Genomic DNA, 57671 nt, shown 5'->3' with positions numbered 1-57671 from the left:
ACGGGCGCAAGATAGCCGCTCAGGGTTTCCCCTACGCGCCCCTGGGCACGCGCATCGTTGAGCGTAAGCGTGGCGGCGTGAACGTTCATCCCCAGCGCCAGTAACATCAGAGCAAATCGTTTCATGACATCCTCAGAACAGATCGCTGCGGGATTTCAGCAGGGCTTCAACGTCTTTATCCACCTTGATATGGATTTCATGCTCGATTTTCACGTTCATGTTGATGGTGATCGGCTCTTTGGGCGCCGCCACTTCAATGCGCGGCGTGCAGCCTGACAGCAGCGCGACGACGGCCACGGTGAGTACACCAGCCCTCTTTTTCATTGTTGTTCCTCACTTTCCTTGCCTGTCGAACCGCGGAGAAGGGGTATCGCCGCATGTTGCTCAAACCATGTTTGCAGATTGTCCCCAAAGCGCAGGCTGCGCCAGAGGGTAAAAATGTTCTCTTCATGGGTGTAATTCAGGTTTACGAAACTGCTTTTGCCTTCGACGCGGCTGGTGCCTTTAATGGCCGCCTGCATGGTTAACACACCCAGATTATCCACATTGAGTTTTGTCCACGACTGCGAAATTTCCATATAGCGGAGCCAGTTGATCGCCGCCCCGGCAACCATGTTGTCTTTCACAATGGCATCCGCCGTGTCCTGGTCGATGCGCAGCGTCATCGGCCCCGGGTTGGTCAGCCAGCCATCTTTAATGATCCATTTTTCATTGTCCAGCCAGAACGGCAGCGCGCCGCTCACCGGGCCGGACATGGCAAACTGCTTCGGATTCACCGCGCTTATCAGTTCGCTGGAGGAAATATTATCCACGCGCAGTAAAGCCGGATCGTGCTGCGGCATTCTCAACTGCTGCATGGTGATTTTCCCGCCGAGCGCTTCCACCTTCACGTTGGTGAGCAGGAGCGGGTTCGCTTCGGTCCAGGGATAATCGCCCTGGAGATCCGCGGTGATATTTCGGGCTGTGACCAGGTTTTTCACCTCGTCGATTCGTAACGTTACCGGCCCGCGCGTGCCCAGCGACCAGGTACCCTGGCTTAAGCGGAACGGAAGAACAAAATCCACGCCGTTGATCTCGTTATCCGGCATCCACGCGCTGCCCGCTTTCAGCACCCCGTGCCCCCCTGCCTCAAACCCCTGATCGGGCGCCGCAGAGAAAGCCACCTGCGCGTACATTTCGCCGCCGCGCAGGGTCATTTTCCAGTCTGGCGGGATCAGCGGCTGAAACACCGTAAGAGACTGTTTTGGCCACCAGGCCTGACCGCGAAGGCGTTCGCCGTCCCAGCGTCCATTCACCTGGACCGGGCCGATGTCGTCCGCATGCAGGTTCCCTTTAAACTGGAACACCGTCGGGTCTGTCCCGTCAACGCTGAAGGTCAAAACGGACGGCGGCAGCACGCTTCCGCCTGAAAAGCTTGTTTGCCCGGCGTTAAGCGCGAGCGCGCCGCTAAAGGTGGGGTTATCCGGGTCCCGCGACCAGCGCACCGGGTGATCCAGCACCAGGCGCGGCTTGCTGACCAGCATCGTACCGTACTGCAATTTGTCGAACCCCGTGGAAAGATCGGTCAGTTCGATAACGTTGTCGCGCCACTCCCCGGTTCCCCGGACATCCCAGCGCGCGTTCATTGGCGTGAAATTCCCTTTACCCCAGTAGCGCCACTGCCACAAACCGTTGTCCGGTAAAAAGTCGTTAGCCTGGCCGTCCAGATGCAGCTCAAAATCGCCCATCTCGTTTTCATGCGCCCGCAGAATGGCTTGCAGGCGGCCGTCCACGCCCTTCTGCGTGAGCTTCACGCCCGCCAGCGGCCAGCGGATCTCATCGATATCCAGCGAGTCGATGATGCGCCCGCGCGAGCGCAATAAAGCGCCGGGTTCAAACGTAAGCTGCGGATCGTAAAGGCTGCCGGTCAGCATCGCCGGGAGCCTGGCATACAGGATCAGATCGTTTTGCTTGGCTTCCCCGCTCAGGTGCAGCGGCATAGCGCTGTTATCCATACTGAGCGAGCCGGGACCGATATTCAGCACCGCGTTGCCCTTCCCCGCATCCCCCTGGGTCAGCACGTTGAACCGCCCCGTGAAGGTGGCTTTCTCCAGCCCCTGCTGCCAGTTATCCACTTTCAGCCCGACGCGTCCGCTCATTGGCACGTCGGAGGCTAACCAGTTCCAGCGTCCGTCGCTGATGGTCAACTGCTGAGCGGTGATCTGCCACGGTAAATCGAGCAGCGGATCGGGGTTGTCCCGCGCCATGACCACCAGCTGGCCCTGATTGTCCTCCCAGTCCAGATCGGCATCGACCAGCGAGGATAACTGTGGCACGTTAAAGGTCGCGACCGTATGCCCTTTCACCGGCACGCCGTCCGGCACCAGCGGCAGGGTAAATTCACCGACCAGCTTCACGGGCTGCGGCTGATCCGGCAGTTGCACATCGAACTGGCTGATGGAGAGGGTCTGGCCGCGCAACTGCCCCTTAATGCTCACCTGCTTGCCGTTATAGGTGATGTCCTGGCGGGCTGGCGTCAGTGAGGCATGCAGCTCACCCTCCCACTGCTGCCAGGGAGAAAGGGTAAAGCGATGGATGGTCAGCCAGGTGTTGGGCAGGATGGCCTGCCACTGCGCCAGCGTTTTCGGCGCCACCGTAGATGGCGCCGATTGCGGTAATTTGCTCAGGCAGACAGAGTTAAGTTCAAGTGCGCCAATATCCAGATCCCAGCGGCTGGGGTGTGACAGAGTCACGTTTTCCACGCGGGCAATTTCACACTCTTCTACCAGATAGCGGAGATCGGGGATGATCAGGGCGTGGCGCGTGAGCCGTGGGCTTTTTTCAAACGCGATGCGCGTTCCAACGGGGAGCCAGATCCCGGCGAGCGTGGGTACCCACTGGGCGAGCGTCATCAGCAGCGTCAGCGGCACAAGAAATAGCAGCAGTAATAGCGCGATTGCGGCTTTGTATTTACCCTTCATGGGCAGTTAATATCCTGATTTTGCGAAAAAAATAAGCCGTTCTTGCCGCTCATTGTCGCATGTTTAGCCAGTCAGTTGAAGGTAATGCCATTTTTAAGAGTAGATGCTCTACAATAATTCATAGAACTTATTGATTTCAATGAATTTTGAAAAATTGTAAGATAATTTTAAACATGCTAACGTGGTTCCAAAATCACTGGAGAAAGTCTTATGAAACTCGCGGTATATAGCACAAAGCAGTACGACAAAAAGTATCTGCAACATGTTAACGAGACGTACGGTTTCGATCTTGAATTTTTCGACTTTCTGCTAACTGAAAAGACGGCTAAAACCGCCCACGGCTGCGAAGGCGTGTGTATCTTCGTTAACGACGACGGTAGCCGACCGGTGCTGGAAGAGTTGAAAAAACAGGGCGTGAAATACATTGCCCTGCGCTGCGCGGGCTTTAACAACGTCGATCTCGATGCCGCCAAAGAGCTGGGTCTGAAGGTCGTTCGCGTCCCGGCCTATTCTCCGGAAGCCGTGGCAGAACATGCGGTCGGGATGATGATGTCGCTCAACCGTCGTATTCACCGTGCCTATCAGCGAACCCGTGATGCTAACTTCTCTCTGGAAGGGCTGACCGGCTTTACCATGTACGGTAAAACCGCAGGCGTCATCGGTACCGGCAAAATTGGCGTGGCCGCCCTTCGCATCCTGAAAGGATTTGGCATGCGCCTGCTGGCGTTTGATCCGTACCCAAGCGCCGCTGCGCTGGAGCTGGGCGTGGAGTATGTCGATTTGAAAACGCTCTTCTCGCAGTCTGACGTTATCTCCCTGCACTGTCCGCTGACCCCGGAGAACTATCATCTGCTTAACCAGTCGGCGTTCGACCAGATGAAAGACGGCGTGATGATCATCAATACCAGCCGCGGCGGGCTGATCGACTCTCAGGCGGCTATCGAAGCGTTGAAAACGCAAAAAATCGGCGCGTTGGGTATGGATGTGTATGAGAACGAACGCGATCTGTTCTTTGAGGATAAATCTAATGACGTGATCCAGGACGACGTGTTCCGTCGCCTGTCTGCCTGTCACAACGTGTTGTTCACCGGACACCAGGCGTTCCTGACCGCCGAAGCGCTGATCAGCATTTCGGAAACCACGCTGGGGAATTTGCGTCAACTCGAAAAGGGAGAAGCGTGCCCGAACGCGATAGTGTAAGCCTGGTAACCCGGGTGGCGGCTACGCCCTGCCCGGCCTGTGGATTGCGTTAATTGTAGGCCCGGTAAGCGCAGCGTCACCGGGCTTTTTGGCTTCAATCCTGCCACGCGCAGGATAGTCTTAGCTGACGTTTGCCGTTCTGATTTATCCAGTGTCCCGAAACAGGTAATAATTTCGCTTAAATAAGTTTGATTTTTACCTCATACCCCTCGAGGCCTGTCATGGCTTCACGAGCGATAAACTCAATTTCAGACACTTCCTGCCCTGTTTTTTTACGTAACTCTGAAATTTTTTTGGTTATAAGCGCTGAAATTTCTTCTTCTGCCTTTTGCGTCAGTGCGTCAACGTTCATGTTTACCTCTTGCAACCGTTTACTGTTTCCATTCTCCAGCAGGCGACAGCTAACGATTAACTGCCTTTCACCATAACTGTATGTAAAGAGTAGACTATCTGTGTAACGTATGCTGCCGTCGCATTTAAATATGCATTTAGATTGCATTATTTAAACAAGGTGTTATTGTCCCAAAGCCTTAGAGCACAAAATAGATAAATATAAGAAAAGCTTTGACTCACACTCGCCCCGCATCAGGGGCATTTTTTTGGCTGTCTGTAAGCAAAAAACCCGCCAGAAGCGGGTTTTTGTGTTATTTGAGAAAATTATTTAAAGACTTCTGCGACGGCCTGGAAGTTAGGGCCATGCTCGCGGGCAGCGATGATGACGTAGTATTTCCCGCCCTTCTCGTCTGCCAGTTTTGAGAGTTTTTGATGAAGATCTGAAGGTGAAGAAATTTGTCCACCTGAAGCCCCTACAGATACATTACCAAGGTATTCAAGCTTGAAGTGGTGCGCTTCATCCTTGGAAATCATATCTGCCGCAGATGCGCCGAAGCTTGCTACTGTTAAAGCCAATACACTCCCTAATAGTGCTTTTTTCATATCATTCCTCCTGTTGATGAATCTATATATTTAACATTAGCAGCAAATATGTAAATGATCCGTATCAATATTGTAGAAGGATTGAGCATCACGACCAGCCATCACTGACCTGAACAGCGGGTACAGCAGGTTCATCTACTATACTGACCTGTGCAGTCGCCATTTATCTGCCGGTTGCGCCTGAAGCAATTGAAACTTACCTGTACCATGACCATCAGGAGAACAATATGCACACGAGTAAAACCCTGAAAAGGCTGCTAGCCGTATCAGCAGTTGCAGCAATGTTCAGCACCGTTGGCGTACAAGCCCAGACAACCAGCGCCGCGCAAACTCAAACTGCGGGCCAGGCTCAACCGGACGCCAGACACAGCTCCGGCGACGAGAAAGCATTGAAGGACATGGCGCAGGCCAATATCAACGAAGTTGCCGCCGCCAGGCTCGCCCTCGACAAGGCCCAAACCAGTGAAGTGAAAACATTCGCCCAGAAAATGGTCGACGATCACGGCGCCGCGCTGACCAAAGTCAAGACCGTTGCCCAGAAAAAGGGCGTGGAGCTGCCGACCGAACCAGACGCCGCGCATAAAGCCCTGAACTCAAGGCTGGAAAACCAGCGCGGTGACGCTTTTGACAAAATGTATATGGAATATGCTGGCGTGAAGGACCACGAGAAGGTGCTGTCGAAGCTTAAAAGCGACGCCAGTAAAATCGACGATCCAGATGTGAAGGCTCTGGCCAACGAGCACACTCCGGTCGTTGAGCAGCATCTGAAGTCCGCCGAGCAGATGTCAGCGCGTGCTGGCGCATCAGCCGATAAATAACGCGTCGGTAAAACAACTACTGCAAAATAAAGTGGGGCCCGCAGGCCCCACGCTTATTTCCCCTTCCTGCTGAATTATTCCGGCAAGGCGTAGACCACCACCTGATCGCCCACCTGATCCTTCAGGATCGTATTCCCGCCTGCCACGAAGGCCACATACTGGCGACCTTTATATTCATAGACGGACGGGTTCGCTACCGCCGGAGCTTCGGCCTGATCGGACCACAGCTCTTCACCGCTCTCTACCGAGTAGGCACGCACTTTGGCATCCATTGAAGCACCGATGAAGATCACGCCGCCCGCCGTCACTGCCGGACCACCAATGGTAGGCGAACCCCAGCTTTCCGGCATGAAGAAGCCATACTGCTGGGAGGCGCCAACCGGACGACGCCATTTCACATCGCCCGTGTGCATGTCCAGCGCCACGATTTCACCAAACGGCGGTTGCCAGCACGGCATGCCCAGCCAGTTGCTCGCCACCAGCAGACGCATACCGTACGGGGCGCCTTCCTGTGGGGCAAAGCCGCTTTCGTTGCCGGAGTCTTTGTCTGCGTTATCGTAATCCTCACGGCTGTACAGCTTCACGTACTGGACGATATGCGAGGTGTTGACGATGGCGATCTGTTTTTGCGGATCGAACGCCACCCCGCCCCACTGGACGCCGCCGGCGCTATCGGGATAGGTGAGCGTGCCTTCGCCTTTGGTGGTCGGCGGGGTATACATTCCTTCATAGGTCAGGTTATCCCACAGGCGGGAGCACTGGCCGCCACCGACGATATCCGCCAGCTTCCAGATTTCCGGTTTTTTCGACTGGTCGAGCAGCGGCGCGGGTTTGGTCGGGAATGGCTGCGTGGGCGAGAGAACTTCGCCCTGGACCGACCCATCACCCTGCGGAACCGGACGTTCTTCGATTGGCCATACGTCCTCCCCCGTCAGGCGGTTAACCACAAACAGGAAACCCTGCTTGGTGGCCTGCACCAGCGCCGGGATCTGCTTGCCGTCTACGGTGATGTCCATCAGCGTCGGGGCGGAGTTGATATCGTAATCCCAGACATCGTGGTGTACCCACTGACGGGACCAGACCACTTTACCGGTGTTGATGTCCAGGGCGGTGGTCGAGGTGCCAAGCGGAATAGCGTCTACGCGGTTGCCGCCCCAATAGTTGGGAGACGGCGATGAGACCGGGAGATAGACCAGCCCGTTAGCCTCGTCGGCGGACATGTGCGTCCAGACGTTGGCGGTACCGGTACGCTTGCGGATCTCTGCCGGGATCGCCTCAAAGGTCCACTCAAGCTTACCGGTCTGGGCGTTGACTGAAAATACGGTGCCCGGAGGGGCTTCGGCATAGGCCCAGTCCTTCCCGGCCCAGCCCACCAGCAGATGGTTGCCGACAACGGTTGGCGGTTGCAGGACAGAGAGCGGATACTTCGCGTTAACGGTGTTCCACTGGTTCAGATCCAGCACGCCGTTGTTCGCAAAGCCGCTGCACGGTTTGCCTGAATCGGCGTCCAGCGCAAAGAGCTTGCCGTCAACGGTGCCCATATAGACCATCTTCTGGCATGCCTCACCTGTCACCGGATTTTTGGCCTGCCAGTAGGAAACGCCGCGATTTTTCAGCACCGGCTGGGTCAGCGCCTTGCGCGACGATTTGGTGTCATAGTGCCACTTCTCTTTACCCGTCCCCGGATCCAGCGCAATCAGGCGATCGAATGGCGTGCCGATGTAGAGCGTATCGTTGGCGAAAATGGGCGTTGCGGACCAGACGGTAGCTGGCGTATCGCCTTTACCGTCCGAGACGTCGCCGGTATGGAACTCCCAGACTTTCGTTAATTTCCCGACGTTATCCGCCGTAATTTGGGTCAGGGGACTGTATTTCTGCGCGTTAAGCTGGCCGTGGAAGCTGTCCCAGGTGGCGGTGCCGGACACCAGCGGCGTCGCTGGCTGGCTGGCCGAGGCGACTCTCTTTCCATCACCGTTGCCGGTTGAGGCATCGTCGGTGGTTTTTGTGGTTCCGGGCGCCTGCTGATCGGCCGCATCAATGTTCAGTGATTCCTGGGTCCCCTGCGAGGCTTCAGCGGCCTTATCCTGCGCCTGTAGCGCGAGCGGAGCGACCAGCAGCGCCAGCGCCGTCATGCTGACTTTTATGAAGGGATAATGCTTATCGTTGTGCACGGGCGGCTCCTCAGCTTCTGACGGGATGGTTGTAACGAGCGGAATGGCTGCTCAGCATAATCAGACCAATCAGGCCGACCACCATGGCTGCCGTTATGATGTACTGGTGCAGCAGCGCGGCGGCGAAAGCAATACCCGCCAACACCACCAGGGTGACAATAATCAGAAAAACGCGCGCCCCGCGACGCGATGCCGCACGTAACATAAAGGTCAGGATCGCCAGCACTACGCTGGCAATGACCACGCCCAGTGCGCCAATGGTGCCAGTGACGCCGGTAAGCGGCGTCCACCAGGCGTATAGCGCCACCGCGAAGGCTATTATCGCGGTCAGCAGCAGCAAAATGCTGCCGACACGCGAGGATTGAGAATGCAACATACCAGGAAACCCCCTCTAAAATGCAAAATTGACCATTATTAAGGCGTTTTCGTGAATATATACCCCTGCTGCCCGCCGCTATTAAGGGAACGCGACGTGTGGAGCGGCGACCTATTTCACTAAACGTAACTGAGTATAGAAGAGGATTTTCTTATGGGGCGTTTAATAGCAGGCATACGACGTCCTGAACCCCTTCGCCACCATAAAGAGAGCGTTATGTTACAAGACGGTTCGAAAGCTACGAGCGGGTTACGCGATTGTCTACATTCTGTTTTTTAATTTCAGGCATAACGGGATAATTTCACGCCCAATAAAATAATTAAATAAGCCCCCCTTCAATATGATGGCGCCTTATGGTACTTAATAAAACAGGGTGTTTATTCTTTAATTAACAGACGTGCAGGCAGGGAAAGTCAGTCGTTATTTGTTCGTTAATTTAACAAATCCCTTTCTTAATTAACCGCCTGTTAAAGCATCGTCAAAGAATAACGATAGTTATTGCAGGCATACACATAAGGTTTTCGGTATGCAACATCAAACCCCTCCCACCCGTGACGTAATGGCGCAGCGACGACTACAGACAGATAAAAAATAAATAAGTCGTCGCCCCTCTAACAACGCGGTAAAATATGATGAATAAAGCCACAACTCTCTCAGCTAATATTACAACACGCTCTAACTGGCACTGGCAGGATAATATCTGGACGCTGGGCCTTTATGGTACAGCCGTCGGAGCGGGAACACTGTTCCTTCCCGTGGAAATCGGCACCCGTGGTCCGGTTATTTTTCTGGTTATGCTCCTGCTGGGGCTGCCGTTATCCCTGATCCCCCATTTACTCCTTTGTCGTGTATATATGCGTGAAGAGAAGACTGAAAACGGCACGTTGCCGATCTTCGGCTCCTTCTTCAGCGGAAGGGGTGAAAAGCTGATCACCCTGTTCTATTGTGTGACCTTCTTCCCGGTAACCCTGGTTTACGGGGTGGCGCTGATTAATGCGCTGAGTAATTTACTGGTGGAGCATCTGCATATTACCGCCCTCAGCCGTGGGCCATTGTCGTTTATCGTGGTTGCTGCGCTGTATGTGGTGCTTAGCAAGGGCCGGGACAGAGTCGTGGCCATTATGAGCGCACTGGCGCTGCCGTTCGCGGCATCTGTACTGCTGATCGCCGTATCACTTATCCCGGGATGGCATCTGTCTAACCTGACCGATACGGCCGCTGAAATGAACGCCACGCCGCTGCCGGTAACGCTGAAAAATATCTGGCTGACGCTGCCGCTTATTACCTTCTCGTTTTGCTGTGCGCCTATGGTCTCCCCGCTGAGCTCTTACTACCGGGAGAGGAAAGCGGAGGGTGAGAAAAAGGCACTGTTCGTGATCCGTATCGCCTACTTAGCTATCTTCGCCAGTATCCTCTTTTTCGTGCTGAGCTGCGTGCTGGGGATCCCCCATGACAACTTTGTGCGAGCGAAGGCGGAAAACCTGAATGTGCTGTCGGTGATGAAGGGAAACGGTGATTTCAGCCTGATTTACCACATTGCCCCGCTCATCGCTATCATCGGTATGACGAAATCCTTCCTCGGCGTAGGTCTGTCGGTCGCACAAACGTTTGGTCAGTTGGCTGCCAGCGTATCCGGCAAAAAGGCCAACGCCAGCAAGCGGCTGGCCTCTCTGGCGCTGTTCCTGCTGACCTATGGCATTGTTTATGCCAATCCGGATGTGCTCAGCCTGATTGAAATGTTCTGCGGACCACTGATCGCGGTGATCCTGTTCCTTATCCCGGCGTACCTCATATACACCCGCCCCTCGCTGGCAGAGCTTCGCGGCGTGACGGTGTTTTTGGTCGTATTGGGGGGGCTGGCAACGCTTTCTGCATTGCTCTGGACAATGCTTTAGTCTGAACGCCGTTTGACTGTACCCATATACAGTAGTATTTTACGTTCAGGCTGAATCACATGCGTAATATCCATAAGGTAAACAATCATGTTTGTGGAACTGGTTTATGACAAGCGAAACGTACAGGGGCTGGAAGGAGCCAGGGAAATCATCCTGGCCGAGCTGACAAAACGCGTGCACCGGATTTTTCCTGATGCCAGCGTGACGGTTAAGCCAATGCAAGCGAACGGCCTGAACAGCGACGCCAGCAAAAGCGACCGTGAAAAGCTCAACCGCATGCTTGAGGAGATGTTCGAAGAGTCGGACATGTGGTTAATACAAGAGTAACCGGGCGCAAAGCCCGGTTCTGGCTTCGGGAGACAAAGAGCATACAACGTTAACTTTGCGTAATTTCTTCCGCTATCGCGACGTACCGATTTACGCCTCCATGGTTCCCCCAGCATAATCCCACCGATCCGATTGTAAGACATATCCAGCGCGCGCCACATTTTCTTCCTGCCCTGTACTTTCAGTCTGACTGACTGGAGGTTTCTGTGTGTGGCCTTTTATGAAGAATCCGGTTTGGGGTTATTCGAGGTAGCCCGCTGAAATGGAAACGTGAGCAAGCTCATCCGCTATGAACGAGGAACGGACGATCTAAGGGGTGTTCATTTCCTGGCCATTCGTTTGCCAAGAGCAAAGCAGACCATTGGCAGGGGAAGCGTCACTACCAGCAGCATCCATAGCAAAGTATATACTGTGTCCACCCCGTCATTTTGCAGATTGGTATACAGCTTTACCGGTATACCCTGCGGGAAATAAGCAAAGATCATCACGATCCCGAACTCGCCTACCGCGCGAACCCAGGCGAGTGTTACGGCAGAAGCCAGCCCAGGCAATGCCAGGGGTAATGTAAGAAAACGAAAGCGGTTCCAGGGAGAAGCTCCCAACGTTTGTCCCGCTTCAAGAATATTTTGGGGAACAGTGGCAAACGCCGAACGCGACACCACGATAAAATAAGGCAAAGCGCCGTAAACCTGAGCCAGCACAAACGCCGCCGGATTATTTACCAGCGTAGCTCCCAACAGTGAAAGCCAGCGGCCAATCACGCCATAAGGCCCGAAAGCCGAAACCAGCAAAATCCCCATTGCCAGCGGTGGCGTCAGCAGAGGGATCATCACCAGCAGTTCACCGATCAATCGTTTTCGACCCGTGGCTTGTGACAGCCACCATGCCACCGGCATGCCGATAAGAATGATAATTCCGAGTGCCAGCACACCCAGTCCCATAGAGACGGCAATGGCGCTGTCGTCGCGCCAGGCCAGCTTCAGATGATGCCAGGGCGTGACGCTAATCAGCGTGATAAAGGGGATACTTAACAGCAGGATAGCGGGCAGAGATAACCACCCCGCGACCCAGCCCGGTTTTCTTAGCGGGCGTATAAGCTGTCTCCTTTAGGTTCGGCGTAGCCAAACGCTTTGAACAATTTCTGCCCCTCGGCGCTTTGCATGAACGATACGAACTTTTGTCCCTGTTCTACACCATTCGGCGCGTTTTTCAGCACCGCCGCATAGAACACCATTGGTTGAGTGTGCAGAATTTGATCCTGGCCTTTGCTGTCTTTAATGGTAAAACTGACGGTGTCATACCACTGTTTCGTCATCGCCGGGTTGCTGAGGTTTATTTCATCCGGCAGCGCGACATACGGCAAATGCGCTGAGCGAACTTCACTCTCGTATCCCGCTGCTGCATCCACCTGACCGCTTTCCAGACGCGCCAGCAGCCCTCCTTCCTGATGAGTCTGCTGTGGGTTTTGCAGCGAGCCTAAAATTTTATCGGTGATGCCCGGCATGTTGTAATACTTTTCCGCCAGCATCAGGCTAAACACAATATTCTGGCCTTTTGGGTCGACATAAGGATCGGTGCGGCCAAATAAGACATCTTTCTGCGTCAGCAGAGTCAGCCACGAGCCGTCTTTCTTTCTGTTGGCCTGTTCAAACTGCGCTGCATGTTTACCCTCAGGACTGTAAGCGACCACCATGCTGGTACTGGCGACAGGGACCGCCTCATCTATCAGCCCGGCGTCTTTGAGAATTTGCATCGGCCCCGGGGTGATGGAGACAAACACATCAGCCTCAATTTTGTGGCTTGCAAGCAGGCGTGCCATCCCGTATGCACCCTGACCCTGCCCCTGATAGCCGTCGTTATTTGCTCTGGAAAAAGCCGGACCTAACCCCTGGTCCATTACTTTGCCCATGGAACCGGCATAAGTCACCCTGATATCCTTTGCCAGCGCCATGGATGGCATTTGCAGCAGCGCAACCGCCACCAGCACAACCTGCATTCGTTTCCTGGCCATAAACACCCTCTCGTTATGTATTCTTTTATATATCGAATTTTCCAGAAAAATCACCGCAATGACAACCTCCTCAAGCGCGCCGTTGATGCAAGGTTGAATAAAAGGAAATCGGTCTGGGTGGTGCATGGTCGACTTAGTCAGATGTTGTCATCCAATTGTGGGCAATAGTTCATGAAACATGCTGCGTAAACTCCTCGTGGCTTTGCGTAGAAGAATCTTGAACTCATTGTCATCAATGTCTTTTGCACAGTTGTAGCCCAAGTCGCTATATAGTTAAATATATAGCGATTAAAATAACTTCTGAGGGTTGTATGAATTTGTATATGTTTTATGTCGGCGGAAATGCCGGTAAATCCAATATTGAGGTCCACGACATCCAGTTTGTGGCGGCACGTAAGCCCAATGATGCCTGGCCTGCACTGCGTGAAGCATGGTTTGGTGATAGTGATAAAATTCATATAGACGGCTATAGCCGTATCACGTGGGCCGACGGATACTCTGTCACGCTTTCCCCGGAGCCGCCCCAGACTACGAAGAGATTATTTTTCGTCAATGCGGGTGGTTACAGGCCGGATACGCTTGCAGAACTGCACGAATATGATCTGTTCGTCGCCGAAAATGCCCGGCAGGCTAAGGAGAAAGCATTACTAACTCTACTTTGCGGTGTCGATCAACAACATAAGGATAATTTAAAAGAGGTTGATGATTGCCTGTTGCTTGAAAAGGTTGGAGGGTTGTTTATTCATCTGACACCCTGCGATACAGGGCATCGCGATCTTCCAGAGTGGCAGGGATATTTACCGATAGGCGCATGAAACTGCAAAAAGAGACGCATTGCTTCAGGATGAAACAGGTCCCCTTTTAGTATTGCTCAGGATGCCCCTCGAGTCTGAGGGCGTCCTGTTCATTGAATATTTACACTTTTGCGTCTGGCTGTTTTACTGCATATCCAACATACGTCTTCTTTAACTGGCCCAATGTTTCCGGCACCAGGCTCGTCCCCCGTTCAAACCGGCACATTATTCGTTACCAGGATGGCAATGGCATGGCGGCCATCGCCGTGTCGTTGCCGCTGGTGGGGCCGAAGCGCATTTCGGAACAGGTGATGGCCAGGATAGCGATAAGCTGATTAGATCAGAATGTGTAACTCATGCTTACCGAGACGCTACGCGGTTCGCCATAGACGGCAGAGTCATCAAGGTATGAGTAGTATTCGCGGTCGAACAGGTTACGAACGTTTGCCTGCACCGCCAGCTGTTTCGTCAGCTGATACTGCGCGAACAAGTCGACGAGCGGATAGCTGCCCTGATATAGGCGCTGCGTCTCGCCGTCCGGACCGGTGACATCTTTGTACACCTGATTCTGCCAGTTCACGCCGCCGCCTAGGGTCAGATCCGGAAGCGCCGGGACGCGGTAACGGCTGAACACCTTAAGCTGCGTCTGCGGCGCGAAGCTGTTGAAGCGGCCATCTGAATCACGGGCAACATAGCGGGTCGCGCTGAAGGTAAGCTGTAGATTGTCGGTAACGGCACCGTTCACCTCAAATTCCGCCCCTTTGCTCACTGCGCCTTTGGTTGCGCGATAAGCTTGTTCGCTGGATCCATTAACGAATACCCCGCTGATTTCCTCCCCCGCGTTCTCCTGTTCTATGCGGAATACGGCAACGTTGGTGGTCAGTCGACCGTCCATCCAGTCTGCCTTCAGGCCGGTTTCATAATTTTTACCGGTGACGGGAGAGAGCCATGCACCCTCTTTCGTGCGTTTGGTTTGCGGGGCAAAAATTGAGGTATAGCTGGCGTAAGCGGAAAGGCTGTCGTTGATGTCATACACCAGCCCGCCGTAAGGGGTGGTGTTGTATTTACGCATATCGCCGCTGCTGCCATCTGAGCTGTACTGGGTATAACGTGCGCCAACGATTAGCGACAACGGATCCGCCAGCGACAGGCGTGCCGCCGTATACGCCGATTTTTGCCGCACGATATCATCCGCATTTTGATACCAGTCGCCCCACTCCGGCTCGGCCACGCTGCCGTCCCAGCTGTTGTTGAAGATGCCAATCTGAGCACTGTCCATTGGCCCGTCTTTGCTGAAGGTAGCATTGTGCTGTCGGCTATAGTTGGCTCCGGCCATCAGCTGATGTTGACGCCCGAGAAGTTCAAAAGGCCCGCTGGCGTAGGCATCAAAGGCGTCCAGAGTGCGCTTGCCGCGATCCTTACTACCCCAGCCTGATGCGCCTTCTCCGGTGGTGGCGTCCGGATTGCCCATCACATAAAGCAGGGTATCATTGAACGTTTGCTCGCCGTGGGTTCCATTGAAACGCACCGACCAGCCGTTATCCCAGTTATGGGTGAGGTTAGCAAAAACTTTACGCGACTCAACGGAGTATCCCGTCCAGTCTGCCGAGGTATTGACGTTGCGATCGTAATGGGTACGGCTGCCGTTACTGTACAGGCTGGGTAATCCGCCCCAGGTCGGGTTGGCTGTGTTTGTTTGCTGATAGTCCCAGCCCAGCGAGGCCGTCGTGTGTTCCGTTACGTCGCCTTCAATGACGCCATAGAGAAATTTCTTGCGCTTGCCATATCTGTCAAGCCAGCTGTCCTGATCCTGATAACCTGCCACGACGCGCCCACGCAGGCTGCCATCGGAATTGAGGGGCGCGGAGATGTCGCCCACATAACGCTGTTTGTTCCAGCTTCCGTAACTTGCGCTGACGTTGCCCCTGAAGGTTTTACTGTCGGCACGTTTACGCACCATGTTCACCGTTGCTCCCGGATCGCCAGCGCCGGTCATCAGGCCGTTTGCGCCACGCACAATCTCTATACGATCATAAATGGCAGTATCTTCCTGCGCATCGCCAAAGTTCCACGCGTCGCCCATTGATGTGGGGATCTCATCGTAGGCGAAATTGGTGATTTCAAAGCCGCGGGAAAAGTAGCTGGAACGCTCGCTATCAACCTGCTGCGACGAAACGCCGGTGGCATTGGTAAGTACCTGGTCAATGGTTTGCAGGTCTTGATCCTGCATACGCTGGCGCGTCACGACGCTGACTGACTGGGGGATATCGCGCGGGGTCAGCAGCATTTTGGTGCCTGAACGCGTGGTTTTTACCGCATAATCCTGCTGCGAGTCGGCGCTCCCGTTCCCGTCACCGTAGACAACCATCTCTTGTTCTTGCGTATTTTCATCCGCCTGTGCCGGGTGCATGACGGCGGACATTGCCAGCGCAAGCAGTGAAAGTGAGAAGGAAGCAGGAATTAACCCTGCGGGCGCTTTCGCGCGATTAGCCCTGCCTTTAAAAATCATCATGTTACCTGTCTGTTGTTGTCGTTATGTGCAAATCATTCATCCAAATAAGAATGGAAATGATAATTATTTGCTTTATTATGCACAGGTAATTTTGTAAGTTAAATGTAAATAAATGTATATTTATCAAAATCAGCGCGGCTCGCGCATGACAGGAACAAAAAATGAACACATTCCATTGGCTAAAAGGAAAGACATGGGGCTTAAGCATTCTTACCGCGGCGTTAACCCTGAGCGCAACGGCGTCAGCAGCCCTCCCGGGTTCGGCTGAGCTCAAGCAGCGCGAACTCGCTGACGGTCTGTATGAGATGGTTTACTCCCCAACGGCAAACGCGTTGTACGTTGCGAGCGCACAGAGTTTCAAAAACGTCAACGGCGGGGTGCTCTATAAACTGGATCCCACAACGCTTGCCACGCAAGGTGAAACCCACACCGACCTGAAAAACTTCGGCATGGCAGCGGACGATAATGGCAAGGTCTACTACACCACCAACACCCTTGATGGCGGGGTATCGAAAGTGGACGTGCAAAGCGGCAAGGTGCTACAGCGCCTGATGTTTGAAGGCAAAGACAAGGATGGCGACCCGGTTGGTGCGCGTGAAATCCTCTTCCACAAGGGACAACTGTTTATCGGCGGCGTTGCCGACCCTGGGTTTATCTCCGTGGTTGATGCCAACACCATGACGCTAAAAGCCCGAATCGAAAATGCCGGGAAATGGGTGACGGGGATTATTTATTCGCCGCTGACAGACCGCCTTTATGCCGCCAATGGCGGCGGTGAAATTCTGGTGATTAACCCGGAGACGTATAAAATCGAACAGCGCTGGACGCCGGGAGATAAAAAAGCGTATTTGTTCCTGAATATGGCAGAAGATCCGGCCACCGGGCGCCTGTTCGTGACTGATGATTCAAAAGCCAAAACCACACTGGTATTTGATGAGCGCAGCGGGAAAGTTATCAAGCGTCTTAAAGGCGATGCGCTGGGAATAAAGTTTAACGCTGAGCGCAACGAAATTTTCATCACTCAGCGCGAATCCAGGAAGGTGTTGCAGCTTGACGCCGGGAGCTATGCTGTGAAAAACAGCTGGACGTTCACCAGCCATCCCAACAGTCTTCTGGTAACACCGGACGGTAAAACGTTATACGTAACCGTGAAGCAGGACTTCAATGACGACAACACGACGAAAGGCCCGGATAGTGTGGTTCGTATTTCATTAAATTAAACAATATACAGCCATCCTGTGAGGGATGGCTGACTTATAAACGTGGACGCTGAAGCAGTATCTTTAGTCCGGCCAACGGATAAAGCCGAGTTAAAGCGCCAGATGTTCTAAAGTCGCGGGGATCCTTACTGGGTAAAAGTAAAGGTGTAGCTACGTGAAGCTGACCCCTATCCTCCTGCAAATTTCGCAGAATTAAGGATTCATTTTGGGAAAGAAAAAACCGGGCCTCGCGCCCGGTTCTGTTCCCACACTAAATAAGCCTTACGCACTCAATCCGCGATTCTCCAGCATCGGTTCGATCTTCGGATCGTGCCCGCGCCAGTTCCGGTAAAGTTCAGCTAAATCAGTGCTGTTGCCGCGGGACAAAATCGCCTCGCGGAATTTCTGTCCGTTTTCGCTCGTCAAACCGCCCTGCTCGACAAACCACTGATATCCATCGTCCGCCAGCATCTGCGTCCAGAGATAGGCGTAATACCCTGCCGCGTAGCCGCCGCCGAAGATATGGGCGAAATAGCTGCTGCGATAGCGCGGTGGTACGGCTGGAAGATCCAACCCCTCTTTTTTCAACGCGGCGGCTTCAAAGGCTTCCACGTCTTCAACGGGCTCCTGAATGCCGTGCCAGTTCATATCCAGCAGCGCGGCGCTCAATAGCTCCGTCATGTCATAACCCTTATTAAACTGGGTCGCATTGAGCATTTTTTCCCGCAGCGCATCCGGCATCGGTTCGCCTGTTTGATAGTGACGAGCAAAGTGCGCAAACACCTGCGGATGGCTGGCCCAGTGTTCATTGATTTGCGAAGGAAATTCAACGAAATCACGTGGCGTGTTGGTGCCTGAAAGCGTGGCATAGCGCTGGCTGGCAAACAGGCCATGCAGGGTATGGCCAAACTCGTGGAACAGGGTAATCACATCATCCCAGGAGATCAGCGCGGTCTGCCCGTTCGCCGGTTTTTGATAGTTGCAGACGTTATAAATCACCGGACGCGCGGCAAACTCATAAGACTGCTCAACAAAATTCCCCATCCACGCGCCGCCCACTTTGGAATCACGCGCGAAAAAGTCGCCGTAGAACAGCGCCATGCCTTCACCCGTGTGGTCGAAAATCTCCCACACGCGAACATCCGGGTGGTAAACCGGAATATCAAAACGCTCGACAAAGCGGATACCGAACAGCTGCGTGGCGGTCCAGAATACGCCATCTTCCAGCACGGTATTGAGTGCGAAATAGGGTTTGATCTGCGACTCATCCAGCGCGTATTTCGCTGAGCGCACGCGTTCGGCATAAAACGCCCAGTCCCAGGCCTGTACCGTAAAACCACCCTGCTCGTCGTCGATGACCTTCTGAATATCCGCCTGCTCCAGCGCGGCCCTGCCGCGTGCCGCAGGAACTATCCCGCGCATGAATTCGAGCGCGGCTTCCGGCGTTTTCGCCATCTGATCGGCAATGCTCCAGCTCGCATAGTTGTCAAAGCCGAGCAGCTGCGCCTGTCTTGCCCGTAACCCGGTAAGCCGACGGATCAGCTCGCGCGTATCGTTTTCGTCGCCTTTCTGAGTGCGTTCCCAGCCCGCGCTGAACAACTTTTTACGGGTCTCGCGCAACGACAGCGCCGCCAGCGCGGGCTGTTGCGTGGTATTCAAAAGCGGGATCAGCCAGCGATCCGTCAGCCCTTTTTCTGCGGCAGCGTGAGCCGCGGCAGCCACCTCCTCCGCACTGAGCCCGTCAAGCTGGTGAACATCGTCCACCACCAGCCCTCCCGCCTTGTTCGCCGCCAGCAGGCGCTGGTTGAACTGGCTGGTCAGGGTGGCGGCTTCGGTATTCAGGGCTTTCAGCTCGGCTTTTTCATCGGCATTCAGACGCGCGCCAGCAAGAACAAAGTGCTGATACATCTCCTCCGTCAGTCGTCGGGATTCGGCATCCAGCGCCTCGCGATCCTGCCAGACGGCTTCCACGCGGGCGAAAAGCGTATCGTTTAGCCAGATATCGTTCGCCAGCCCGGCCAGTTCGGTGGAGAACTGCTCGTCCAGTGCCTGAAGATCATCGTTGGTGTGTGCGGACGTCATGGCGAAGAACACGCTGCTCACGCGCGACAGCATGGCCCCGCTCTTTTCCAGCGCCAGCACGGTATTGTCGAAGTCCGGCGCGGCGCGCTGCGCGATAATCGCGTCAATGTCTGCACGCTTCAGGCGCATTGCTTCATCAAATGCCGGACGATAATGGCTGTCGTTAATCGCATCAAAACGTGGCGCCTGATAAGGCAACAGGCTAATTTCAAAAAAAGGATTGTTGACCGACATCGTTTACTCCTGAGCACGGTATTTCTCCCCAGAGTAGGCCAGCCTGCGCCGGCCTGCAATGGCGTCATACAAATGTTGCCTTAACGACGTGCCGGAGAGCGTGCTATGTTAGTACAACACAAAAAGCGTTGAGGAACAGTGAGATGATTATTTTAGTTACCGGGGCGACAGCGGGTTTTGGTGAAAGCATCACGCGTCGCTTCGTCGCCAACGGACACAAAGTGATTGCAACAGGGCGTCGTCAGGAGCGTTTGCAGGAGCTAAAAGACGAGCTGGGTGACAGCATTCTGACCGCGCAGCTGGACGTCCGCAACCGCGCCGCCATCGAAGAGATGATTGCCAACCTGCCTGCCGAATGGCGTGAAATTGACGTGCTGGTCAATAACGCTGGCCTGGCGCTGGGCATGGAGCCTGCCCACAAAGCCAGCGTGGAAGACTGGGAAAACATGATCGACACCAACAACAAAGGGCTGGTGTACATGACCCGCGCCGTGCTGCCGGGCATGGTTGAACGTAACCGTGGCCATATCATTAACATCGGTTCCACCGCCGGAAGCTGGCCTTACGCGGGCGGCAACGTCTATGGCGCGACCAAAGCCTTTGTCCGCCAGTTCAGCCTGAACCTGCGCACCGACCTGCACGGAACCGCGATCCGCGTGACCGATGTTGAACCGGGTCTGGTAGGCGGAACTGAATTCTCCAACGTGCGTTTCAAAGGCGACGACGCGAAAGCGGATAAAACCTATGAAAACGCGAATGCGCTGACGCCGGAAGATATCACCGAAACCGTCTGGTGGGTCGCGACCCTGCCGAAGCACGTCAACATCAATACGGTTGAGATGATGCCCGTCAGCCAGACCTATGCCGGACTCAGCGTGCATCGCGGTTAATTTACCCTGCCCGGCCTGCGGGCCGGGTATGTGATGGCAGGGAAAAGAATGGTAGTATGTTCAGGTTAACTCTCTGAGAAATCACAACCCATGGCCGCTGAATCGCAACTTAATCCTACCCAGCCCGTTAATCAGCAAATATATCGCATCTTACGCCGTGATATTGTTCGCTGCCTGATCCCACCGGGAACGCCACTCTCAGAAAAAGAGGTTTCGGTACGTTTTGACGTTTCCCGTCAGCCCGTACGTGAGGCGTTTATTAAGCTCGCAGAAAACGGCCTTATTCAGATCCGCCCTCAGCGCGGCAGCTATGTAAATAAAATTTCGCTTTCGCAGGTACGGAATGGCTGTTTTGTTCGCCAGGCCATCGAGTGCGCCGTGGTGCGTCGCGCCGCGTCGCTCATCAACGATAACCAGTGCTACCTGCTGGAGCAAAACCTGCATCAGCAACGAATCGCCATCGACCGCAAACAGTTAAACGACTTTTTCCAGCTGGACGACGAGTTCCACCAGAAACTGGCGCAGATCGCCGAGTGCCAGCTCGCGTGGGATACCGTCGAAAACATCAAAGCTACCATCGACCGCGTGCGCTACATGAGCCTCGACCATGTTTCTCCGCCAGAGATGTTGCTGCGCCAGCATCATGATATTTTCAGCGCGCTGGAAAAACGCGACGTGGAAGCCGTAGATAAAGCGATGACGCTTCACCTTCAGGAAATTAGTGAGTCAGTTCAGTTAATTCGCCAGGAAAACCGCGAGTGGTTCAGCGAAGAATAAAACCTCGCCGCCCCCTTTCGGTTGCGGCGAAGTAATTAGCGGACCACTAATACCGGAATAGTGGCGTAGCGCAGGATAGTTTCAGCATTCGAACCCAGCAGATGGGTTGTAATGCTCGGATTTTTTGATCCGATAACAATGACATCATATTTCCCCTCTTTGCTGAGCTTGATGATTTCATCGCGTACGTTGCCGAAGCGAACTTCACAGTCAATATTGTCCGGGGACATATCAAAGAGCCGTTTCAGCGCCTTCATCTTCTTATCAGACTCGGCGGTCATATACTCTTCGAACTTCTTAATATCGGCATTGAACCCCCGCAGTAACGAACGGCTGCTGTTCGGGAGAATGTTGACCAGGGTGATCGTCGCGCCTTCCGTCTTCGCGAGGTTGACCGCGTGGCGTACCGCTTTATCGCTCAAATCCATTTCAAACACGTCAACAGGCATCAAAATTTTCTTATACATAAGCCTGACTCCTTTTCCGATGAAGGGTTATTTTCTGCCTCCAGAATGACATTGTGGATATAAACAAAGCCTAAACACTTGCACCCGGAAACTATCAATTAAGGAAAATAACTGTCCGCTTTGTAAAGTGGTGTCCTGAACCGTCAACGCCTGCATGAAATAAGAAAAAAGTGTGAGCTTGATCAAAAGCAAATAATTTCGTTAAAGAGAGGCGTATTAATAGTGCCCCGTGAACGGCAGCCGTTGAATTAGCGCCGTAACGGATAAGTACGAGAGGAGAAAATACCATGATGACATACGACCGTAACCGAAATGCAATCACCACTGGCAGCCGCGTCATGATTAGCGGCACAGGCCAGTTCGGCGTGATTAAAGCGATCCACAGCGACGGCCTTAATGCCGAGCAGGTGCGTCGTGGTAAAACGGTTGAAGTCGAAGGATGCGAAGGTAAGTTCGAACCGATTGAGCTGATTCGCCTGGGGATGCACTAAGCTGCGCCCCGACATGCCGCCGCGGACGGCGGCATGTCATCGCGTTAAAGCCGGGAGGCGTACTCAGCAACCGTGGCCTTCGCGCCTTTTTGCAGCAACGTTTGATAGGCCTGCATGACCGCAGCCACAAACACCGCGTCCTTCGGCAGCTCGTTACCGAAAATAGCCTCAATGCCCAACAGCGCGCTAACGCGGCTTTCGTCTTCAGCGCTACCGTTTACCGCCGCCTGAATCACCGCCAGCTGCGGATCGCTCACCTCAATCGCGTTACCCTGCTCATCCACACCGCCGACATAACGCATCCAGCCCGCAACACCGAGGGCCAGCAGCGGGAAGGGTTTCTGGTGGACAAGGTGCCAGCGCACGGAATCGAGCATCCGCTGCGGCAATTTCTGGCTACCGTCCATGGCGATTTGCCAGGTGCGGTGGCGCAGGGCCGGATTGCTGTAACGTGCGATCAGCAGGTCGGCATAGTGAGCTAAATCCACCCCCTTCACTTTCAGCGTCGGCGCCTGCTCTTTCAGCATCAGCGCATGCGCGGCTGCGCGATAATGTTCATCTTCCATGCAGTCGTTAATGTGCTGATAACCGGCCAGGTAGCCGAGATAGGCCAGGAACGAGTGGCTGCCGTTAAGCATACGCAGCTTCATCTCTTCAAACGGAATGACATCAGAAACCAGTTCCGCACCGGCCTTTTCCCACTGTGGACGTCCGGCGACGAAATTATCTTCAACCACCCACTGGCGGAACGGCTCGCAGGCGACACCTGCCGGATCGCGTACGCCGGTCAGCTGTTCAATTTTATCCAGCGTTTCAGCCGTGACGGCGGGCACAATACGGTCCACCATGGTTGACGGGAAGGTGACGTTCGCTTCAATCCAGTCGGCCAGTTCGCCGTCAACAGCGCGCGCGTAGGCGCAGGTGACATTGCGCATCACGTGGCCGTTTTCCGGCATGTTATCGCATGACATCACGCTGAATGCTGGCAGCCCCGCCGCCTTACGCCGCGCCAGCGCTTCAACCACTACGCCTGGCGCAGATTTCGGCTGATGGGGGTTTTGCAGGTCGGCAACGATTAACGGATGATCGAACATCAGTTGTCCGGTTGCCGGGGAGTGGCAATACCCTTTCTCGGTGATGGTCAGGGAAACAATGGCGACCTGCGGATCGCACAGCGCCGCCAGCACGGTTTCAAGGCCGTCGACCTGCGCATGCAGCGCATTTTTGACGACGCCGACCACGCGCGCCGTCCACGCATCGGCAGACATCTCTGCTACGGTATAAAGATTATCCTGTGCCTTCAGATCGGCGATCTGCTGTTCGCCGCCAATCAGGTTAACTTCGCAGTAACCCCAGTCGCTGCCCTGTTCTGCGGCGAGTATATCGGTGTACACCGCCTGGTGCGCACGGTGAAACGCGCCAAACCCTAAATGAACAATGCGTGCCTTGAGGCTGTCGCGATCGTACTGAGGACGCGTTGCCTTCGCCTGTAATAAACGGTTTTCCATGATTGAGACTCGTTAATTATGAACGCTGAGATCCGCAGCCGCTCTGGTGACAGTGCGGCTGCGCCGGTTGACTAAACCAACTAGAATGGCAGTGTCATTACTTTATCCTGCCGATCACAATACTGGTTATGCTGCCATGAACATTGATTTACATTAACTTTCGGCCAAGTGGTGTGATATAAAAATCAAGTTGTGTGACATCTGGCAAAAGATATAAACCAGCTCATACAGGGGTGCGCACCGTCTGCTCGCCGGACCGGACCGTCGGCTCACGCCACAACCTGTCGTAGGAATAGCCTGTTAAATCTTCCACGACCCGGCGAGCTTCGGCGGATACGCGTTGGGGAGAGCCGTTGGCTTTCAGGCGATCCAGCTCATCCACAAAGATTTTGTGCGTACGCTTGTTCAGGTTAAATGTCAGAGCCTGCCACAGGGCCAGGATAAGCAAGGCAGCAGTGCCGATGAACATCAGCATTGCGATGGTGTGGATGGCTTCGGTTGGCTGCGTCTGGCTCCCTTTTACAAATCCGCCGCTTTGTAACAGGAGACCCACAATAAAGGTGGCAATAGCGACCGTGGTTTTTCGGGAGAATGTCATTACCGCGGCAAACAGTCCCTCACGACGCTGACGGCTGACCATTTCATCGATATCTGGAATGAACGGGAACACGTTCCACGGTGTAAACTCAAGGACGCAGCGCCCCACCTGATACACCCCGGCCAGAATGACCAGCGTCGCGACGGTATTCAACGCAGGGATCTGGTACACGGCAAAGAAGCCCCCCAAACAGAGCAACATCAGTGAATAGGCAAATACATATAGCTTTGATGGCCCATATCTGATGATCCCTATACCCGCAATTAACGTGACGGGCAGCCCCACAATACTCATCGACAGCAGCGTGCCTGCCAGTGAGGAAGAGACATTCAGACAGTAGACGCAGAAAAATACAAATACCGTGTTGTAGACATCTTTGCCGGTAAACGACAGCAGATAGATGGCGAGATGTTTCCTGAAGGCCCGGATTTTCAGGGTGGAACCATACTCCTTAAAAAGTCGTCCAAAGGCAGCCAGCTTCTCTCCTGCTGTTTGTGGGCGTGTGTTTTTTTCCAACCCGGAGAGCATTTCCGGCGTCAACTCGCGTTCCCAGGTCACTTTCCACGAGATGAATACACATACCATAAACAGTACAGCAAAAATAACGCCGTTTATGAGGTAGGCATGGGCGCTGTTTTCCCCGAAATAGCCGATCAGTAATCCGGGAATAAATGTCGCCAGAAACGTCCCGGACGCTGAAAGAAACATGCGACAGGTAGAGAGTTTGGTCCGCTGGTTAAAGTCTTTTGTCATTTCTGACGGTAACGTTTCCCACGGGATCAGTACCATTGCAGCAATAATTTCAAATGCTAGATAGACGGCGAGATAAAAACCGTATGTCATGCCATCAAGCCACAGCAATGCATAGACCAGCATCAACGGTGCACCGATCAGCAAAAAGAAACGTCGGCGACCAAATTTTTTACCAAAATAGTTTTTGTAAAAATGGTCAGTGAAACTTCCCATAAACAAACTAACGATAGCATCGACAATGCGCGCTATAGCAACAATAGACGCCGCTTCAACCGGTGACAACCCAACAAATGTCGTATAGAAGAATAATAACCAGGCGCCGATAACGGTAAAGGCACCGCCGCCCATAATATCCGTTAGTCCGTAGCCGATACTAACCGGAATAGTAATTTTTTTTGCAGTACGAGACATGTTCCATCCCCACTCAGTGAGTAGAATTTAGAATCTGAAATAGTTTTCAGCATTATCATGGCAAATATTTTTAACCATCTTCGTTAGGATGGTGTTATTATCCGGAACTTCACCACGCTCCACCCAGCCACCAATGATATTGCACAAAATACGACGGAAATAATCGTGGCGAGTATACGAAACCAGACTACGGGAATCGGTTAACATACCGACAAAATTCATTAATAGCCCCTGATCCGCAAGGCTATGTAGCTGGTTTTCCATTCCGCGTTGAGTGTCGTTAAACCACCATCCGGAGCCAAACTGTATCGGCGATTTAACGCCCAATTCCGCAGTCTGAAAATTAGCGATAGTCGTCGCGACAATATCGTTATAGCTGGCGTTGAGGTTATATAGAATGGTTTTGGGCAAAGCTTCAGCCTGCGCCATTGCATCCAGGAGTTGGTTGAGATTGGCCGCAAGATTCGACTGATCGGTCAGCGAGTCAAAACCAGTATTACTACCCAAAGAACGGTACATGCGGGAATTATTATTGCGAATCGCACCGAAGTGTATCTGCATTGCCCAGTTATGCTGCCTGTAATTATGCGCCAGCATAATAAAAATGGCACTGTCAAGAATCGCATTATTACGGGCGTCCAGATTTTCACCCCGGCGCTTTCGGGCAAACACGGATTCAACCTGACTTTCATCTGCTGACTGAAAATGGATCTCCACGGGTCCGTGATCGGAAATTCGGCACCCGATTTCGTGGAACCAGGCAATACGCTGGCTCATTCCCTTAACAAAATCGCTGAATGTCTGGATTTTAGATCCTGTCGTCTCACCTAATCGATCGATAAAGTCGGCAAACTGTTCCTCGTTTTGCGCAAAAACATCGTCCGGACGAAAGGTCGGTAATACCTTAACGTTGAACGTCGCGTCATCACGCAATAATTGATGGTAGCGTAAATCATCAAGCGGAGCATCTGTCGTACAAATAACTTCTACCCTGGAGCGTTTAATGAGTTCCCTCGGCGTAAAATCAGGCTGCTGCAATAGCAGATTACAGCGCTCCATTATTTCACGCCAGTTATGCCTGCCCAGCGGTTCGTCACAGTTAAAATAGTGGTGAAGTTCTAAATGAGTCCAGTGATAGAGCGGATTTCCATAGCTCGCTTCGACCGTTTCAGCCCATGCCGCAAATTTATCCTCCGCCGGGGCATCGCCCGTAATGTATTTTTCGTCAATACCGTTGGCGCGCATGGCGCGCCATTTATAATGATCGCCAGCCAGCCAGAGTTCGGTAATATTATCGAGATTTTTATTCTCGAAGATATCTTTCGCGTCCAGGTGACAGTGATAATCAATAATTGGCAGCGCTTTCGCGACGTTACGATAAAGTTCAACACCTCTCGCATTGCCAATCATAAAGTTATCGTTAATAAAACTCATGACAGGGCTCCATATTTCCGCTGCTTCACTGCGGTATCGCTCTGGCGCAGGGGTTCAGCTGCATCTTCCACCAGGCTCAAATCGCGGTCGCGCACTTCTGGCATCAGCAAAGCGGAGACCAGCCCAATCAGCGAGTACGCCACCAGCATCGCCACAATCGGCCACCAGGACCCGGTCATATTGCAGAAGATCCCCGCCAGCACCGGACCAAAGCCTACCGCCACGAGACCGCCCGCCTCTTTGGAGATCGCCATGCGGGTAAAGCGGTTTCGCGAACCAAACATCTCCGCCATGGTGATGTTTTCCAGCGCAAACAGCCCGAGCACCGCAAAGTTATGAATAACGATGATAGAGAGCATAATCACGCCCGGCGCGTAACTCTTATCGACGATAATCGACAGCATCGGGTAAGCCAGAATAATGGCTGAAATGTTAAGGATGATATATGGCAGACGGCGCCCCACTTTATCGGACAGCCAGCCCAGCAGCGGGATGGAGACGAAGCCAAGAATCGAGCTGATCATCAGCGCATCGGTTGGGATCGCCTTATCAAATAACAGCGTCTGTACCAAGTACCCGGCAAGGAAGGTCTGGATAAGCCCAGAGTTACCGGCCTGACCAAAGCGCAGCCCCGTCGCCAGCCAGAACGATTTGCTCTTAAACATCGCGCCGACCGAGGTATCCTGCGCAGCAACCGGCGCAACGGCTTCGGCATCGTTTACCTTCTCAAACACCGGGCTCTCTTTAAGGTTCATACGCAGCCAGATGGCGAAGATCATCACCACCACGCTGGCGAGGAACGGCACGCGCCAGCCCCAGGCAATAAGTTCTTCACGATCGAGGGCAAAGAACATCACGGCCCAGATCGCCGTGGCGCTCAGCGTCCCGCAGTTGGTGCCCATGGCCACCAGCGAGGAGATGATGCCGCGTTTACCCTTCGGGGCGTATTCGGCCAGCATGGTGCCTGCGCCGGAGATTTCAGCCCCCGCGCCCAGCCCCTGAATAATACGCAGCGTCACCAGCAGCACCGGTGCGAAAATCCCGATCTGCGCGTAGGTTGGCAGGACGCCGATTAAGGTGGTGCAGATCCCCATCATGGTGATGGTGATAAACAGCACTTTTTTACGGCCAATTCTGTCGCCCATTCTGCCGAAGATAAATGCCCCGACAATACGCGCGATGTAGCCTGCGCCGTAGGTGCCCATCGCCAGGATCAGCGCCATGGCCGCGGACTGCTCAGGGAAGAAAATTTCATGAAACACCAGCGCGGCGCCAAGGGAGTAGAGCTGGAAATCCATAAACTCCAGGGCGGTGCCCAGCCAGCCAGATACGGCGGCTTTCACCAGATCTGACGTACTTCTTTGAGGTTGTGCTTGAGTCATAATGGCTATCTCTGCAAGGTAAGATGCGTACCACTGAGAGCCTGTCTTCGCAGGCTCTTAACCGCGTGAATTATTATTGGTCGAACGTGAGCAAGACTTTGCAGCACTGCCGCTGGTCTTTTTCAAACAGTTCGATGGCGTCTGTAACGTGGTGATAGTCAAATGTATGGGTGACCAGTTTTTCAGGGTCGATCAGCCCTTTTTCCAGCCAGTCAATGACCACCGGGAATTTGTTGGCATTCAGGCGCGAAGAGAAGATCGACAGCTCTTTGCCGGTGATCCCCTGCTGCACAATCTGGCTCGGGTCGCTGGAGAAGCCCATCAGCACGATGCGCGCCGCCGGAGACGCCAGCGTAATCGCTTCCTGTAAAATGGACGGATGACAGGCAGCATCGATGATTAACGTCGGCTTGATGCCTTTTTCATCCAGCGCGGCCTGTAAAGAATGCTCGCCGTTGTTGAAGACCCAGTCTGCGCCGCTGCGTTGCGCCATCTCCAGCCGCTCATCAATGCGATCCACCACGATGACCTGCTTCACCTTGTAAACGCCCTTCAGCGCCTGCACGGTGACCAGCCCCATCGGGCCTGCGCCGTAAATCAGCGCCACATCCTGTTCGGTGGGTTTCGCCTGCCCCGTCACGTTGGCGGCAATGGTGAATGGCTCAACCATCACCGCGTGGTGGTCAGGGATCGCATCCGGAATGCGCCAGGCATTTTTCGCCGGCACCACGGCGTATTCGCTGAAGCCGCCGTCACGGTGGACGCCCAGTACCACCAGCGAAGTACAAACGTTCGGTTTTCCAACGGAACACGGGTAGCAGTGCCCGCAGCTGATCACCGGATCAACCGAAACGCGCTGGCCCAGTCGGGTGCCCTCCACGCCTTCGCCAACCGCGTCTATTTCGCCAAAGAACTCGTGACCGATTACCCGCGGGTATTTCGCAAACGGGTTATGCCCGCGATAGATATGGCTGTCTGAACCGCAAATACCGGCGAGCTTAATTTTGACGCGGACGTCGCCTGCGCCCGGCAACGGGAGAGGACGCTCTTCAATCACCAGCACATCCGGCTGTTGGATCACTACGCTTTTCATCATTCGCTCCTCGTTTACCAGTTCCAGAGGGTGCCGTCTTCCAGACGAGCCACCGGCAGATAAGCCGGATCGTACGGGTATTTCGCCGCCAGCTTCTCATCAAACTCAATGCCCAGCCCTGGCTTGTCGCCCGGGTGCATATAGCCGTTATCGAAGCGCCAGCTGTGCGGGAACACTTCCAGCATCTGCTCCGAATACCCCATATACTCTTGCACGCCAAAGTTCGGTACCCACAGGTCAAAATGCAGCGCCGCGGCGTGGCAAATCGGCGACAGATCCGACGGGCCGTGTGAGCCGGTACGCACCTGATAAAGTGAGGCAAAGTCCGCAATGCGACGCATCCCGGTGATGCCGCCCGCATGGGTTATGGTGGCGCGGATATAGTCAATGAGCTGCTCTTCAATCAGCTGCTTGCAGTCCCAGATGCTGTTGAACACTTCCCCCACCGCAATTGGCGTGACGGTGTGCTGGCGGATCAGGCGGAAACACTCCTGGTTTTCAGCGGGAGTCGGATCTTCCATCCAGAACAGACGGTACTCTTCAATGCTTTTGCCGAATCGCGCCGCTTCGATGGGCGTCAGACGGTGGTGCATGTCGTGAAGGAGATGTTCATTGAAGCCGAACTGACTGCGCACTGCGTCGAACAGTTTCGGCGTGAAGTCGAGGTATTTTTCAGTGGACCATAGCTGCTCTTCCGGCCAGGCGCCCTTGGTCGCTGGCTCATACGCCAGCCCTTTTCCTTTTGCCATGCCGTAGGTGGTTTTCATTCCCGGCACGCCGCACTGCACGCGAATTGCCTTGAAGCCCATCTCTTTATGACGGGCATAATCTTCCAGCACGTCGTCAATGGTGTGCCCGGTGGTGTGACAATAAACCATCACCCCTTCCCGGGAGGCTCCGCCCAGAAGCTGATAGAGCGGCATGTTCGCGGCTTTCGCCTTAATGTCCCACAGCGCCATATCCACGGCAGAAATCGCTGACATGGTGACCGGACCACGACGCCAGTAAGCGCCTTTATAGAAGAACTGCCAGATATCTTCGATGCGGTGCGCATCGCGGCCAATCAACTGAGGGCACAGGTGATCTTTCAGGTAGGAGGCAACGGAAAGTTCACGTCCGTTCAGCGTGGCATCACCCAGGCCGACAATGCCCTCATCGGTGGTGATTTTAAGGGTGACAAAGTTACGCCCCGGGCAGGTGACAAATACTTCAGCCCCGACAATCTTCATAATCCATTTCCTTACATCGCTCGTTGTGATGCAGGAAATTTACGCAACTACACTACTACCATACAAGTATAATGATCGTAAAATCAGCGGGCGATCACACTATAAGGACGCTTATGCGCGTCCCCAACCGGCCACGATGATCAACATGCCGCACAGGGCAATCAGCGCGCCTGCCCAGTCATACAGGCTTAGCCTGACGCCATCGACAACGCGCAGCCACAGCAGCGCGGTACAGACGTACACTCCGCCGTAGGCCGCATATACCCTCCCGCTGGCGGCCGGATGCAGGGTGAGCAGCCAGACAAAAAGGGCCAGGGACACACCCGCCGGGATCAGCAGCAGCGCGGAAGCGCCCCGCTTTAGCCAGAGCCACGGCAAAAAGCATCCGATGATTTCGCACAGCGCGGTCGCGAAAAAAAGCAGCGTCGTTTTGAACATTTTTCTCGTTTCGTGAGGATTGATTTAGACATCATACGCGATAATGTTCACATCGTTCCCATACCTGCCGCGCGGGTATGACACCCTTTCGGATTGGTGTAGAATCAAACGGGGTAATCCGATTGTCTGCACCCGTTTAAAGGAAACGCTATGACTACATTAAGCAAACGCCTTTGTCTGACAGCCGTACTGGCGCTGTCATCGTTCGCCTTCGCCGCAACGGCATCAGCCGAAACCAGCAAACTCATCATTGAGTCTGGTGACAGCGCGCAAAGCCGTCAGAACGCCGCCATGGACAAAGAACAATGGAATGACACCCGCAGCCTGCGTCAGAAAGTGAATAAGCGTGTGGAAAAAGAGTGGGATAAAGAAGACGTCGCGTTTGATGCCCGCGACAAATGCCAGCAAAGTGCCAACGTCAACGCCTATTGGGAGCCTAACACCCTGCGCTGTCTGGATCGTCGCACTGGCCGCACGGTAGCACCGTAATGTCGACGCCGTGTGACGTTAAGCTCCGTCCGCTGGAGCGCGAAGATTTACGCTTTGTTCACCAGCTCGACAACAATGCCAGCGTGATGCGTTACTGGTTTGAAGAGCCTTATGAGGCGTTTGTCGAGCTGTCCGATCTCTACGACAAGCATATCCACGATCAGAGTGAACGCCGGTTTGTGGTGGAGTGCGAAGGTGAGAAAGCCGGGCTGGTTGAACTGGTTGAGATCAACCACGTTCACCGTCGAGCGGAATTTCAGATCATTATTTCACCGGAGCACCAGGGGAAAGGTCTTGCGTCGCGGGCGGCAAAGCTGGCGATGGATTACGGGTTTAACGTCCTGAATCTCTACAAGCTTTACCTTATCGTCGACAAAGAGAACGAAAAAGCGATTCATATCTACCGTAAGCTGGGCTTTATGGTGGAAGGTGAACTGATCCATGAGTTCTTTATTAACGGCGAATACCGTAACACCATCCGCATGTGCATTTTCCAGCATCAGCATCTGGCCGGGCATAAGTCCTCCTCCGCCAGCCTGCTTAAACCCACCGCGCAGTAACCTGCGCGGTTTTATTCTCAATAATATTCAATGCTGTTTTTGATGGTGTACTTGTGCTCAACGGCAGGTTTGACGCTGTCATCGGTGATCACCAGCTCACAGCTCACCGGGTTATTGTGGCGATCGTAATCACAGCTCTGCTTTACATTGCCCATCGGTTTATCGTTCAACAGGCTTACCGCCGTATAATCCATGCGCTTGCGCAGATCTTTCGACGGCACCGACTTGACCGATAAACGCTTGTCGCCGGAAACTGTAGTTTTACCCAGCGGGTAGCCGTCGGCGTCATACTGGTACTTCACTTCCATCTCTTTGCTGTGCGCGGCAACCACAAACCCGTTATCGTCGGTGTCCCACGTCAGGCCGGCAGACGGCAGTTCCGCCAGCTGACATTTTCCCTGCAACTTTACCTTCTGCTGCTGGGTTTCCGCATCGACGTAGTAGTTAGCATCCAGCACCAGCGCAACGCCCGTATTAGCGTCGAGATCGTGCAGTTCAAGCGTATCGAAACACCCTTCCGTTGACATCGTGCCGGTCACACGTTTAGAGACTTCACCCTTATCGTTGAACAGCGTCTGGGTAAAATCCTTCACCGGCCCGCGCAGAGGATCAAAGTCAAACTCGTTCGAAAAACTCGCCATCTCCGGCGTAAATGACAGCGGCGCGGTGTTGTTGTCGCATCCCACCAGTACCGTTGCCAGTAGCGTTATCGCTGCGTATTTGTTCACATCATTTACCGTTCAAAGAGAGATACAATCATATTAGCAAATACAGCAACTTACATAACAGCACTTCATTTGACTCTTTGCGCTGTATAAATCCGTCGTTTGCATTGACGAGACCTGCCAAAGTGGCTACTTTGGGCGCGGAAGATTCCACACTATTATAAAATTAGATTCTTAAATTTTCGGGTTAACATCATGATTTACGACTGTTTTTTATACTATGACGAAGATATGTTGCTCGACATCAGATTACATACTCTCGCTGATGTCGTTGACCGTTTTGTCATTGTAGAAGCAACACACTCTTTTACGGGCATACCGAGAGAATTGCATTTCGATATTACAAAGTTTGCCAAATTCAAAGACAAAATCATTTACGTGCCTTTTGACGCGCAGCCTATTTTAAACCGTGCGGATAATAACCAGGTTGATGCCTGGGCAAATGAAGCAGCGCTTCGCAACTCCATTATGAACGGGTTAAAAGACGCGGCAGACGACGATCTGATTCTGGTGTCAGACGTTGACGAAATCTTCTCTCCCGACACGGTCAGGGCCATTAATCCGCGCGCGCTCTGCACGACTATTCATCAAAACGTGTTCAACTATCAGTTTAATCTCCAGGTTCACAACACGGATGGTACGCCGAGAAAATGTACCTTGCCCCGCGCAACGTCCTATTACAACCTTAAGCATTTCTTCCACGGTGAACCTGAATCTTTCCGAAACTGGAAGCGTGCGCGCAAAGATAAAAACTGGTCATGGTTTAAATGGAACTGGCTAAAAATCAATAATAAGGTTGTGAAAGATGGCGGCTGGCATTTCTCCTGGGTAATGACCCCAGAAAGAATTTCCGAAAAAATGTCTACCATTTCTCATACCGAATACGATCTGCCGGAATTCAATAACCCGGAACATATTATGAAGGTTATCACTAACGCCGAAGATATCTGGGGACGAGACCGAAAACTGGTCAGGCAAGAGGTATCAAAACGCACCCTGCCGTCTTATCTGGTAGACAATCAGCACCATTATTCGCAATTTATTTTATGACGCAGGCAGGGCTCCAGGACAATTCAGAAAGACAGACCCAAAAACAAAAGCTTACCCTAACCCTGCTATGCTTATAGTCCACACAGTGAAAAGGAGCTACAGATGAAACGGTTACCCTGGATTACCGCCCTGCTGTTAATGAGTGCTTCACCCGCTCTTCTTGCGGCCCCGGATTCCTGCGAGCGCGTGAAAAGCGACATTCAGCAGAAGATTATCAACAACGGCGTGCCGGAGTCTGGCTTTACCCTGAACATCGTCCCGAACGATCAGGCCGATCAGCCGGATGCGCAGGTCGTTGGGCATTGTGCCAACGATACTTTCAAAATTTTGTACACCCGCACCAGTAGCGGCAACTACCCGGTGAGCGGCGCAGGTACGCAGGAGAATGCGCCCGCTGAGCCGCAATGATTTTCCCATTCAATTCCCCTGATTTGACGAGGATTAATATTTAATACCTCTAAATAAGTAACACTCCCCCCATCATTAGCCCGGTTGTAGTCACGGGTGAAAATAATTATTAACAATGATGGGGTGAGTTATGTCCGAAGTTGAACATCACGGCGGTATAAGCCGTCGAACTCTGGTTAAATCTACTGCCATAGGATCTCTGGCGCTTGCCGCCGGTGGGATCGCATTACCTTTTGGTCTGAAAAGCGCCGCCGCCGCTGTGCAGACCGCTATTCAGCCCGCAGAAGACAAAGTCGTCTGGGGCGCCTGCTCGGTGAACTGCGGTAGCCGCTGCGCCCTGCGGATGCACGTTCGCGATGACGAAGTCTACTGGGTTGAAACGGATAATACCGGCGAGGATATTTACGGCAACCATCAGGTTCGCGCCTGCCTGCGAGGCCGTTCAATTCGCCGTCGCATTAATCACCCAGACCGTCTGAACTATCCGATGAAACGCGTGGGCAAACGCGGAGAAGGCAAGTTTGAGCGTATCACCTGGGAAGAAGCGCTGGACACCATCGCCGCGAGCCTGAAAAGCGTGGTCGAAAAATACGGCAACGAAGCGGTCTACATTAACTACTCCTCCGGAATTGTAGGCGGCAACATCACCCGCTCCTCCCCTTATGCCTCGCTGGTCGCGCGCCTGATGAACTGCTACGGCGGCTTCCTCAGCCACTAAGGCACCTACAGCACCGCGCAGATCGCCTGCGCAATGCCCTACACCTACGGCAGCAACGACGGCAACAGCACATCGGATATCGAAAACACCAAACTGGTCGTGATGTTCGGCAATAATCCGGCGGAAACGCGCATGAGCGGCGGCGGGATCACTTACTACCTTGAGCAGGCGCGCGAACGGTCAAACGCGCGGATGATCGTTATCGATCCGCGTTATACCGACACTGCCGCAGGGCGTGAAGACGAGTGGGTCCCGATTCGTCCGGGCACCGATGCCGCGCTGGTGGCAGGTATTGCGTGGGTGCTGATTAATGAAAATCTGGTCGATCAACCTTTCCTCGATAAATACTGCGTGGGTTATGACGAAAAAACCCTGCCGGAAGGCGCACCGGCTAATGGTCATTACAAAGCCTATATTCTCGGCCAGGGTGATGACAAAACCGCGAAAACCCCTGAGTGGGCGTCTCGCATAACGGGCATCTCTGCCGATCGCATCATTAAGCTGGCCCGTGAAATCGGTTCGGCGAAACCGGCCTACATTTGCCAGGGCTGGGGCCCACAGCGTCAGGCTAACGGGGAGCAAACGTCCCGCGCCATCGCCATGCTGCCGATCCTGACCGGCAACGTCGGCATTAACGGCGGCAACAGCGGCGCGCGCGAATCGACCTACACCATCACCATCGAACGCATGCCGCTGCCGGAAAATCCGGTGAAAACGCAAATCTCCTGCTTCAGCTGGACGGATGCCATTGCCCGTGGACCGGAGATGACCGCCCTGCGCGACGGCGTACGCGGCAAAGATAAGCTCGATGTGCCGATCAAGTTCATCTGGAACTATGCGGGTAATACCATCATCAACCAGCATTCCGATATCAACAAAACTCACGACATTTTGCAGGATGAGAGCAAGTGCGAAACGATCGTCGTCATCGATAACTTCATGACCTCGTCCGCGAAGTATGCCGATATTGTTCTGCCGGATCTGATGACCGTCGAGCAGGAAGATATCATCCCCAACGATTACGCCGGAAACATGGGATACCTGATTTTCCTCCAGCCGGTTACCGCCCCGAAGTTCGAGCGCAAGCCCATCTACTGGATCATGAGTGAAGTGGCGAAACGCCTCGGACCGGATATCCATCAGAAATTCACCGAAGGCCGTACGCAGGAGCAGTGGCTGCGCTACCTGTACGCCAAAATGGTCGCCAAAGATCCGCTGCTGCCGTCCTACGACGCGCTGAAAAAAATGGGTATTTATAAGCGCAAAGATCCTAACGGACATTTTGTGGCCTATAAAAAATTCCGTGACGATCCGGATGCCAATCCGCTGAAAACCCCGTCGGGCAAAATCGAGATCTACTCCAGCAAGCTGGCGGATATTGCGGCAACCTGGGAACTGCAAAAAGACGAAACCATCACCCCGCTGCCGGTCTATACCTCAACCTTTGAAGGCTGGGACGCGCCCGAGCGCAGCAAGTTCCCGCTGCAACTGTTCGGTTTCCACTTTAAAGCCCGTACCCACTCCAGCTACGGCAACGTGGATGTGCTCCAGGCCGCCTGTCGCCAGGAGGTGTGGCTTAACCTTGTGGATGCGGAGCAACGTGGAATCAAAAACGGGGATATGGTGCGCGTCTTCAACGACCGCGGCGAAGTGCGTATTGCCGCGAAAGTCACCCCGCGCATCATGCCCGGCGTAAGCGCGATGGGCCAGGGCGCCTGGCATGACGCCAACATGAATGGCGATCGTGTCGATCACGGCTCCTGCATCAATACCCTGACCACGCACCGCCCGTCACCGCTGGCGAAGGGCAACCCGCAGCACACGAACCTGGTGCAGATCGAGAAGGCATAAGGATTAACCGATGACTACCCAGTATGGATTTTTTATTGATTCCAGCCGCTGCACCGGGTGTAAAACCTGCGAGCTGGCCTGCAAGGATTACAAAGACCTGACCCCGGACGTCAGCTTCCGGCGTATTTATGAATATGCAGGCGGCGACTGGCAGGAGGACAACGGCGTCTGGCATCAGAATGTCTTCGCCTATTACCTGTCGATTGCCTGCAACCACTGCGAAGATCCGGCCTGCACCAAGGTCTGCCCGAGCGGGGCAATGCACAAGCGCGACGACGGTTTTGTGGTGGTGGACGAGGATGTCTGCATCGGCTGTCGCTACTGCCACATGGCCTGCCCGTACGGCGCGCCGCAGTACAATGCCGCCAAAGGCCACATGACCAAGTGCGACGGCTGCCACAGCCGCGTGGCGGACGGTAAAAAGCCCATCTGCGTCGAATCCTGCCCGCTGCGCGCGCTGGACTTTGGCCCGATTGAGGAGCTGCGCAAAAAACACGGTCAGCTTGCTGCCGTCGCGCCGCTGCCGTCTGCGCACTTCACAAAGCCGAGTATTGTGATTAAACCTAACGCCAACAGCCGTCCGACGGGTGACACCACTGGCTACCTGGCAAACCCGAAGGAGGTGTGAGATGGGAAGTGGATGGCATGAATGGCCGCTGGTGATCTTCACCGTTTTCGGGCAGTGCGTGGCCGGCGCGTTAATCGTGATGGGCTTCGTCTGGCTTAAGGAAAATGATGACAAGGCCAGAATGCGTATCGTGCGCAGCCTGTTTTGTCTCTGGCTGGTAATGGGTATTGGGTTTATGGCCTCGGTACTGCATCTTGGCTCCCCGCTGCGTGCCTTCAACTCGCTTAACCGCGTGGGCGCGTCAGCGCTGAGTAATGAGATCGCGGCGGGTTCGATCTTCTTTGCCGTGGGCGGTTTCTGGTGGCTGGTGTCGGTTATCGGTAAAATGCCCCCAGCTTTGGGCAAAATCTGGCTGGTTGTCAGCCAGATCCTGGGCATCGTTTTTGTCTGGGCGATGACCCGGGTCTATCAGATTGAGACTGTCCCGACCTGGTATACGGGTTACACCACGCTGAGCTTCTTCCTGACGATGGTTCTGGCTGGTCCTCTGCTGGCCGCGCTGCTGCTGCGCGTTGCAAACGTGACATTCAAAAGTACTCTTGCTGCGTCAGTCAGCGCACTGGCACTTATCGTCTGCGTGGCGGTCGTCGTGTTGCAAAGCAATACGCTGGGGACAATACAGAGTTCCATCCAGCAGGCTAACGCCCTGCTTCCGGATTATGGTTCGCTTCAGGTATGGCGCATCGCGTTGCTGGCGGCGGGTTTAGGCTGCTGGATCTGCCCGCTGATTCGTCGTCAGGAGCCAAAAACGCTCGGCCTGTTTGCAGGTGTCGTGCTGGTGGCGCTGGGTGAACTGATTGGCCGTGGGCTATTTTATGGTCTGCATATGACCGCAGGGTTAGCAATTGCAGGTTAACACAGGTGCGCGGGGCTACCCGCGCGCAAGTAAGGAAAGTTGTAATGAATGACGTCTCACACCGCGAATCGTTCGCGTTCAGCGCCCGGGTACTGGGCGCGCTGTTTTATTTCGCTCCAGACAGCGAGCAGACCGCGCCTCTGGTGAGTGCCCTGACCGCAGGTGACTGGGTTCAGGACTGGCCGCTGGCGGAGGGAAATCTGCTGCCTGTCGCCAGTATGTTTAAGACCCCATCGGATGAAGCGTTGAAAGACGCCTGGCAGCGTCTGTTTATTGGCCCGTATGCCCTGCCCGCCCCCCCGTGGGGCTCGGTCTGGCTTGATCGCGAGTCCGTGCTGTTTGGCGATTCGACCCTCGCGTTGCGTCAGTGGATGCGTGAAAACCATATCGCCTTTGAGATGCAGCAGAATGAGCCTGAAGATCATTTCGGAACGTTGCTGATGCTGGCGGCATGGCTTGCCGAGAACGGTCGCGAAACAGAACGCGACCAGCTTCTTGCCTGGCATCTGCTGCCATGGAGCATGCGTTTCCTGAGCGTATTCGTTGAAAACGCGGCCCATCCGTTCTACACCGCGCTGGGTAAACTTGCCCAGCTGACGCTGGCGGAATGGCAGTCCACTTTGCTGATCCCGATTGCCGAAAAAACGCTGTACCGATAACAGCACCTGGCTTGTCCACCCGTTGTGCAGGCCAGGCTCGCACATTTTTGCTGCAACACAACGTCACAACTGCTATACTGTATATAATTACAGTATACGGGGGGGTGCACAATGGCTGTTGAAACAAAATTTGTTGTCGTAAGAAAAGGTGAAGAAAAAATGACATTTGCCAGTAAGAAAGAGGCTGACGCTCACGACAAGCTGCTCGATATGGCAGAAGCGTTTACCGACTGGCTGTTGCAAAGCGGAATGCAGATGGATGAAACGCAGGCGGAGAACCTAGGTCTTTATCTCGCCGAGCAGAAAGAGTCCGTGCAGCATATCCTGCGTACCAGCAAGCTTCCCGAGCTCAATGCTGAAACGGATAAAACAGCATCAGATGCGGACAGCAGCAAAAAAATCCGGGCCGTCAAAGCCGCCTGATCGTCAGAACGTCTCATCACCTGTCCTGCCGCCGCGGGCCGGAAACGGCTCGCGGCTTTATTAAGGTCGGCTGAACCTTATATTCATCAACCGTAACCCTGAAAATACGTCCTGTTATCTTGATTTGTCCGCCTCAACGTTTACGCTGATATTCAGCCTTTTTGCTTCCATGGTTATCATTGTTTTGGCCAGGTCCTTATCGCCCCCGTGCACTTTATCTATCAGATCCTGTACAAGGGTCATCATCAGGAAATTTTTATTCGCAGGATAGAAATCTGTCATAGTGATCCCGTTATCCTTCAGGCGCTGATGCGCCACCGTCTCTGTATCTGCGATTATTTCAGCCACTCTCTCATGCATCTTCTCGATCTGCTCGAAAACAATGCGGTTAATCATTTCAATCTGTTCTGGCGTAAAATTCGGTTCCATTATATCCCCTCGTCAGGCGTATGTTAAAAACACGTGAATCACACGTTGAGCGCCTCTGAATGGTGCGGTAAATTATCACACAACTCTTGTAACTCGTTGATCAGCCTGGCCACATGGAAACCGTCACAGACAGAATGATGGACCTGAACGGCGAAAGGCAACAAGACCTTTCCATCCTGGTTATAGTATTTTCCAAACGTGAACATGGGCGCAAAAAAATTCCGCATGTTAGCGACGTTGACGTTAAAACTGCTAAAACTGACCCACGGAATATCCGATATGAAGAATATATTCTCCCGGGACTCTTCTTTAGGCCAGTAAGCAAGGATATTGCCATAGCGGGCAACATCTTCTGCATAAACGCGCTGAAAATGGTGAATATTTCCATCGTAATGACTCCATAACGATGAAAATGTCTCCGTTTCTTTATGGAAAAGGGTATAGCTTGGATGAACCTCATTCCATATTACAAGCTCATCATCCTTCATGGCCATACGGAATTCCGGATGCCGGTTTACGACGTGAGAAATAAGGGAAATAATCGCAGGATAAAATTTCCAGCCAACCTCTTTGATATGCTTTAGCAGCACGGTAATGTCCAGCTGAACCGTTTGGTTAAATGTAGATTGAGCAAAGCCCTGAAATACTTCAAAGTGTTCCTTTCTTGCCCAACGTGATAAGTCAACTACCGTATATTCTGGCGTTATTTTTGTCATTTCATAGCCTTAGTTGAGCTGCGCTATATAAAATAGTAGCGTATCACAAACATATGGGCTGTATAGACCGTAGCGTAGAGGCACCCTAAATTTTCAGCGTATCAATCACCGCTCTCAGCGCCGGGGACACGTTGCGGTGTGGATAATAGAGGTACAGTCCGTCCATCCGCAGGCTGTAGCGCTGTAAGACGCGTATAAGCGTGCCACGCTCCAGATCGTCAGCCACCAGCTCAACCGGGACATAGGCCAGCCCGAGTCCCAGCCGGGCCGCTTCGGCCTCCATGTAGCTGTCGGAAAAGGCCCATTGCCCCTCCGGGCGGTGAGTAACATGCTTCCCGTCCTGAACAAGCTCCCATTGATAGTGGTTACCGTCGGCAAACTGGTAGGCAATGCAGGGATGAGCATCCAGATCGGCGGGCGTCTGCGGGAAACCATAGCGCCGAAAATGCGCCGGAGCGGCAACCACAGCCATCTCCATATCGGGCGTGATGCGCACGGCAATCATTCCTTGTCCCACCTCCGGCCCAAGCCGGACGCCCGCGTCGAATCGCTCGGCAATGATATCCACGAACCGGCTCTCATTCATCAATTCCAGACGGATATCCGGGTAACGCTGTTTGAAGATAGCGAGCTTTGGCAGCAGGCATTTTTCGATGGCGTGCTGGCTGGCATTAATACGCACCGTGCCGGATGGCGTCTGGCGGTAATGCGCCAGTCTGGTCAGCCCGGTATCGAGCGCATCAAAGGCTGAACCAGCGGTCTGGTAAAGTTGCTCCCCGGCGTGGGTCAGCGACAGTTTGCGCGTTGTACGCACCAGAAGCCGAACGCCCAGCCGCTCTTCCAGCTCGCGAACCGATCGACTGATCCCGGATTGTGCCAGCCCGAGCCGTTGCGCGGCTGCCGTGAAGCTTCCCTCCCGCACCACCTGGATAAACAGATACAGCTCATTGTAGTTTTCCCGCTTCGCCATCATGCCTCATCAATTCATAACAATATGATATTAATCCTAGCAGCCTTTGGCCTCTAATCAGCACTATTTCTGCTAACTATAATGACCGCATTACAACAACACACGGTACCTCTTATGCAAACATTCACCCAAAAACTGTCCGTTGCGCTGCTGCTATGCGCATCATTAAGTGGAGTGACAACAATGAGTTATGCAGAAACACGAAATCCTGCCGCCCCCGTTTCGATGGTGACAACCTGGGATAAGACCTTCGCCGAGAGCAATAAAGTCGACCACCGCAAGGTGACGTTCGAGAACCGATACGGGATCACCCTGGTCGGCGATCTGTACATTCCCAGGAACAGCGGCGACCAGAAGCTGGCGGCGATTGCCGTCAGTGGACCGTTCGGTGCGGTAAAAGAACAATCCAGTGGTCTTTACGCCCAGACTCTGGCTGAACAGGGGTTCGTGACCCTGGCCTTCGACCCATCCTACACGGGTGAAAGCGGCGGCCAGCCGCGTAACGTTGCCTCCCCTGACATCAACACCGAAGACTTTAGCGCCGCAGTGGATTTCCTCGGATTACAGAAAGAAGTCGACCGTAACCGTATCGGCATTCTCGGGATCTGCGGCTGGGGTGGTATGGCGCTGAACGCGGCATCCATGGATACCCGCGTGAAGGCGGTCGCCACCAGCGTAATGTACGATATGAGCCGCGCGATGGGTCACGGCGTGGCCGACGGGAAAGATCGTTATTCAGCGGCCGATCGCCGGGCCGTGTTGCAGTATCTGAACGCGCAACGCTGGAAAGATGCTGAAAGCGGCACCTTCGCCCATGGCGGCCACGATATTTATGTCGATGAAAACGGTAAGGTAACGGCGGCCGGGCGTATTCTGCCGGAAGCATTGCCCGCCGATCCGCATCCGGTACTGAAAGAATTCTATGATTACTACCGTATGCCGCGCGGCTTCCATGCCCGTTCCGTAAACTCCACCGGCGCATGGACCGCGACCATGCCGTTGTCCTTTATGAATATGCCGCTGCTGAGCTATGCCGGGGAGATCACCATCCCAACGCTGATTGTGACCGGTGAAAACGCGCACTCACGTTATTTTGCGGAAGATGCGTTTAAAGCTGTCGGCAGCAAACAGAAGGAACTGGTGATTGTTCCCGGTGCGAATCACGTTGATCTCTACGATAACGTCGCAGGGAAAATCCCGTTCGCGCAGTTCGGGCAGTTCTTCAAAACCAGTCTGAATTAATTCTCTTAGCCCCGGCAATCACGGGGCTTATCTTCTCTTCTCCGTGAATTACACCTATGTCCACACTGAATCAAACCTCATCCCGTGATGCTGAGCGTGCACACTGGGGCGGTATTTTTGCCATGACCCTGTGCGTTTTTGTCCTCATTGCCTCGGAATTTATGCCCGTCAGTCTGCTCACGCCCCTCGCCAGAGATTTAGGGGTGACAGAGGGGACGGCTGGCCAGGGGATCGCCCTCTCTGGTGCGCTGGCTGTCCTGACCAGCCTTTTTCTTTCCCGGCTTGCCGGGAATATGAATCGCAAACATCTTCTTTCAGGCATGACCGTCCTGATGGCGCTGTCAGGGATCATTATCGCCTTCGCCCCAAACGCTTTGATGTATATGGCAGGCCGGGCGCTGATCGGCATCGCCATCGGCGGTTTCTGGTCGATGTCTGCTGCCACCGCCATTCGGCTGGTGCCTCAGCATCAGGTCTCTCGTGCGCTGGCGATTTTTAACGGCGGCAACGCGCTGGCGACGGTGGTCGCCGCCCCGCTGGGCAGTTATCTCGGCTCGACCATTGGCTGGCGCGGCGCGTTTCTTTGCCTGGTTCCCGTGGCGATTGTGGCGTTCATCTGGCAATATTTTAGCCTGCCCAACATGGGCGGGAACCAGCGGCCGTCGCCACGTAAAAGCGTATTTCGCCTGCTCCACCGGCCTGCGGTTTCGGTGGGTCTGATGGCGTGCGGCCTGTTCTTCATGGGACAGTTTGCGTTATTTACCTATGTGCGCCCCTTCCTCGAAACCGTCACCCACGTCAGTCCTTCCGGCTTATCGCTGATCCTGCTCACTATCGGTATCGCAGGTTTCATCGGCACGCTGATCGTCGCGCTGGTCCTGAATGCCGCGTTTTACCTCACCTTAATGGCCATACCGCTGCTTATGGCACTGATTGCAGGGGTATTAATGCTCACCGGGGACAGCCTGTGGATCGTGGCCCTGCTGTTAGGTTTCTGGGGAATGCTGGCAACTGCGGCCCCTACGGGCTGGTGGACGTGGATCGCCCGTACGTTACCGGAAGATGCCGAGGCTGGCGGCGGGCTAATGGTCGCGGTGATCCAACTCTCCATTGCGCTTGGCTCAACGGCGGGTGGCGTGGTGTTTGATACCTTTGGCTGGCAGAGCACCTTCGCTTTAAGCAGCATATTACTCCTGAGTGCAGGGGTGCTGACTTTTACGACGTCGCGCCATCGGAAATAAGGCATTATATTAACAGGGTTGTTTTATTTAATTACAAAACCTCGCTCACCTCCCGTAGAAATAATAATTAAGCAATATCCTGGTCAGCCAGCGACATCGCTTTGTTAGCTTGAGCATTCAGGCAAAGCTCAAACCGGAGGTATTCTTTGCTGATTAAATTAAAGAAAGAACGAACGCATCAGGAGGATCGTCGTCTTGCCCTCTGGCTGGCGACCTCCGCGGGACTGCTGAATGCCATTGCGCTGGGCGCGTTCGGTTTTTTTCCCTCGCATATGACGGGCAATACCTCGCAGCTATCCAGCGAAGTTTCCTCCACCGATCTCAGCGATATTCTTTTCTTTGGTGCCATTATTCTTTCGTTTGTCTCAGGTGCCATCGCTGCGCGGATTATTGTTATCTGGGGGATTATCCATAACGTAAGGCTGGTATTCAGCCAGGTTCTGTTTGTTGAAGGGCTATTACTGGCCGGGGTATCCCTGTACGAAATGTATTTTCACTCCTTCGCCACGAATCAGGAGATTATTATTTTCCTGTGCGGGTTGATGGGAATTCATAATTCCACCTCCACTCAACTATCCGGCGGTCGGGTGAGATCCACGCACATCACCGGCACGCTGACCGATGCGGGCATTTCGCTGGCCTCCGTTATGGTCGCCATGCTGCGCCGGGATTACTCCAAAGATACGGCCGCGCAAAAGAGTCAGCTCAAAACCCATTTAACTACCCTTTTCTCCTTTATCAGCGGCGGGATCGCGGGGCTGATCCTGTTCAGAGAGTTTGGATTCCACGCGATGCTGGCGCTGGGCCTGTTGCTGGTAATCGTCGCCGCCTTCTCTATCGTCCGCATCTCGTGGCGCGTACGCAAGGTGCGCGCCGCGCTCAGTCGACAGGCATAATCAGCACGCTTTATGTGACGTTGTCACGTAAGGCGTACTTCTTTAAGACTATTCTGCCTGCCCACTGACAGCCCTTATGCCATAAGGCTTCACTCAGGTTGTCACTAATTTCATAGGGTTACTGATTTACCCCCTTCGCTGGAACCCTTCCGTTTCGCTTGCTATAGGTGAAGTACCCCTGCCGAAACATGGCATAACAACAGGCAACCGGTGGTTGCTATAACGCATGCGCACAGGGAGACACACCGCAATGCACCCATTACTTAAACGTTCGCTGCTTTTTGTCGGCGCGATTATCGTGGTTCTCGCTCTCCTCACCTGGGGAATAGGACTGGAAACGATTAAGGCGCGCCAGGTTGACCTGATTTACCTCGGGCAACAGCACCTGATTCTGGTCTTTTCATCCATGTTCTTTGCCCTGCTGGTGGGCATTCCAAGCGGTATTCTGCTGAGCCGTCCGGCCGCGCGTGGTATCGCCGAATATGTGATGCAAATCTTTAACGTGGGCAACACCCTGCCGCCGCTGGCCGTTCTGGCACTGGCGATGGTGGTGATTGGCATCGGTGATAAACCGGCCATTATCGCCCTCTTTCTGGCCTCTCTGCTGCCGATTGTGCGTAACACCTATGCCGGGCTGTGCTCTGTTCCCGCGTCGTTGCTGGAAGCGGCAAACGGTATCGGCATGACCAAATGGCAGCGCCTGCGTCAGGTTGAGATCCCTAACGCGTGGCCGGTGATGCTTTCCGGTATTCGCATTGCCACTGCGATTAACGTCGGTACCGCACCGCTGGCATTCCTGATTGGCGCCAGCAGCTACGGCGAGCTGATTTTCCCGGGGATCTATCTGAATGATTTTCCGACGCTGATCCTGGGCGCGGCGGCCACCGCCCTGTTCGCCCTGATTCTGGATACGCTGCTGGCGGCACTGGGCCGATTACTGAGCCCGCATCTCGCGCGATAATTATAACAAGGAGCTTCTATGAGACTGTTTTCCGGGCTGACGGCGCTATGCGCCGCCGCGCTCTTCACCAGCCAGGCGCTCGCCGCGCCGCTGATCCTGGCCACCAAGAGCTTTACCGAGCAGCACATTCTCTCGGCCATGACCGTGCAGTATCTGCAAAAGAAAGGGTTTCAGGTACAGCCTCAGACCAATATTGCAACGGTGATTTCCCGTAACGCGATGATCAACAAGCAGATTGATATGACCTGGGAGTATACCGGCACCTCGCTGATCATCTTCAACCACATCAACAAACGCATGTCGCCGCAGGAATCGTACGAGACGGTGAAACGCCTCGATGCGAAGCACGGTCTGGTGTGGCTTAAACCTGCCGATATGAACAATACCTATGCCTTTGCCATGCAGCGCAAGCGCGCCGAGGCTGAACATATCAATACCATGTCTGAGATGGTGGCAAAGATTGAGCAGATCCGTAAAACCGATCCGGATAACAACTGGCTGCTGGGCCTTGACCTGGAATTTGCCGGGCGCAGCGACGGGATGAAACCGTTGCAGGCGGCCTACAACATGGAGCTGGACCGCCCGCAGATCCGCCAGATGGATCCGGGCCTGGTCTATAACGCGGTGCGCGACGGGTTTGTCGATGCGGGGTTGATCTACACCACCGACGGGCGCGTAAAGGGCTTCGATCTTAAAGTGCTGGAAGATGATAAAGGCTTCTTCCCGAGTTACGCCGTGACGCCAGTTGTTCGAAAAGACACGCTGGAGGCTAATCCGGGGCTGGAGGAGGCGCTGAACACCCTTTCAGCCCAGCTCAATAACGACGTTATCACCGAACTGAATAAGAAGGTGGATATCGACCATCAGTCACCGCAGCAGGTCGCCCGTGATTTCCTGCGTAGCAAACAGTTGCTGTAGGAGGCGCTATGGAGACGATTCACTATATTCTCGACAACTGGGACTATCTCTTAACCCTGACGCTGCAACACCTGTGGCTGGTGGCGCTCGCCGTGGGCCTGGCGATTATTATTGGCGTGCCGCTGGGCATTTTAATTGTCCGCCATAAATGGCTGGCAACGCCGGTGCTGGGGATTGCCACCATTGTGCTCACCATCCCGTCAATTGCGCTTTTCGGCCTGATGATCCCGCTCTTTTCGCTGATCGGTCAGGGCATTGGCGCCCTGCCCGCGATTACGGCGGTGTTCCTCTATTCGCTGCTGCCGATTGTGCGTAACACCCACACGGCGCTCGACAGCCTGCCGCCGGGCCTGCGTGAAGCGGGACGCGGCATCGGCATGACCTTCTGGCAGCGTCTGCGCTGGGTGGAAATCCCGATGGCGTTGCCGGTGATTTTTGGCGGCATCCGCACCGCCGTGGTGATGAACATCGGCGTCATGGCGATTGCCGCCGTGATCGGCGCGGGCGGGCTGGGCCTGCTGCTGCTTAACGGTATTGGCGGGAGTGATATTCGTATGTTGATTGCGGGCGCGCTGATGATTTGTCTTTTAGCGATTGTGCTCGACTGGTTGCTGCACCGTTTGCAGGTGGTACTGACTCCGAAGGGGATTCGATAATGATAAAACTGGAAAACCTCACCAAACAATTTTCACAGAAACACGGCCAGACGTTTAAGGCCGTCGACAACGTCAACCTGAACGTGCCTGAAGGGGAAATGTGCGTGCTGCTCGGCCCGTCCGGCTGCGGGAAAACCACTACCCTGAAGATGATCAACCGTCTCATTACGCCAAGCAGCGGGACGATCCTGATTAACGGCGAAGACACCAGCGGAATGGACACCGTGACCCTGCGTCGCAACATTGGCTACGTGATCCAGCAAATTGGCCTGTTCCCGAACATGACCATCGAAGAGAACATTACCGTCGTGCCGCGCATGCTGGGCTGGGACAAAGCGCGATGTAAATCCCGCGCCGAAGAGCTGATGGATATGGTGGCAATGGATCCGCATAAATTCCTTCACCGCTATCCGCGCGAAATGTCCGGCGGTCAGCAGCAGCGTATCGGCGTCATCCGCGCGCTGGCAGCGGATCCTCCGGTCCTGCTGATGGATGAACCGTTCGGCGCGGTCGACCCGATTAACCGAGAAGTGATCCAGAACCAGTTCCTGGAGATGCAGCGCAAGCTGAAAAAGACCGTGATGCTGGTGAGCCACGATATTGACGAAGCGCTGAAGCTGGGCGACCGTATTGCCGTCTTCCGTCAGGGACGTATCGTGCAGTGCGCCAGCCCGGACGAGCTGCTGGCGAAACCCGCGAATGAGTTTGTTGGCTCGTTTGTTGGCCAGGACCGGACGTTGAAACGCCTGCTGCTGGTATCGGCGGGCGACGTCACCGACCAGCAGCCTACCATTACGGTACGCGAATCGACGCCGCTGCCGGAGGCCTTCGCCACCATGGATGACAACGATATTCGCGCCATTACCGTGGTTGATGAGCACGGCAAACCGCTCGGCTTTGTGAAGCGCCGCGAAGCGCGTAACGCCAACGGCAGCTGCGGGGATATTCTGCATCCGTTCCGCATGACCGGTAAGGCCGAGGATAACCTGCGCGTGGTGCTTTCTCGCCTGTATGAGAGCAACACCAGCTGGATGCCGATTGTGGACGAGGACGGACGCTATAACGGCGAAATATCCCAGGATTATATTGCGGAATATTTGAGCTCAGGGCGTACGCGCCGGGCGTTGAATATTCATAGCGAGAGTTAAGCATTCAGGCCGGGTACTGCCCGGCCTTTTTCCGCACGCATACCTTTTGCTAACCTCCCGATTTACCGCCACAATATTGTATCGTCCCCGTTAAATCACGACTTCATGCAACGTCTTCACGCTTACCCCGACATCCGCGCGATGTTTCGTCGTCTCCTGATTGCTACCGTCACCGGCGTGCTGGCGGCGCTGGCCGTTGCGGTGTTCCGCCACAGCATGTATCTGCTGAAGTGGCTATTTCTCAGCAACGAAAGCGGAAGTCTGGTGAACGCCGCAGCCGCGTTATCACCCTGGCGGCGGGCGCTGACGCCTGCGCTGGGTGGTCTGGCCGCGGGAATGCTACTGTGGGGATGGCAGCGCATGACGGCACAACGTCCCCACGCCCCCACCGATTATATGGAAGCGCTTGAGACGGGTGACGGCCAGTTTGATTACGGCGCCAGCCTGGTGAAATCCCTCGCGTCGTTGCTGGTGGTCGCCAGCGGCAGCGCCATCGGCCGTGAAGGCGCCATGATCCTGCTCGCCGCCCTCGCCGCCTCCTTTTTTGCACAACGTTGTACGCCGAAATCCGAATGGAAACTGTGGATCGCCTGCGGTGCCGCCGCCGGGATGGCCAGCGCCTATCATGCGCCGCTGGCGGGCAGCCTGTTTATCGCAGAGATCCTGTTTGGCACGCTGATGCTGGCCTCCCTCGGCCCGGTGGTGATTGCTGCTGTAGTGGCCCTGCTGACCACGCGCCTGTTAAGTCCCGGCGCGAATACGCTATATGATGTCCATCTCAGCGAGATGCTTACGGCGGTGGATTATTTCCTGATCGTTGGCGTGGGTCTGCTGGCTGGCGTTTGCGGCCCGCTGCTGATGTGGCTGATGGCGGCCAGCCACAGGCTGTTTCTGCGTCTCAAACTTTCACCGCCGTGGCAGCTGGCGCTGGGTGGTCTGATCGTCGGGCTGCTGTCGCTGCTGACGCCGAAGGTATGGGGGAATGGCTATAGCGTGGTTCAGGCGTTTTTGCAGTCGCCGCCGCTGCTGTCGGTGATTGCTGGCGTCTTTATTTGCAAACTGCTGGCGGTGCTGGCAAGCAGCGGGTCCGGCGCGCCGGGAGGCGTGTTCACGCCAACCTTGTTTGTCGGTATGGCAACGGGAATGCTGTTTGCGCAGATCTTTGCGCTGTGGTTTCCTGGCTCTGAGACGGCGATCCTGCTCGGGCTAGCGGGTATGGCGACGCTGCTCGCCGCCACAACGCATGCGCCAATCATGTCGGCCTTGATGGTATGTGAGATGACCGGGCAGTATTTTTTACTTCCCGGTTTGCTGGTTGCCTGTGTTGTGGCGTCGGTATTGTCGAGAACGCTACGCCACGACTCGATCTACGGCCAGCATACCGCCGAAAGCCGAGAGATCGATGTAGTGCGCTAATTCGCGCTGCTCGGCGCGGGGCAGATAAGGCAGTTCGCCCACCAGCGGGCCAGGCAGCTTTTTGCTCAGCACATCGATGATTTCAGCGTAGTGCGCAAGGCCCGGGTTAATACGGTTCGCCACCCAACCAATCAGCGGCAGGCCGTCATTAGCGATAGCCTGCGCCGTCAGCAAGGCATGGTTGATGCACCCTTCCTGAATGCCCACGACCATAATCACCGGCAACTGCTCCTGCACCACCCATTCGGAAAGGGGACGTAAATCGTTCATCAGGCTGCGCCAGCCGCCGGTCCCTTCAACGACAACGTGGTCAACCTTTTCACTCAGATTTGCCAGGCCATCAGAAAGCAGGCTGTAGTTGATAAGCCCACTGTGAGCGACGCTGCTTTCCTCTTCGCTTAAGGCGATAGGATTAACGGCATCATAAGGCAGTTCCAGAGACGAGACGCTTTGCAGAACCAGGGCATCCTTATTGCGCAGCCCTTCTGGCGTCTCTTTACTGCCTTTTGCAACCGGCTTGTATCCTGCAACGCGTTTACCGCTTGCCGCCAGGGCCTGAAGTAACGCGCGGGATACGACTGTCTTCCCGACAGACGTATCCGTACCAGTAATAAAGAAACGCTTAAGCATGACTCATTCCACCTCTTGGGTATGCTTCAAAATATAAACCAGGTAAATAATTCAGTGGGGAAAGTCTACGGGATGCGTGCGCTACCGGGCTTGAGATAGCGCAATTTTTCGTACATCTCTGGAAAAGAGTTAGCCCTGTAGCAAACGAATCAGTAACGAGCCGTTGTACATCGCATCTTTTACCAGCGCGGCGCCGGCCATCGTACCCTGGTTGGAAAATTGCGTACTCTCGACCACGATGTTTTTACTGTACGCGGGAAGCGCCTGCTGATTGATGCAGGCGGAAATCGCCGGAAAGAGGATATCCGCCGCCTGACTGAGCGGGGAGCCGATCAGTATTTTTTGCGGGTTAAACAGGTTCACCATAATGGCCAGAATGCGCCCGACATTATTGCCCACGCCGGTAATAATGTCCTTCGCCAGCAGATCGCCCTGCCTTGCCGCAGCGCACAGTGCCTCGACGCTTAACGGTTGACCGTGCAGCGTGGAGCTCATCGACTGGCTGAGCCGCACCTGCGCCAGCTCCAGCACGCTTTCGACGCTGGCAATCGTCTCCAGACAGCCATGGTTACCGCAGTAGCAGCGTTTTCCGTACGGATCGACCTGCGTATGGCCGATCTCCACCAGGCTACTGCTGCCAGCATGCAACAGACGCCCGTCGGTGATCACACCTGCGCCAACGTTATGATCAATCACCACCTGAATTACGTCGCGTGCGCCCCGGGAGGCACCAAACAATGCCTCCGCCATCGTCCAGGCGCTGATATCATGCTGAATGTAGACCGGCACACCGGTGTGGTTTTCCAGCACGTCGCCCAGCGGCATCTCTTTGACGTTTTCATAAAACGGCATGCGGTGAACAATGCCATTTTCGGTATCAATAATTCCCGGCAGGGTGATCGCAATCGCCGTTAAACGTTCAAGACGCTGCTGGTGACGAATAAAGAACTGGTCGATGTGGGTCAGAATGGCATCGAGAAGTGGTTGCTCTGCATTAAGCGGGAGTTCCAGCCGGTCCTCCACCACCAGCTTGCTGCTGAGGTCGCGCAGCGCGAGGAAGATTTCCCCGCGGCTAATCCGCAGCGACAGGTAGTGCCAGGCTTCCGTTTCCACCACCAGCCCTACCGCCGGACGGCCACGGCTGCCCGGCTCCTGAATTTCTGTTTCCTGAACCAGATGGGCTTCCAGCATTTCGCGGACAATCTTGGTAATACTGGCGGGTGCCAGTTGTGCCAGGCGCGAAAGATCGATACGCGAAACCGGACCAAGCTGATCAATCAGGCGATAAACGGCACCCGCGTTGGTCTGCTTGATCTGATCGATATGCCCTGGCTGACTATCAGCAACCACCTCGTACTCCCTTATTTTCGAGCTTCGAAATAAACTGAGGGCTATGGTGAAGCACTTCAATGGCTGACGTCAAATTTTTACTTAGCCATGTGATTTACTGCACATTTTCGCCCACTTTTCCCTATAAATAATGCCCGCGAGAAGCGGTAATTAATTGTTCTTTGAAACGCTGTGCCGCATGGCTCTGTTCATGATGTTTAGACCACACCAGCCACATCTCTGAGACTGCATCCTGCTCGGCTATCTTCACCCAGCGCATTTCCGCCAGTTGTACCCGTTTAAATGAGGCCGGGAGAATCGACACGCCAAGCCCTGCGGCAACGAGACCAATGATCGTCATGGCTTCCCCCACCTCCTGCGCGATAGTCGGGACAAGGCCATATCGCCGCATCAGACCAAGAATATCGTCATACAACCCGGTACCCACCTGTGGGTCAAAAAAGACAAACGGCTCTTTCGCCAGTTCAGCCAGCGAGACGCTGTGCTGCGCGGCGAGCGGATGATCCCGGGGGATCATCGCCATCAGCGGTTCGCGGAGGATCACCTGCCACGCCAGGGTATCAGGCAACTGCGTGTTACGCATCAGCCCCAGGTCGAGCGATCCTTCGTTAAGCGGCGATATCTGCTCCCGGGTATTTATTTCGCGCGTCTGAATATGCACATCCGGAAAGTTACGGCGAAACGAGGATAGCGTTTGTGAAACAGCGCTGATAAAGGGGGCCGATGAGGTAAACCCGATGCGCAGCTCCCCCGTCTCCCCAAGATAAAGCCGTTCCGCTCTGGCGGCGGCGTCCTCCACCATACTCAGGATCTGCCGGCTATCGGCGAGAAACTGTTTTCCCGCCGCCGTCAGGCTCACGCTGCGGTTGGTTCGCGCCAGCAGACGCGCCCCGACCTGCTGCTCCAGGATCTGGATCTGCTGGCTTAGCGGTGGCTGAGAGATATTCAGCCTTGCCGCCGCACGACCAAAATGCAGCTCTTCGGCGACGGCGACAAAATAGCGCAGATGGCGCAGCTCGATATTCATATTTTTAAAGTATCATTTGAGATTATTAATATATTAGACAGAATATTTACATTTTCCTACCCTAATCTTGTGGTCATACCCGTCACCAGAAACCACGGGGATGTTTAAGCAAGGATTATGTGTGAGCCGTACAACGACCGTTGATATCGCGCCGGCCAGCGACATTGATGATTTACCCGCAGCACCGCAGCCGGTTCAGTTTATTAAACGTGGTACCCCCCAGTTTATGCGCGTCACGCTGGCGCTCTTCTCAGCGGGTCTCGCCACTTTTGCCCTGCTCTACTGCGTTCAGCCGATCCTGCCGGTCCTGTCGCATGAATTTGGCGTGTCGCCAGCCAGCAGCAGTATTTCGCTCTCCATTTCCACCGGGATGCTGGCGATCGGTCTGCTGTTCACTGGGCCACTTTCGGATGCCATCGGGCGTAAGCAGGTCATGGTAACGGCGTTAATGCTGGCCTCCGTGTGTACCTTGCTGTCCACCATGATGACCAGCTGGCACGGCATTCTGGTCATGCGCGCGCTGATTGGGTTATCCCTGAGCGGCGTTGCGGCGGTCGGGATGACCTATCTCAGCGAGGAGATCCACCCGAGCTTCGTGGCCTTCTCCATGGGGCTGTACATTAGCGGGAACTCTATCGGCGGGATGAGCGGACGCCTGCTCAGCGGTGTGTTTACTGATTTCTTTAACTGGCGCATTGCGCTGGCCGTTATCGGCTGCTTCGCCCTCGCTTCGGCGCTGATGTTCTGGAAAATCCTGCCGGAATCGCGCCATTTCCGCCCGACCTCCCTGCGTCCGAAAACGTTATTTATCAACTTTCGTCTGCACTGGCGCGATCAAGGGCTGCCCCGTTTGTTCCTGACCGGTTTCCTGCTGATGGGCTCGTTCGTGACGCTGTTCAACTACATTGGCTATCGTCTGATGCTTTCACCGTGGCATCTTAGCCAGGCATTGGTGGGTTTGCTCTCGGTGGCGTATCTCACCGGGACATGGAGTTCGCCAAAAGCGGGCGCCATGACCGCGCGCTTCGGCCGTGGTCCGGTGATGCTGGTTTCCACCGCCGTAATGCTGTTCGGACTGCTGATGACGCTTTTCTCTTCCCTGTGGCTGATTTTTGCCGGAATGCTGCTCTTCTCTGCGGGCTTCTTTGCCGCGCATTCCGTTGCCAGCAGCTGGATTGGCCCGCGCGCGCGCCGCGCCAAAGGTCAGGCTTCGTCACTGTATCTGTTCAGTTACTATCTTGGTTCCAGCATAGCCGGTACGCTCGGCGGGGTGTTCTGGCACAACTACGGCTGGAACGGCGTGGGCGGATTTATCGCGCTGATGCTGTGCGCTGCGCTGCTGGTGGGCGCGAGCCTGCATAAACGACTGCATTAACATTCAGCCCTCTTCGTGTTTAAATCGAGCCGATGCTAATTTTTGTCATCGGCTGATTCAGACACGAGGACTTCATGAAAAACAATAATTATCAACAACTCACCCGCACCTTCCAGCGCCTCTCCCGCTTCTCGCACCTCTCCTCCATCGCCAGCTGGGACATGTTCACCATGATGCCGCCAGGCGGCAGCGCCGCGCGCGGTGAAGCGCTGGCGGAGATGAGCGTCCTGCAACATCAGATCCTGACCGATAAAAAAGTGGGTGAATGGCTGGCGGCGGCGGCAGACGAAGATCTGAACGACGTTGAGCAAGCCAACCTGCGTGAAATGACACGCCACTACCAGCAGGCCACTTTACTGCCGGAATCGCTGGTGGAGGCCAAATCGCTGGCGGGCAGCAGGTGTGAACACGCGTGGCGCACTCAGCGTCCGGCCAACGACTGGCAGGGCTTTTCAGCCAACCTGAAAGAGGTGGTGAAACTCAGTCGTGAAGAGGCCCGCCTGCGCGCTGAGGCTAAAGGCTGCACGCCTTACGACGCGCTGCTGGATATCTTTGAACCCGACATGACCAGCGCTCGCCTGGATGTGCTGTTCGGCGATCTGAAGTCCTGGCTGCCGGAGCTGCTGGCAAAGGTTGTGGAAAAACAGGCTCAACGATCGTTCGTTCCGCCACAGGGTCCCTTCCCGACCGCCACGCAGCGCGAGCTGGGCCTGGAAGCGATGAAAATGCTTGGCTTCGATTTTAACGGCGGTCGTCTGGACGTTAGCGCCCACCCGTTCTGCGGCGGCGTGCCGGAAGATGTGCGTATCACCACGCGTTACGATGAAGATGAACTGCTCAGCGCGCTTTTCGGCGTGATCCACGAAACCGGACATGCCCGCTACGAGCAAAACCTTCCGCGAGCGTGGGCCGGCCAGCCCGTTGCGCTGGCGCGTTCTACGGCGATCCATGAATCCCAGAGCTTGTTCTTTGAAATGCAGCTGGGCCGCAGCGACGCTTTCCTGAAGCATCTGCTTCCGGCGGTTCATGCCCGTTTCGGTAGCCAGGCGGCATTCAGCGAAGAGAATTTTATTGCCTGGAACCAGCGCGTGAAGCCGGGCTACATCCGCGTTGATGCGGATGAAGTGAGCTATCCGGCGCATGTGGTGCTGCGCTATGAGATCGAGCGCGCGCTAATCAATGGCGAAATTGAAGTCGATGATATTCCCGCGTTATGGGATGAGAAAATGCAGGCCTGGCTTGGGTTATCCACCAAAGATAACTACCGCAACGGCTGTATGCAGGATATCCACTGGACCGACGGCGGTTTTGGCTACTTCCCGTCTTACACGCTGGGGGCAATGTATGCGGCACAGCTGTTCCATGCCGCCAAAACTGCGCTGCCCGGGTTGCAGGCATCCATTGCCGGGGGCGATTTCTCGGCGCTGTTTGACTGGCTGCGTCAGAATATCTGGCAGCACGGCAGCCGTTTCAGCACGTCGCAGCTCATCACCCAGGCCACGGGTGAAGATCTGAATATCCGCTACTTCCGCGAACACCTGACGTCCCGCTACCTGTAACCGAACGCGCCGGGGGTCCACCCTGGCGTTGTACATATGGTTACACGCCGATACCAATCACTCACGGAAACCCCGAATTTACAGGGATATAGTTATTTCAACGGCCCCGCAGTGGGGTTAAATGAGAAACCAAATTCGAGGGTATGAAAATGAAAAAAGTATTAGCTCTGGTTGTTGCCGCTGCTATGGGTCTGTCTTCCGCTGCATTCGCGGCTGAAACTACCGCCACCGCAGCGCCTGCGGCATCCACCGCTGCTCCGGCCAAAACGGTTCACCATAAAAAACATCACAAAGCGGCTAAACCAGCGGCAGAACAAAAAGCGCAGGCCGCGAAAAAGCACCATAAAAAAGCGGCAAAACCTGCGGTAGAGCAGAAAGCCCAGGCGGCTAAAAAACATCACAAAAAAGCGGCAAAACACGAAGCGGCTAAACCTGCTGCACAGCCAGCAGCGTAAGAGTACAAGCTTAACCGTGCCCTTCGGGGCACGTTGGTAAACCGGCGCTGAACGGGTTTGCGGTCAGCGCCGTTTTTTTATCCGGAGGGCGTATGCTGCGGCGCTATCGGTTTGAGTTCATTCTTATCCTGCTAATTTTATGCGCGCTCATCGCCAGCCACTTTTATCTTTCCTGAATGTAGCACGCTGATTTTACTCCCACTTTCTCGCCGTCGCGTCTATAGTATTTTCATAGGGTTCACTTTTAATAATCATAATTACCCCCACCAGAGTGTGATATGCGTAAATCTGTTGTGTTGTTACTGGGAACGTTTAGCCTTTTTGCTGGCTTTTCACATGCGGATGATGGCGACGATGACGCCATTAGCGCCAAAGAGGTAAAGACGCTGTTTTTTGGTCATGACGATCGTACGCGTGTCACCGATCCTACCGAATCGCCCTGGGATGCCATCGGGCAACTGGAAACCGCCAGCGGCAATTTATGTACCGCAACCCTCATTACGCCACGCCTTGCGCTGACGGCGGGTCATTGCCTGTTAATGCCGCCTGAAGGCAAACCGGATAAAGCGATCGCCCTGCGCTTTGTGTCGCAAAAAGGAATATGGCGCTACGAAATTCACGGTATTGAGGGGCGAGTGGATCCGTCGCTTGGCAAACGCCTGAAACCGGATGGCGATGGCTGGATTGTGCCGCCCGGGGCGGCCTCCTGGGATTTCGGGCTGATCGTTTTACGTTATCCGCCGTCCGGGATCACCCCGCTGCCGCTCTTTGATGGCGATAAGGCCGCGCTCACCGCCGCCCTGAAAGCCGCCGATCGAAAAGTGACGCAATCAGGTTATCCTGTTGATCACCTCGATTCGCTGTACACCCATACGGACTGCGTGGTGACGGGTTGGGCGCAAAACAGCGTACTGTCGCATCAGTGCGATACGCTACCGGGTGATAGCGGATCGCCCCTGATGTTAAAAACCGATAACGGCTGGCAGCTGATTGGCGTTCAGAGTTCTGCGCCAGCGGCGAAAGACCGCTGGCGCGCCGATAACCGGGCGTTGTCGGTGACCGGTTTTCGCGACCGGCTGGAAGCCCTGGCGCAGCAGTAGGTCACTCAGGCCAGTTTAATCATGATCATGCCGGCGAGCAGTAATACCAGCCCTATCCAGCCTTTATTGTTTAAACGCTGCCCGAACATAATCCAGCCTGCCGCCAGGGTGGCGGCAATACCGAAGCCCCCCCACAGCGCATAGGCCACGGACAGATCGATGCCTTTCACCGCCTGTGACAGGGCGCTAAACGCCCCCAGAACCGCGGCAATCGATAACAGGCCGTAGG

57 protein-coding genes and 1 pseudogene (2 of these 58 only partly in view) are annotated in these 57671 nt (G+C 54.5%); 31 read left to right on the top strand and 27 right to left on the bottom strand.

The genetic code is table 11. The annotated features are described in order from the left end of the window. The 3 genes in view from L463_RS08215 to L463_RS08225 are tightly spaced (at most 7 nt apart) and all read right to left on the bottom strand, a layout consistent with a single transcriptional unit that may run on beyond the window. Positions 1–125, bottom strand: the 5' end (the start) of a protein-coding gene (locus tag L463_RS08215; protein ID WP_023296550.1) for a YdbL family probable chaperone protein. It extends 193 nt beyond the left edge of the window; only the first 125 of its 318 coding nucleotides appear in the window; the start codon lies at positions 123–125; the stop codon falls past the left edge of the window. A 7-nt stretch (positions 126–132) separates the two neighbouring features. Beyond that, positions 133–324: a YnbE family lipoprotein gene (locus tag L463_RS08220; RefSeq protein ID WP_003857369.1), complete on the bottom strand. Its 192-nt coding sequence runs from the start codon at positions 322–324 to the stop codon at positions 133–135. Next, complete coding sequence (locus tag L463_RS08225) at positions 321–2960, bottom strand: YdbH family protein (RefSeq protein WP_032104044.1); 2640 nt, start codon at positions 2958–2960, stop codon at positions 321–323. Before L463_RS08225 ends, L463_RS08220 begins: the two co-directional genes overlap by 4 nt. A gap of 210 nt (positions 2961–3170) precedes the next feature. Here L463_RS08225 and L463_RS08230 point away from each other — a divergent pair, with 210 nt between their 5' ends. Then, the gene (locus L463_RS08230) at positions 3171–4160 is read left to right on the top strand and encodes a 2-hydroxyacid dehydrogenase (RefSeq protein ID WP_017384525.1); all 990 of its coding nucleotides are present in this window, start codon (positions 3171–3173) and stop codon (positions 4158–4160) included. Between the two features lie 178 nt (positions 4161–4338). Here L463_RS08230 and L463_RS23655 read toward each other — a convergent pair whose 3' ends face one another. Next, positions 4339–4512: a GnsA/GnsB family addiction module toxin gene (locus tag L463_RS23655; RefSeq protein ID WP_006808842.1), complete on the bottom strand. Its 174-nt coding sequence runs from the start codon at positions 4510–4512 to the stop codon at positions 4339–4341. Positions 4513–4817: 305 nt separating this feature from the next. Then, positions 4818–5096, bottom strand: coding sequence for a YdgH/BhsA/McbA family protein (locus tag L463_RS08240; protein ID WP_003857380.1), 279 nt, complete (start codon positions 5094–5096; stop codon positions 4818–4820). Between the two features lie 227 nt (positions 5097–5323). Here L463_RS08240 and L463_RS08245 point away from each other — a divergent pair, with 227 nt between their 5' ends. Next, the gene (locus L463_RS08245; RefSeq protein ID WP_032104045.1) at positions 5324–5914 is read left to right on the top strand and encodes a DUF4142 domain-containing protein; all 591 of its coding nucleotides are present in this window, start codon (positions 5324–5326) and stop codon (positions 5912–5914) included. Positions 5915–5988: 74 nt separating this feature from the next. Here L463_RS08245 and L463_RS08250 read toward each other — a convergent pair whose 3' ends face one another. Both L463_RS08250 and L463_RS08255 read right to left on the bottom strand, forming a co-directional pair. Continuing rightward, on the bottom strand, positions 5989–8085 hold the full coding sequence (locus tag L463_RS08250; protein ID WP_032673207.1) for a pyrroloquinoline quinone-dependent dehydrogenase: 2097 nt from the start codon (positions 8083–8085) through the stop codon (positions 5989–5991). A gap of 10 nt (positions 8086–8095) precedes the next feature. Further along, positions 8096–8461: a hypothetical protein gene (locus L463_RS08255; RefSeq protein WP_032104048.1), complete on the bottom strand. Its 366-nt coding sequence runs from the start codon at positions 8459–8461 to the stop codon at positions 8096–8098. Positions 8462–9093: 632 nt separating this feature from the next. On the opposite strand from L463_RS08255, the gene L463_RS08260 reads away from it, so the two are divergent. Together L463_RS08260 and L463_RS08265 are read left to right on the top strand one after the other, a co-directional pair. Then, positions 9094–10356 carry an amino acid permease gene (locus L463_RS08260; protein WP_017384529.1) on the top strand — a complete coding sequence of 421 codons (1263 nt, stop codon included), beginning with the start codon at positions 9094–9096 and terminating at the stop codon, positions 10354–10356. Between the two features lie 87 nt (positions 10357–10443). Beyond that, a complete protein-coding gene (locus tag L463_RS08265) occupies positions 10444–10683 on the top strand; it encodes a DinI family protein (protein WP_003857390.1) in 240 nt (79 codons plus the stop codon). A 320-nt stretch (positions 10684–11003) separates the two neighbouring features. Here the strand turns inward: L463_RS08265 and L463_RS0122820 are convergent, their stop codons facing one another. Then, the gene (locus L463_RS0122820; RefSeq protein ID WP_230075257.1) at positions 11004–11723 is read right to left on the bottom strand and encodes a molybdate ABC transporter permease subunit; all 720 of its coding nucleotides are present in this window, start codon (positions 11721–11723) and stop codon (positions 11004–11006) included. 41 nt (positions 11724–11764) lie between these two features. Further along, on the bottom strand, positions 11765–12679 hold the full coding sequence (locus L463_RS08270) for an extracellular solute-binding protein (protein WP_032104051.1): 915 nt from the start codon (positions 12677–12679) through the stop codon (positions 11765–11767). Between the two features lie 326 nt (positions 12680–13005). On the opposite strand from L463_RS08270, the gene L463_RS08275 reads away from it, so the two are divergent. Further along, complete coding sequence (locus L463_RS08275; RefSeq protein WP_017384532.1) at positions 13006–13509, top strand: DUF1543 domain-containing protein; 504 nt, start codon at positions 13006–13008, stop codon at positions 13507–13509. A gap of 319 nt (positions 13510–13828) precedes the next feature. On the opposite strand, the gene fhuE is transcribed toward L463_RS08275, so the two are convergent. Next, positions 13829–15997, bottom strand: coding sequence for a ferric-rhodotorulic acid/ferric-coprogen receptor FhuE (gene fhuE / locus L463_RS08280; protein ID WP_032104053.1), 2169 nt, complete (start codon positions 15995–15997; stop codon positions 13829–13831). 164 nt (positions 15998–16161) lie between these two features. Between fhuE and L463_RS08285 the strand changes: the two genes are divergently transcribed. After that, complete coding sequence (locus L463_RS08285) at positions 16162–17220, top strand: YncE family protein (RefSeq protein WP_017694072.1); 1059 nt, start codon at positions 16162–16164, stop codon at positions 17218–17220. A gap of 261 nt (positions 17221–17481) precedes the next feature. On the opposite strand, the gene dcp is transcribed toward L463_RS08285, so the two are convergent. Beyond that, positions 17482–19515 carry a peptidyl-dipeptidase Dcp gene (gene dcp / locus L463_RS08290; RefSeq protein ID WP_032104055.1) on the bottom strand — a complete coding sequence of 678 codons (2034 nt, stop codon included), beginning with the start codon at positions 19513–19515 and terminating at the stop codon, positions 17482–17484. Positions 19516–19658: 143 nt separating this feature from the next. Between dcp and ydfG the strand changes: the two genes are divergently transcribed. Both ydfG and L463_RS08300 read left to right on the top strand, forming a co-directional pair. Continuing rightward, the gene (gene ydfG / locus L463_RS08295; protein WP_022647991.1) at positions 19659–20405 is read left to right on the top strand and encodes a bifunctional NADP-dependent 3-hydroxy acid dehydrogenase/3-hydroxypropionate dehydrogenase YdfG; all 747 of its coding nucleotides are present in this window, start codon (positions 19659–19661) and stop codon (positions 20403–20405) included. Positions 20406–20495: 90 nt separating this feature from the next. Continuing rightward, a complete protein-coding gene (locus L463_RS08300) occupies positions 20496–21182 on the top strand; it encodes a GntR family transcriptional regulator (RefSeq protein ID WP_003857403.1) in 687 nt (228 codons plus the stop codon). A 35-nt stretch (positions 21183–21217) separates the two neighbouring features. Here the strand turns inward: L463_RS08300 and L463_RS08305 are convergent, their stop codons facing one another. Next, entirely contained in the window at positions 21218–21649 is a 432-nt protein-coding gene (locus L463_RS08305; RefSeq protein WP_032104056.1) for a universal stress protein, read from the bottom strand. 287 nt (positions 21650–21936) lie between these two features. Between L463_RS08305 and ydfZ the strand changes: the two genes are divergently transcribed. After that, complete coding sequence (gene ydfZ / locus L463_RS08310; RefSeq protein WP_003857405.1) at positions 21937–22140, top strand: putative selenium delivery protein YdfZ; 204 nt, start codon at positions 21937–21939, stop codon at positions 22138–22140. A 44-nt stretch (positions 22141–22184) separates the two neighbouring features. Here ydfZ and L463_RS08315 read toward each other — a convergent pair whose 3' ends face one another. The 7 genes from L463_RS08315 to L463_RS08345 form a co-directional block, all read right to left on the bottom strand. After that, entirely contained in the window at positions 22185–23648 is a 1464-nt protein-coding gene (locus L463_RS08315; protein ID WP_032104057.1) for a mannitol dehydrogenase family protein, read from the bottom strand. Between the two features lie 223 nt (positions 23649–23871). Continuing rightward, the gene (locus L463_RS08320; protein WP_015570613.1) at positions 23872–25410 is read right to left on the bottom strand and encodes an MFS transporter; all 1539 of its coding nucleotides are present in this window, start codon (positions 25408–25410) and stop codon (positions 23872–23874) included. Between the two features lie 27 nt (positions 25411–25437). Next, the gene (uxaC, locus tag L463_RS08325; RefSeq protein ID WP_023296537.1) at positions 25438–26844 is read right to left on the bottom strand and encodes a glucuronate isomerase; all 1407 of its coding nucleotides are present in this window, start codon (positions 26842–26844) and stop codon (positions 25438–25440) included. Next, the gene (locus L463_RS08330) at positions 26841–28226 is read right to left on the bottom strand and encodes an MFS transporter (RefSeq protein ID WP_032104058.1); all 1386 of its coding nucleotides are present in this window, start codon (positions 28224–28226) and stop codon (positions 26841–26843) included. Before L463_RS08330 ends, uxaC begins: the two co-directional genes overlap by 4 nt. A gap of 73 nt (positions 28227–28299) precedes the next feature. After that, complete coding sequence (locus tag L463_RS08335) at positions 28300–29319, bottom strand: Zn-dependent oxidoreductase (protein WP_023296536.1); 1020 nt, start codon at positions 29317–29319, stop codon at positions 28300–28302. A gap of 14 nt (positions 29320–29333) precedes the next feature. Continuing rightward, positions 29334–30548, bottom strand: coding sequence for a D-mannonate dehydratase ManD (manD, locus tag L463_RS08340; RefSeq protein WP_017384541.1), 1215 nt, complete (start codon positions 30546–30548; stop codon positions 29334–29336). Positions 30549–30659: 111 nt separating this feature from the next. Further along, positions 30660–30986, bottom strand: a complete 327-nt coding sequence (locus tag L463_RS08345; RefSeq protein WP_003857412.1) for a YnfA family protein — start codon at positions 30984–30986, stop codon at positions 30660–30662. A gap of 150 nt (positions 30987–31136) precedes the next feature. On the opposite strand from L463_RS08345, the gene L463_RS08350 reads away from it, so the two are divergent. Beyond that, positions 31137–31475, top strand: a complete 339-nt coding sequence (locus L463_RS08350) for a DUF1283 family protein (RefSeq protein ID WP_006808856.1) — start codon at positions 31137–31139, stop codon at positions 31473–31475. Continuing rightward, on the top strand, positions 31475–32035 hold the full coding sequence (speG, locus tag L463_RS08355) for a spermidine N1-acetyltransferase (RefSeq protein ID WP_003857416.1): 561 nt from the start codon (positions 31475–31477) through the stop codon (positions 32033–32035). The genes L463_RS08350 and speG overlap by 1 nt, the downstream gene beginning before the upstream one ends. A gap of 17 nt (positions 32036–32052) precedes the next feature. On the opposite strand, the gene L463_RS08360 is transcribed toward speG, so the two are convergent. Further along, positions 32053–32763, bottom strand: coding sequence for a YnfC family lipoprotein (locus L463_RS08360; protein ID WP_017384542.1), 711 nt, complete (start codon positions 32761–32763; stop codon positions 32053–32055). Between the two features lie 192 nt (positions 32764–32955). Between L463_RS08360 and L463_RS08365 the strand changes: the two genes are divergently transcribed. From L463_RS08365 to L463_RS08390, 7 genes and pseudogenes are all read left to right on the top strand, one after another. Further along, a complete protein-coding gene (locus tag L463_RS08365; RefSeq protein ID WP_023296534.1) occupies positions 32956–33810 on the top strand; it encodes a glycosyltransferase family 17 protein in 855 nt (284 codons plus the stop codon). A 102-nt stretch (positions 33811–33912) separates the two neighbouring features. Further along, the gene (locus L463_RS08370; RefSeq protein ID WP_003857424.1) at positions 33913–34218 is read left to right on the top strand and encodes a DUF1161 domain-containing protein; all 306 of its coding nucleotides are present in this window, start codon (positions 33913–33915) and stop codon (positions 34216–34218) included. 130 nt (positions 34219–34348) lie between these two features. After that, positions 34349–36787: pseudogene (ynfE, locus tag L463_RS0122815) on the top strand (selenate/tellurate reductase subunit YnfE). A gap of 10 nt (positions 36788–36797) precedes the next feature. Next, positions 36798–37415 carry a DMSO/selenate family reductase complex B subunit gene (locus L463_RS08375; RefSeq protein WP_017384545.1) on the top strand — a complete coding sequence of 206 codons (618 nt, stop codon included), beginning with the start codon at positions 36798–36800 and terminating at the stop codon, positions 37413–37415. A 1-nt stretch (position 37416) separates the two neighbouring features. Continuing rightward, positions 37417–38271, top strand: a complete 855-nt coding sequence (locus L463_RS08380) for a dimethyl sulfoxide reductase anchor subunit family protein (RefSeq protein ID WP_032104933.1) — start codon at positions 37417–37419, stop codon at positions 38269–38271. Positions 38272–38315: 44 nt separating this feature from the next. Then, positions 38316–38930, top strand: a complete 615-nt coding sequence (dmsD, locus tag L463_RS08385) for a Tat proofreading chaperone DmsD (protein ID WP_032104932.1) — start codon at positions 38316–38318, stop codon at positions 38928–38930. Positions 38931–39041: 111 nt separating this feature from the next. Further along, positions 39042–39353 (top strand): YebG family protein, encoded by a 312-nt coding sequence (locus L463_RS08390; RefSeq protein WP_017384548.1) that lies wholly within the window; start codon positions 39042–39044, stop codon positions 39351–39353. Positions 39354–39467: 114 nt separating this feature from the next. Here the strand turns inward: L463_RS08390 and L463_RS08395 are convergent, their stop codons facing one another. The 3 genes from L463_RS08395 to L463_RS08405 all read right to left on the bottom strand — a co-directional run bounded on the left by L463_RS08395 (position 39468) and on the right by L463_RS08405 (position 41468). Next, a complete protein-coding gene (locus L463_RS08395) occupies positions 39468–39782 on the bottom strand; it encodes a hypothetical protein (RefSeq protein ID WP_032104930.1) in 315 nt (104 codons plus the stop codon). A 38-nt stretch (positions 39783–39820) separates the two neighbouring features. Further along, positions 39821–40498 carry a type A chloramphenicol O-acetyltransferase gene (catA, locus tag L463_RS08400; protein ID WP_032104928.1) on the bottom strand — a complete coding sequence of 226 codons (678 nt, stop codon included), beginning with the start codon at positions 40496–40498 and terminating at the stop codon, positions 39821–39823. Between the two features lie 85 nt (positions 40499–40583). After that, positions 40584–41468 carry a LysR family transcriptional regulator gene (locus L463_RS08405; protein WP_017384550.1) on the bottom strand — a complete coding sequence of 295 codons (885 nt, stop codon included), beginning with the start codon at positions 41466–41468 and terminating at the stop codon, positions 40584–40586. Between the two features lie 114 nt (positions 41469–41582). Between L463_RS08405 and L463_RS08410 the strand changes: the two genes are divergently transcribed. From L463_RS08410 to clcB, 8 genes are all read left to right on the top strand, one after another. Beyond that, positions 41583–42710, top strand: coding sequence for an alpha/beta hydrolase (locus L463_RS08410; RefSeq protein ID WP_032104927.1), 1128 nt, complete (start codon positions 41583–41585; stop codon positions 42708–42710). 56 nt (positions 42711–42766) lie between these two features. Next, the gene (locus L463_RS08415; RefSeq protein WP_032673206.1) at positions 42767–43951 is read left to right on the top strand and encodes an MFS transporter; all 1185 of its coding nucleotides are present in this window, start codon (positions 42767–42769) and stop codon (positions 43949–43951) included. 146 nt (positions 43952–44097) lie between these two features. Then, entirely contained in the window at positions 44098–44847 is a 750-nt protein-coding gene (locus tag L463_RS08420; RefSeq protein WP_032104870.1) for a YoaK family protein, read from the top strand. A gap of 250 nt (positions 44848–45097) precedes the next feature. Further along, entirely contained in the window at positions 45098–45808 is a 711-nt protein-coding gene (osmY, locus tag L463_RS08425; RefSeq protein ID WP_003857442.1) for an osmoprotectant ABC transporter permease OsmY, read from the top strand. Positions 45809–45826: 18 nt separating this feature from the next. Further along, the gene (gene osmX / locus L463_RS08430) at positions 45827–46726 is read left to right on the top strand and encodes an osmoprotectant ABC transporter substrate-binding protein OsmX (protein ID WP_017694085.1); all 900 of its coding nucleotides are present in this window, start codon (positions 45827–45829) and stop codon (positions 46724–46726) included. An 8-nt stretch (positions 46727–46734) separates the two neighbouring features. Continuing rightward, the gene (osmW, locus tag L463_RS08435) at positions 46735–47382 is read left to right on the top strand and encodes an osmoprotectant ABC transporter permease OsmW (protein ID WP_006808875.1); all 648 of its coding nucleotides are present in this window, start codon (positions 46735–46737) and stop codon (positions 47380–47382) included. Continuing rightward, positions 47382–48530, top strand: a complete 1149-nt coding sequence (osmV, locus tag L463_RS08440; RefSeq protein WP_023296526.1) for an osmoprotectant ABC transporter ATP-binding protein OsmV — start codon at positions 47382–47384, stop codon at positions 48528–48530. The genes osmW and osmV overlap by 1 nt, the downstream gene beginning before the upstream one ends. Positions 48531–48635: 105 nt before the next feature. After that, positions 48636–49946, top strand: coding sequence for a voltage-gated ClC-type chloride channel ClcB (clcB, locus tag L463_RS08445; protein WP_032104869.1), 1311 nt, complete (start codon positions 48636–48638; stop codon positions 49944–49946). Here clcB and bioD read toward each other — a convergent pair. From bioD to L463_RS08460, 3 genes are all read right to left on the bottom strand, one after another. After that, on the bottom strand, positions 49881–50576 hold the full coding sequence (gene bioD / locus L463_RS08450; protein WP_015570628.1) for a dethiobiotin synthase: 696 nt from the start codon (positions 50574–50576) through the stop codon (positions 49881–49883). The genes clcB and bioD overlap by 66 nt on opposite strands. A 129-nt stretch (positions 50577–50705) precedes the next feature. Continuing rightward, entirely contained in the window at positions 50706–51926 is a 1221-nt protein-coding gene (gene mlc / locus L463_RS08455) for a sugar metabolism global transcriptional regulator Mlc (protein ID WP_003857451.1), read from the bottom strand. 121 nt (positions 51927–52047) lie between these two features. Beyond that, on the bottom strand, positions 52048–52953 hold the full coding sequence (locus tag L463_RS08460) for a LysR family transcriptional regulator (protein ID WP_015570629.1): 906 nt from the start codon (positions 52951–52953) through the stop codon (positions 52048–52050). A 121-nt stretch (positions 52954–53074) separates the two neighbouring features. Here L463_RS08460 and L463_RS08465 point away from each other — a divergent pair, with 121 nt between their 5' ends. The 5 genes from L463_RS08465 (at position 53075) to L463_RS08480 (ending at position 57442) form a co-directional block, all read left to right on the top strand. Continuing rightward, positions 53075–54328 carry an MFS transporter gene (locus L463_RS08465; RefSeq protein ID WP_017384556.1) on the top strand — a complete coding sequence of 418 codons (1254 nt, stop codon included), beginning with the start codon at positions 53075–53077 and terminating at the stop codon, positions 54326–54328. 74 nt (positions 54329–54402) lie between these two features. Further along, complete coding sequence (locus L463_RS08470; RefSeq protein WP_015570631.1) at positions 54403–55887, top strand: carboxypeptidase M32; 1485 nt, start codon at positions 54403–54405, stop codon at positions 55885–55887. A gap of 149 nt (positions 55888–56036) precedes the next feature. Continuing rightward, positions 56037–56342 (top strand): acid resistance repetitive basic protein Asr, encoded by a 306-nt coding sequence (gene asr / locus L463_RS08475; protein ID WP_003857459.1) that lies wholly within the window; start codon positions 56037–56039, stop codon positions 56340–56342. Between the two features lie 92 nt (positions 56343–56434). After that, the gene (locus tag L463_RS24735) at positions 56435–56518 is read left to right on the top strand and encodes a small membrane protein YdgU (protein WP_057979992.1); all 84 of its coding nucleotides are present in this window, start codon (positions 56435–56437) and stop codon (positions 56516–56518) included. A 102-nt stretch (positions 56519–56620) separates the two neighbouring features. After that, the gene (locus L463_RS08480; protein ID WP_003857461.1) at positions 56621–57442 is read left to right on the top strand and encodes a trypsin-like serine peptidase; all 822 of its coding nucleotides are present in this window, start codon (positions 56621–56623) and stop codon (positions 57440–57442) included. A gap of 5 nt (positions 57443–57447) precedes the next feature. Here L463_RS08480 and mdtI read toward each other — a convergent pair whose 3' ends face one another. After that, positions 57448–57671: the 3' portion of a multidrug/spermidine efflux SMR transporter subunit MdtI gene (gene mdtI, locus L463_RS08485; RefSeq protein WP_003857463.1), read on the bottom strand. The gene runs 106 nt beyond the window's last position; 224 of the gene's 330 nt are visible here — the last part of the coding sequence; its start codon lies beyond the right edge, outside the window; it ends in the stop codon at positions 57448–57450.

Origin of the sequence: Enterobacter sp. BIDMC 27 (assembly GCF_000534415.1) — a bacterium.
Lineage (GTDB): Bacteria > Pseudomonadota > Gammaproteobacteria > Enterobacterales > Enterobacteriaceae > Enterobacter > Enterobacter hormaechei_C.
The sequence above is the reverse complement of the archived record's forward strand: the minus strand, read 5'-3'. Positions and strand labels throughout refer to the sequence as shown.

Coding starts and splice junctions, on each gene's coding strand:
- dcp (WP_032104055.1), bottom strand. CDS start 19,515: ATGTCGGTCAACAATCCTTTTTTTGAAATTAGCCTGTTGCCTTATCAG.
- L463_RS08415 (WP_032673206.1), top strand. CDS start 42,767: ATGTCCACACTGAATCAAACCTCATCCCGTGATGCTGAGCGTGCACAC.
- L463_RS08320 (WP_015570613.1), bottom strand. CDS start 25,410: ATGTCTCGTACTGCAAAAAAAATTACTATTCCGGTTAGTATCGGCTAC.
- speG (WP_003857416.1), top strand. CDS start 31,475: ATGTCGACGCCGTGTGACGTTAAGCTCCGTCCGCTGGAGCGCGAAGAT.
- bioD (WP_015570628.1), bottom strand. CDS start 50,576: ATGCTTAAGCGTTTCTTTATTACTGGTACGGATACGTCTGTCGGGAAG.
- fhuE (WP_032104053.1), bottom strand. CDS start 15,997: ATGATTTTTAAAGGCAGGGCTAATCGCGCGAAAGCGCCCGCAGGGTTA.
- L463_RS08260 (WP_017384529.1), top strand. CDS start 9,094: ATGAATAAAGCCACAACTCTCTCAGCTAATATTACAACACGCTCTAAC.
- L463_RS08380 (WP_032104933.1), top strand. CDS start 37,417: ATGGGAAGTGGATGGCATGAATGGCCGCTGGTGATCTTCACCGTTTTC.
- L463_RS08470 (WP_015570631.1), top strand. CDS start 54,403: ATGAAAAACAATAATTATCAACAACTCACCCGCACCTTCCAGCGCCTC.
- L463_RS08395 (WP_032104930.1), bottom strand. CDS start 39,782: ATGGAACCGAATTTTACGCCAGAACAGATTGAAATGATTAACCGCATT.
- L463_RS08405 (WP_017384550.1), bottom strand. CDS start 41,468: ATGGCGAAGCGGGAAAACTACAATGAGCTGTATCTGTTTATCCAGGTG.
- L463_RS08285 (WP_017694072.1), top strand. CDS start 16,162: ATGAACACATTCCATTGGCTAAAAGGAAAGACATGGGGCTTAAGCATT.
- L463_RS08265 (WP_003857390.1), top strand. CDS start 10,444: ATGTTTGTGGAACTGGTTTATGACAAGCGAAACGTACAGGGGCTGGAA.
- L463_RS23655 (WP_006808842.1), bottom strand. CDS start 4,512: ATGAACGTTGACGCACTGACGCAAAAGGCAGAAGAAGAAATTTCAGCG.
- L463_RS08220 (WP_003857369.1), bottom strand. CDS start 324: ATGAAAAAGAGGGCTGGTGTACTCACCGTGGCCGTCGTCGCGCTGCTG.
- uxaC (WP_023296537.1), bottom strand. CDS start 26,844: ATGAGTTTTATTAACGATAACTTTATGATTGGCAATGCGAGAGGTGTT.
- L463_RS08230 (WP_017384525.1), top strand. CDS start 3,171: ATGAAACTCGCGGTATATAGCACAAAGCAGTACGACAAAAAGTATCTG.
- ydfG (WP_022647991.1), top strand. CDS start 19,659: ATGATTATTTTAGTTACCGGGGCGACAGCGGGTTTTGGTGAAAGCATC.
- L463_RS24735 (WP_057979992.1), top strand. CDS start 56,435: ATGCTGCGGCGCTATCGGTTTGAGTTCATTCTTATCCTGCTAATTTTA.
- L463_RS08225 (WP_032104044.1), bottom strand. CDS start 2,960: ATGAAGGGTAAATACAAAGCCGCAATCGCGCTATTACTGCTGCTATTT.
- L463_RS08460 (WP_015570629.1), bottom strand. CDS start 52,953: ATGAATATCGAGCTGCGCCATCTGCGCTATTTTGTCGCCGTCGCCGAA.
- L463_RS08370 (WP_003857424.1), top strand. CDS start 33,913: ATGAAACGGTTACCCTGGATTACCGCCCTGCTGTTAATGAGTGCTTCA.
- dmsD (WP_032104932.1), top strand. CDS start 38,316: ATGAATGACGTCTCACACCGCGAATCGTTCGCGTTCAGCGCCCGGGTA.
- L463_RS08275 (WP_017384532.1), top strand. CDS start 13,006: ATGAATTTGTATATGTTTTATGTCGGCGGAAATGCCGGTAAATCCAAT.
- L463_RS08335 (WP_023296536.1), bottom strand. CDS start 29,319: ATGAAAAGCGTAGTGATCCAACAGCCGGATGTGCTGGTGATTGAAGAG.
- osmY (WP_003857442.1), top strand. CDS start 45,098: ATGCACCCATTACTTAAACGTTCGCTGCTTTTTGTCGGCGCGATTATC.
- L463_RS08245 (WP_032104045.1), top strand. CDS start 5,324: ATGCACACGAGTAAAACCCTGAAAAGGCTGCTAGCCGTATCAGCAGTT.
- L463_RS08410 (WP_032104927.1), top strand. CDS start 41,583: ATGCAAACATTCACCCAAAAACTGTCCGTTGCGCTGCTGCTATGCGCA.
- L463_RS08350 (WP_006808856.1), top strand. CDS start 31,137: ATGACTACATTAAGCAAACGCCTTTGTCTGACAGCCGTACTGGCGCTG.
- L463_RS08255 (WP_032104048.1), bottom strand. CDS start 8,461: ATGTTGCATTCTCAATCCTCGCGTGTCGGCAGCATTTTGCTGCTGCTG.
- osmW (WP_006808875.1), top strand. CDS start 46,735: ATGGAGACGATTCACTATATTCTCGACAACTGGGACTATCTCTTAACC.
- clcB (WP_032104869.1), top strand. CDS start 48,636: ATGCAACGTCTTCACGCTTACCCCGACATCCGCGCGATGTTTCGTCGT.
- asr (WP_003857459.1), top strand. CDS start 56,037: ATGAAAAAAGTATTAGCTCTGGTTGTTGCCGCTGCTATGGGTCTGTCT.
- L463_RS08305 (WP_032104056.1), bottom strand. CDS start 21,649: ATGTATAAGAAAATTTTGATGCCTGTTGACGTGTTTGAAATGGATTTG.
- L463_RS08375 (WP_017384545.1), top strand. CDS start 36,798: ATGACTACCCAGTATGGATTTTTTATTGATTCCAGCCGCTGCACCGGG.
- L463_RS08480 (WP_003857461.1), top strand. CDS start 56,621: ATGCGTAAATCTGTTGTGTTGTTACTGGGAACGTTTAGCCTTTTTGCT.
- osmX (WP_017694085.1), top strand. CDS start 45,827: ATGAGACTGTTTTCCGGGCTGACGGCGCTATGCGCCGCCGCGCTCTTC.
- ydfZ (WP_003857405.1), top strand. CDS start 21,937: ATGATGACATACGACCGTAACCGAAATGCAATCACCACTGGCAGCCGC.
- L463_RS08365 (WP_023296534.1), top strand. CDS start 32,956: ATGATTTACGACTGTTTTTTATACTATGACGAAGATATGTTGCTCGAC.
- L463_RS08300 (WP_003857403.1), top strand. CDS start 20,496: ATGGCCGCTGAATCGCAACTTAATCCTACCCAGCCCGTTAATCAGCAA.
- L463_RS08240 (WP_003857380.1), bottom strand. CDS start 5,096: ATGAAAAAAGCACTATTAGGGAGTGTATTGGCTTTAACAGTAGCAAGC.
- L463_RS08270 (WP_032104051.1), bottom strand. CDS start 12,679: ATGCAGGTTGTGCTGGTGGCGGTTGCGCTGCTGCAAATGCCATCCATG.
- L463_RS08315 (WP_032104057.1), bottom strand. CDS start 23,648: ATGGAAAACCGTTTATTACAGGCGAAGGCAACGCGTCCTCAGTACGAT.
- L463_RS08345 (WP_003857412.1), bottom strand. CDS start 30,986: ATGTTCAAAACGACGCTGCTTTTTTTCGCGACCGCGCTGTGCGAAATC.
- osmV (WP_023296526.1), top strand. CDS start 47,382: ATGATAAAACTGGAAAACCTCACCAAACAATTTTCACAGAAACACGGC.
- L463_RS08390 (WP_017384548.1), top strand. CDS start 39,042: ATGGCTGTTGAAACAAAATTTGTTGTCGTAAGAAAAGGTGAAGAAAAA.
- manD (WP_017384541.1), bottom strand. CDS start 30,548: ATGAAGATTGTCGGGGCTGAAGTATTTGTCACCTGCCCGGGGCGTAAC.
- catA (WP_032104928.1), bottom strand. CDS start 40,498: ATGACAAAAATAACGCCAGAATATACGGTAGTTGACTTATCACGTTGG.
- L463_RS08330 (WP_032104058.1), bottom strand. CDS start 28,226: ATGACTCAAGCACAACCTCAAAGAAGTACGTCAGATCTGGTGAAAGCC.